Annotated in this window: 49 protein-coding genes (1 of these 49 only partly in view); 36 read left to right on the forward strand and 13 right to left on the reverse strand. The window is 46.9% G+C overall.

Annotated features, from left to right (window positions below):
* The 3 genes from L5M71_RS11675 to L5M71_RS11685 all read left to right on the forward strand — a co-directional run.
* Nucleotides 1–1,476 carry the 3' portion of a hypothetical protein gene (locus L5M71_RS11675; protein WP_263207439.1) on the forward strand. It extends 222 nt beyond the left edge of the window, so 1,476 of the gene's 1,698 nt are visible here — the last part of the coding sequence; the start codon falls outside the window, past its left edge; the stop codon is at nucleotides 1,474–1,476.
* Between the two features lie 166 nt (nucleotides 1,477–1,642).
* Nucleotides 1,643–2,515: an NTP transferase domain-containing protein gene (locus tag L5M71_RS11680; protein ID WP_263207440.1), complete on the forward strand. Its 873-nt coding sequence runs from the start codon at nucleotides 1,643–1,645 to the stop codon at nucleotides 2,513–2,515.
* Nucleotides 2,508–3,572 carry a phosphotransferase enzyme family protein gene (locus L5M71_RS11685; protein WP_263207441.1) on the forward strand — a complete coding sequence of 355 codons (1,065 nt, stop codon included), beginning with the start codon at nucleotides 2,508–2,510 and terminating at the stop codon, nucleotides 3,570–3,572. The genes L5M71_RS11680 and L5M71_RS11685 overlap by 8 nt, the downstream gene beginning before the upstream one ends.
* Nucleotides 3,573–3,625: 53 nt before the next feature.
* Here L5M71_RS11685 and L5M71_RS11690 read toward each other — a convergent pair whose 3' ends face one another.
* Nucleotides 3,626–4,459 (reverse strand): sulfotransferase, encoded by an 834-nt coding sequence (locus L5M71_RS11690; RefSeq protein ID WP_263207442.1) that lies wholly within the window; start codon nucleotides 4,457–4,459, stop codon nucleotides 3,626–3,628.
* Between the two features lie 429 nt (nucleotides 4,460–4,888).
* Between L5M71_RS11690 and L5M71_RS11695 the strand changes: the two genes are divergently transcribed.
* Together L5M71_RS11695 and L5M71_RS11700 are read left to right on the forward strand one after the other, a co-directional pair.
* Entirely contained in the window at nucleotides 4,889–6,001 is a 1,113-nt protein-coding gene (locus L5M71_RS11695; RefSeq protein WP_263207443.1) for a Fic family protein, read from the forward strand.
* A gap of 224 nt (nucleotides 6,002–6,225) precedes the next feature.
* Complete coding sequence (locus L5M71_RS11700) at nucleotides 6,226–9,393, forward strand: DUF3427 domain-containing protein (protein WP_263207444.1); 3,168 nt, start codon at nucleotides 6,226–6,228, stop codon at nucleotides 9,391–9,393.
* A gap of 3 nt (nucleotides 9,394–9,396) precedes the next feature.
* Here the strand turns inward: L5M71_RS11700 and L5M71_RS11705 are convergent, their stop codons facing one another.
* Entirely contained in the window at nucleotides 9,397–10,293 is an 897-nt protein-coding gene (locus L5M71_RS11705) for a LysR family transcriptional regulator (protein WP_263207445.1), read from the reverse strand.
* A 296-nt stretch (nucleotides 10,294–10,589) separates the two neighbouring features.
* Between L5M71_RS11705 and yjjG the strand changes: the two genes are divergently transcribed.
* The 3 genes from yjjG to L5M71_RS11720 all read left to right on the forward strand — a co-directional run bounded on the left by yjjG (nucleotide 10,590) and on the right by L5M71_RS11720 (nucleotide 13,362).
* The gene (yjjG, locus tag L5M71_RS11710; RefSeq protein WP_263207446.1) at nucleotides 10,590–11,270 is read left to right on the forward strand and encodes a pyrimidine 5'-nucleotidase; all 681 of its coding nucleotides are present in this window, start codon (nucleotides 10,590–10,592) and stop codon (nucleotides 11,268–11,270) included.
* A gap of 503 nt (nucleotides 11,271–11,773) precedes the next feature.
* Nucleotides 11,774–12,055: a helix-turn-helix domain-containing protein gene (locus L5M71_RS11715; protein WP_263207447.1), complete on the forward strand. Its 282-nt coding sequence runs from the start codon at nucleotides 11,774–11,776 to the stop codon at nucleotides 12,053–12,055.
* Entirely contained in the window at nucleotides 12,055–13,362 is a 1,308-nt protein-coding gene (locus tag L5M71_RS11720; protein WP_263207448.1) for a type II toxin-antitoxin system HipA family toxin, read from the forward strand. The genes L5M71_RS11715 and L5M71_RS11720 overlap by 1 nt, the downstream gene beginning before the upstream one ends.
* A 456-nt stretch (nucleotides 13,363–13,818) precedes the next feature.
* On the opposite strand, the gene L5M71_RS11725 is transcribed toward L5M71_RS11720, so the two are convergent.
* Both L5M71_RS11725 and L5M71_RS11730 read right to left on the reverse strand, forming a co-directional pair.
* Nucleotides 13,819–13,959, reverse strand: coding sequence for a hypothetical protein (locus L5M71_RS11725; protein ID WP_258547664.1), 141 nt, complete (start codon nucleotides 13,957–13,959; stop codon nucleotides 13,819–13,821).
* A gap of 146 nt (nucleotides 13,960–14,105) precedes the next feature.
* A complete protein-coding gene (locus L5M71_RS11730) occupies nucleotides 14,106–14,969 on the reverse strand; it encodes a YicC/YloC family endoribonuclease (protein WP_006086670.1) in 864 nt (287 codons plus the stop codon).
* Nucleotides 14,970–15,504: 535 nt separating this feature from the next.
* On the opposite strand from L5M71_RS11730, the gene rph reads away from it, so the two are divergent.
* Entirely contained in the window at nucleotides 15,505–16,218 is a 714-nt protein-coding gene (gene rph, locus L5M71_RS11735) for a ribonuclease PH (protein ID WP_006079862.1), read from the forward strand.
* A gap of 163 nt (nucleotides 16,219–16,381) precedes the next feature.
* Nucleotides 16,382–17,023, forward strand: a complete 642-nt coding sequence (gene pyrE, locus L5M71_RS11740) for an orotate phosphoribosyltransferase (protein ID WP_006079863.1) — start codon at nucleotides 16,382–16,384, stop codon at nucleotides 17,021–17,023.
* A gap of 226 nt (nucleotides 17,024–17,249) precedes the next feature.
* Here the strand turns inward: pyrE and folE are convergent, their stop codons facing one another.
* From folE to coaBC, 5 genes are all read right to left on the reverse strand, one after another.
* Nucleotides 17,250–17,900, reverse strand: a complete 651-nt coding sequence (gene folE, locus L5M71_RS11745) for a GTP cyclohydrolase I FolE (RefSeq protein ID WP_006079864.1) — start codon at nucleotides 17,898–17,900, stop codon at nucleotides 17,250–17,252.
* 270 nt (nucleotides 17,901–18,170) lie between these two features.
* Nucleotides 18,171–20,159, reverse strand: coding sequence for an alpha/beta hydrolase family protein (locus L5M71_RS11750; protein WP_263207449.1), 1,989 nt, complete (start codon nucleotides 20,157–20,159; stop codon nucleotides 18,171–18,173).
* A gap of 135 nt (nucleotides 20,160–20,294) precedes the next feature.
* Nucleotides 20,295–20,888 (reverse strand): nucleoid occlusion factor SlmA, encoded by a 594-nt coding sequence (slmA, locus tag L5M71_RS11755; RefSeq protein ID WP_113941097.1) that lies wholly within the window; start codon nucleotides 20,886–20,888, stop codon nucleotides 20,295–20,297.
* Between the two features lie 34 nt (nucleotides 20,889–20,922).
* Entirely contained in the window at nucleotides 20,923–21,381 is a 459-nt protein-coding gene (gene dut / locus L5M71_RS11760; protein WP_105251173.1) for a dUTP diphosphatase, read from the reverse strand.
* On the reverse strand, nucleotides 21,378–22,598 hold the full coding sequence (coaBC, locus tag L5M71_RS11765; protein ID WP_263207461.1) for a bifunctional phosphopantothenoylcysteine decarboxylase/phosphopantothenate--cysteine ligase CoaBC: 1,221 nt from the start codon (nucleotides 22,596–22,598) through the stop codon (nucleotides 21,378–21,380). The genes dut and coaBC overlap by 4 nt, the downstream gene beginning before the upstream one ends.
* A gap of 122 nt (nucleotides 22,599–22,720) precedes the next feature.
* On the opposite strand from coaBC, the gene radC reads away from it, so the two are divergent.
* From radC to L5M71_RS11790, 5 genes are all read left to right on the forward strand, one after another.
* On the forward strand, nucleotides 22,721–23,398 hold the full coding sequence (radC, locus tag L5M71_RS11770) for a RadC family protein (protein ID WP_113941095.1): 678 nt from the start codon (nucleotides 22,721–22,723) through the stop codon (nucleotides 23,396–23,398).
* A gap of 121 nt (nucleotides 23,399–23,519) precedes the next feature.
* Nucleotides 23,520–23,756: a 50S ribosomal protein L28 gene (rpmB, locus tag L5M71_RS11775; RefSeq protein ID WP_006079870.1), complete on the forward strand. Its 237-nt coding sequence runs from the start codon at nucleotides 23,520–23,522 to the stop codon at nucleotides 23,754–23,756.
* Between the two features lie 6 nt (nucleotides 23,757–23,762).
* The gene (gene rpmG, locus L5M71_RS11780) at nucleotides 23,763–23,936 is read left to right on the forward strand and encodes a 50S ribosomal protein L33 (protein WP_006079871.1); all 174 of its coding nucleotides are present in this window, start codon (nucleotides 23,763–23,765) and stop codon (nucleotides 23,934–23,936) included.
* 322 nt (nucleotides 23,937–24,258) lie between these two features.
* Entirely contained in the window at nucleotides 24,259–25,578 is a 1,320-nt protein-coding gene (gene argA / locus L5M71_RS11785; protein ID WP_105251176.1) for an amino-acid N-acetyltransferase, read from the forward strand.
* A 119-nt stretch (nucleotides 25,579–25,697) separates the two neighbouring features.
* Nucleotides 25,698–26,216: a PH domain-containing protein gene (locus tag L5M71_RS11790; RefSeq protein WP_263207450.1), complete on the forward strand. Its 519-nt coding sequence runs from the start codon at nucleotides 25,698–25,700 to the stop codon at nucleotides 26,214–26,216.
* Nucleotides 26,217–26,265: 49 nt separating this feature from the next.
* Here the strand turns inward: L5M71_RS11790 and rarD are convergent, their stop codons facing one another.
* Both rarD and L5M71_RS11800 read right to left on the reverse strand, forming a co-directional pair.
* Nucleotides 26,266–27,150 carry an EamA family transporter RarD gene (gene rarD, locus L5M71_RS11795; protein WP_113941091.1) on the reverse strand — a complete coding sequence of 295 codons (885 nt, stop codon included), beginning with the start codon at nucleotides 27,148–27,150 and terminating at the stop codon, nucleotides 26,266–26,268.
* A gap of 205 nt (nucleotides 27,151–27,355) precedes the next feature.
* Nucleotides 27,356–27,820 carry a thioesterase family protein gene (locus L5M71_RS11800; RefSeq protein ID WP_263207451.1) on the reverse strand — a complete coding sequence of 155 codons (465 nt, stop codon included), beginning with the start codon at nucleotides 27,818–27,820 and terminating at the stop codon, nucleotides 27,356–27,358.
* Between the two features lie 327 nt (nucleotides 27,821–28,147).
* On the opposite strand from L5M71_RS11800, the gene recQ reads away from it, so the two are divergent.
* A complete protein-coding gene (gene recQ, locus L5M71_RS11805) occupies nucleotides 28,148–29,971 on the forward strand; it encodes a DNA helicase RecQ (protein WP_263207452.1) in 1,824 nt (607 codons plus the stop codon).
* Here recQ and L5M71_RS11810 read toward each other — a convergent pair.
* On the reverse strand, nucleotides 29,953–31,734 hold the full coding sequence (locus L5M71_RS11810) for a diguanylate cyclase domain-containing protein (protein ID WP_263207453.1): 1,782 nt from the start codon (nucleotides 31,732–31,734) through the stop codon (nucleotides 29,953–29,955). The two genes, recQ and L5M71_RS11810, sit on opposite strands and share 19 nt — an antisense overlap.
* 509 nt (nucleotides 31,735–32,243) lie before the next feature.
* Here L5M71_RS11810 and leuA point away from each other — a divergent pair.
* The 6 genes from leuA to glpK all read left to right on the forward strand — a co-directional run bounded on the left by leuA (nucleotide 32,244) and on the right by glpK (nucleotide 40,570).
* Nucleotides 32,244–33,812 (forward strand): 2-isopropylmalate synthase, encoded by a 1,569-nt coding sequence (gene leuA, locus L5M71_RS11815; RefSeq protein WP_113941087.1) that lies wholly within the window; start codon nucleotides 32,244–32,246, stop codon nucleotides 33,810–33,812.
* 70 nt (nucleotides 33,813–33,882) lie between these two features.
* Entirely contained in the window at nucleotides 33,883–34,977 is a 1,095-nt protein-coding gene (gene leuB, locus L5M71_RS11820; protein WP_219255940.1) for a 3-isopropylmalate dehydrogenase, read from the forward strand.
* Nucleotides 34,977–36,383, forward strand: a complete 1,407-nt coding sequence (gene leuC, locus L5M71_RS11825) for a 3-isopropylmalate dehydratase large subunit (RefSeq protein WP_263207454.1) — start codon at nucleotides 34,977–34,979, stop codon at nucleotides 36,381–36,383. The genes leuB and leuC overlap by 1 nt, the downstream gene beginning before the upstream one ends.
* 27 nt (nucleotides 36,384–36,410) lie before the next feature.
* Nucleotides 36,411–37,016, forward strand: a complete 606-nt coding sequence (gene leuD, locus L5M71_RS11830) for a 3-isopropylmalate dehydratase small subunit (protein WP_263207455.1) — start codon at nucleotides 36,411–36,413, stop codon at nucleotides 37,014–37,016.
* A gap of 526 nt (nucleotides 37,017–37,542) precedes the next feature.
* Nucleotides 37,543–38,892, forward strand: a complete 1,350-nt coding sequence (locus tag L5M71_RS11835; protein ID WP_263207456.1) for an outer membrane protein transport protein — start codon at nucleotides 37,543–37,545, stop codon at nucleotides 38,890–38,892.
* 193 nt (nucleotides 38,893–39,085) lie between these two features.
* Complete coding sequence (gene glpK / locus L5M71_RS11840) at nucleotides 39,086–40,570, forward strand: glycerol kinase GlpK (protein ID WP_173497386.1); 1,485 nt, start codon at nucleotides 39,086–39,088, stop codon at nucleotides 40,568–40,570.
* A gap of 171 nt (nucleotides 40,571–40,741) precedes the next feature.
* On the opposite strand, the gene L5M71_RS11845 is transcribed toward glpK, so the two are convergent.
* Nucleotides 40,742–41,077, reverse strand: a complete 336-nt coding sequence (locus L5M71_RS11845) for a hypothetical protein (RefSeq protein ID WP_263168653.1) — start codon at nucleotides 41,075–41,077, stop codon at nucleotides 40,742–40,744.
* 663 nt (nucleotides 41,078–41,740) lie between these two features.
* On the opposite strand from L5M71_RS11845, the gene mraZ reads away from it, so the two are divergent.
* From mraZ to ftsZ, 14 genes are all read left to right on the forward strand, one after another.
* On the forward strand, nucleotides 41,741–42,199 hold the full coding sequence (mraZ, locus tag L5M71_RS11850) for a division/cell wall cluster transcriptional repressor MraZ (protein WP_105251188.1): 459 nt from the start codon (nucleotides 41,741–41,743) through the stop codon (nucleotides 42,197–42,199).
* A gap of 31 nt (nucleotides 42,200–42,230) precedes the next feature.
* Nucleotides 42,231–43,172, forward strand: coding sequence for a 16S rRNA (cytosine(1402)-N(4))-methyltransferase RsmH (gene rsmH / locus L5M71_RS11855; RefSeq protein ID WP_131525721.1), 942 nt, complete (start codon nucleotides 42,231–42,233; stop codon nucleotides 43,170–43,172).
* A gap of 10 nt (nucleotides 43,173–43,182) precedes the next feature.
* Nucleotides 43,183–43,497, forward strand: a complete 315-nt coding sequence (ftsL, locus tag L5M71_RS11860; RefSeq protein WP_105251190.1) for a cell division protein FtsL — start codon at nucleotides 43,183–43,185, stop codon at nucleotides 43,495–43,497.
* Nucleotides 43,498–43,510: 13 nt separating this feature from the next.
* On the forward strand, nucleotides 43,511–45,265 hold the full coding sequence (locus L5M71_RS11865; protein WP_105251191.1) for a penicillin-binding transpeptidase domain-containing protein: 1,755 nt from the start codon (nucleotides 43,511–43,513) through the stop codon (nucleotides 45,263–45,265).
* Nucleotides 45,262–46,764, forward strand: coding sequence for a UDP-N-acetylmuramoyl-L-alanyl-D-glutamate--2,6-diaminopimelate ligase (murE, locus tag L5M71_RS11870; protein ID WP_263207457.1), 1,503 nt, complete (start codon nucleotides 45,262–45,264; stop codon nucleotides 46,762–46,764). The genes L5M71_RS11865 and murE overlap by 4 nt, the downstream gene beginning before the upstream one ends.
* Complete coding sequence (locus tag L5M71_RS11875; RefSeq protein WP_263207458.1) at nucleotides 46,761–48,143, forward strand: UDP-N-acetylmuramoyl-tripeptide--D-alanyl-D-alanine ligase; 1,383 nt, start codon at nucleotides 46,761–46,763, stop codon at nucleotides 48,141–48,143. Before murE ends, L5M71_RS11875 begins: the two co-directional genes overlap by 4 nt.
* Nucleotides 48,144–49,226, forward strand: a complete 1,083-nt coding sequence (gene mraY / locus L5M71_RS11880) for a phospho-N-acetylmuramoyl-pentapeptide-transferase (RefSeq protein WP_006079891.1) — start codon at nucleotides 48,144–48,146, stop codon at nucleotides 49,224–49,226.
* Between the two features lie 6 nt (nucleotides 49,227–49,232).
* A complete protein-coding gene (gene murD, locus L5M71_RS11885; protein ID WP_131525724.1) occupies nucleotides 49,233–50,552 on the forward strand; it encodes a UDP-N-acetylmuramoyl-L-alanine--D-glutamate ligase in 1,320 nt (439 codons plus the stop codon).
* Entirely contained in the window at nucleotides 50,542–51,753 is a 1,212-nt protein-coding gene (gene ftsW, locus L5M71_RS11890) for a cell division protein FtsW (RefSeq protein ID WP_113941076.1), read from the forward strand. The genes murD and ftsW overlap by 11 nt, the downstream gene beginning before the upstream one ends.
* The gene (murG, locus tag L5M71_RS11895) at nucleotides 51,753–52,841 is read left to right on the forward strand and encodes an undecaprenyldiphospho-muramoylpentapeptide beta-N-acetylglucosaminyltransferase (protein WP_263207462.1); all 1,089 of its coding nucleotides are present in this window, start codon (nucleotides 51,753–51,755) and stop codon (nucleotides 52,839–52,841) included. The genes ftsW and murG overlap by 1 nt, the downstream gene beginning before the upstream one ends.
* Nucleotides 52,842–52,843: 2 nt before the next feature.
* On the forward strand, nucleotides 52,844–54,310 hold the full coding sequence (murC, locus tag L5M71_RS11900) for a UDP-N-acetylmuramate--L-alanine ligase (protein WP_173247341.1): 1,467 nt from the start codon (nucleotides 52,844–52,846) through the stop codon (nucleotides 54,308–54,310).
* A gap of 151 nt (nucleotides 54,311–54,461) precedes the next feature.
* Nucleotides 54,462–55,211 carry a cell division protein FtsQ/DivIB gene (locus tag L5M71_RS11905; protein ID WP_168826587.1) on the forward strand — a complete coding sequence of 250 codons (750 nt, stop codon included), beginning with the start codon at nucleotides 54,462–54,464 and terminating at the stop codon, nucleotides 55,209–55,211.
* Nucleotides 55,192–56,427: a cell division protein FtsA gene (ftsA, locus tag L5M71_RS11910; protein WP_006079897.1), complete on the forward strand. Its 1,236-nt coding sequence runs from the start codon at nucleotides 55,192–55,194 to the stop codon at nucleotides 56,425–56,427. The genes L5M71_RS11905 and ftsA overlap by 20 nt, the downstream gene beginning before the upstream one ends.
* A 33-nt stretch (nucleotides 56,428–56,460) precedes the next feature.
* The gene (gene ftsZ / locus L5M71_RS11915) at nucleotides 56,461–57,648 is read left to right on the forward strand and encodes a cell division protein FtsZ (RefSeq protein ID WP_106648312.1); all 1,188 of its coding nucleotides are present in this window, start codon (nucleotides 56,461–56,463) and stop codon (nucleotides 57,646–57,648) included.
* The last annotated feature ends 23 nt before the right edge of the window (nucleotides 57,649–57,671 follow it).

The following is a 57,671-nucleotide window of genomic DNA, read 5'->3' on the forward strand; positions in this document are numbered from 1 at the left end:
CTATTGCCGTTAATAATTTTCATCGGCCTGTTAGCGGCCGATGTGCATATTGCCTTAATTGGATTGAGTTTAGTATTAGCCGCGGGACTGACATTTTGGGGCTGGCGCTTTCCTGCACCAACGATAGTGGATTATCGCTACGGTTATTTCGGTCCTGAGCTGGATGCACCAACATCACAGGCAATGCCTAGGCGCCGTGTGGAACCGACTATCGTTCCTAAAACCATCTCACCTAAAACCATAGATCCTAATACTATAGACCCTAAAGCCATGGCATCTAAAACTGCCATAGATCCTAACATCATTGACCCTAAACCTATTGTTGCTCAAGACGTTGCCGTAAGACAATCGGCAAAATCTACCTCTCACATTCAAGCACAACCTCAAGCTGAAAGGCATGAGCCGCATGTTGATCAGCTTCATGCCCAAACCATTAGCGCTGAGACTGTGTCTGAGCCAGAGGTCGATTTATCGACCCATGTTGAATCTGTTTTAACATCGCCGAGGGTTGAGCCGAGTGTTAGCGCGGCGGAGGCAGAGCGAGAGGCGTTGCGTCAAGATGAGCTGCGCTTTGATGCGTTAACTCGAATGACGCAGAATCCTGCCGATTTTGTGATACCAGACAGCCATGCGGATTTTCGTCCTGCTAATACTAGCCGCGTTGAACAGACCCACATTGAGTTGGTCGATGTCGATGTGGACAATGTTGATTTGAAACATGTCGACTTTACTGCGGCGCAATTAGATCCTGCCGAGCGTAGTGCTGAACCCGGTTGGCGTTTTACCGCCGAAGAAGATGACGAGCCTGACAGCTTTAACGATAGAGATCATGCCGAAGAAGTGCGTCAGCGCCGCGCCGAAGCAAAAGATTCTGGTTCGATGACCGAGCTATTTCGTGGTTTATTTGAGTTTTTGGCGCCACTAAAGCGTTTCTTGGTGTTGCCTAAGATTAAACTGCCGAAAGTGGAACGCCGTTATTGGCGCCCAGCAGGAATTGGCTGTGGTGTGGTGCTCTTGATTGCCTTGGTGTGGGGCCTTTGGCCAAATGGCGACGCAGAAACGGGTGATGGTGCAGAAGTTGTCACAGTTAACGCGATTGCTCCCTATGCGGGTGAGCGGGTGACGCTTGCGTTACCGGACGGTTTTTCTGTGGCGCTGGAGGATGACATCTTGATCATGCGTTGGCTCGGTGAGAAAGGTAAAGCACAAAACCTGTGGTCCTTAGCGACGGCAAAGGGAGATAAAACTTGCAGCGTCTTATCCTTTAACAATGGCACTGACTATCGCCCTGTGACTGTGGATCTGAAAGCAGATTCCGCTTCAGAGGCGCGATTCTCACCACTCGACACTCAGGCCATCATTATTGATCTCGCTCGTCGAGGTAATATTAGCCTGTGTGGTTATAAGTTCAGTCTTAAGGGCAGCCAAGCGATATTGGAACAAAATCGCACCTTTGGCGATTATATTGCTCGTTAAAAAAGTCTGCAGCTAAGTCGATAAAAATTCTGCTTAAATGCTAGTCACAATTAGAGGGGTAGATTACACTTTTGCTCCTCTTTTTCTCAAACCGTACTTTAGGTTGTTTAGGTCGCTGCGGTTTGGGGAAACACCTTTAAATTTGAACTGAATATATCAATCCAGCATGAATACAGAATTGACCTTAGTCATTATGGCTGCGGGGCTAGGTAGTCGTTTCGGCGGCGATAAGCAATTGGCGGCACTCGGCCCCGCGGGTGAACCCATGTTGGTGCTATCAATCATGTCGGCCATTCGCAGTGGTTTTCAGCGTGCTGTGCTGGTGATCCGCCCAGAATTAGAAAGTGAATTAACTGAGATCCTGACACGATTTTTGCCAGCCGATTTTGAATATCATTTTTGCTATCAAGTCTTAACGGATTTACCCGAAGCGGCGCAGTTGGCGGATCTTAGCCACAGGCTTAAACCTTGGGGGACGGCCCATGCACTGTGGAGTGCGCGCCATCTCGTTAAAGGGCCAATGGCCGTTATCAATGCCGATGATTTTTATGGTGATAGCGCTTTTGCTTCCTTAGCCAAAGGCTTAAGCACGAGGCCAACTGAGTGGATGATGGTGGCCTATCCCATAGAACTCACGTTGTCGGAACACGGTGGCGTTAACCGTGGTTTGTGTCAGGTTGAAAATGGTCAGCTTAAATCGGTCGCCGAATGGCTTAATATCGCCGAGCAAGCAGGCTACTTAATGGGTAATGGCCCGCAGGGTCATGCTAATTTGCCGGCGCAGTCCTTGGTCTCTATGACATGCTGGGGCTTCTCCCCAAACATATTTGATGTTATTAAACGTGAATTAACCGAATTTATCGGGCAACAGGGTCAACAACCTAAGTCTGAATGCTATTTACCCGCCATAGTACAAGCGGGAATTGAGCAAGGTTTGCCTGTGAATGTCGATGTTGCCTGTGAGCCATGGCTTGGCGTGACTTATCCGCAGGACACTGTCTGGGTAAAACAAAAATTAACGGAGTTATTGAGTGATTAAACTCATCAGGCAGTCAGTGTTGCCTCATTTTGGTATTGAAGCTGCCGAGGCAAAAATTTCTGCCCTCGGTAATGGCCACATCAATGACACCCTTTTGGTGCGCTGGCCTGCGGGCGAATTGGTATTGCAGCGAATTAACACTGAGGTATTTAAAACACCCAACGCTTTGGTCTGCAATGCCGATAAAATTAGCCATCATTTATGCGCTAAGTCGTTGCAGCAACAATACGGCCTGAAAGTCGTTAGCCCTTGTTTAACCCAAGAGGGTGAATTGGCTATCGATTTAGGCGAACAAGGATTTTGGCGCGCGATCAGTTACTTGCCCCATAGTCTCAGCATCGAAGTGGTTAAGTCGGAACAAGAAGCGGAAATGGCGGCTAAGGCCTTTGGGCATTTTGCCTCAGCCTTGAGTGATTTTGATGCGACAGAGCTTGAAGATGTGATCCCTCAATTTCACCATCTACCGGGACGCATGGCCTTACTAAAGCAGGCCGCTGAACTCGATAGTCAACATCGCTTAGCGCTCTGCCGTCATTGGGTTGATTACGCGTTATCTCAGCAGGCTTTGCTGGATGAACTTGCAGAAATATCGCCAAAGCTACCGCTACGAATTTGTCATAACGACACTAAAATCAATAACATGCTTTTTGATAAACGCGACATGTCCAGCATGGCGATTATCGATTTAGATACCTGTATGAAAGGTCATCTTATGTATGACTTTGGCGACATGGTACGCACTTTCTGCTCGCCAGAAGAGGAAGACTCTACGGCCTTGGATAAAGTCCAAGTGCGCCAAGACATCTTCGCCGCGATTTGCCGTGGCTACTTGAGCGAGTTGGGTGACGTTTTAACGGAAGACGAAAAGCGCAGTCTGTGGCTCGGTGCTCGGGTGATTTGTTTGATGATAGGTGTGCGTTTTTTAACTGATTATCTTAACGGTGATGTGTATTTCCATATCCACCGTGAAGGCCATAATCTAGACCGCGCCGCCAACCAGTTTACCTTGTACCAAAGTTTGCTCGACCAAGAGACTGTGCTTAAAGCTAATTTCTAATTCAGCGCTTGGATATCTATACATTGGTATCTGTGTACTGATCCAATGCATTGTTAAAGCGTGTAGTCGAAAAACTTACGGCTTTGTGGGCCTGCGCTATTGGTATTGACCTTGTTGGGGTGTTTATATTCGCCCCAACTTGCCACGTTGCGGCCCACGTTAAGTTTAGGGAAACTCAGTGGCTCGCTTAAACCTAATGCGACATCGCTATTCTCCGCGTTTGCTTCCATTCCCAAAAATTGCAGTAACTGACTCAAGCTCCCCGCATGGCTAACATCAATTGAAATAAAGTCTTCCCGCCCACTAAAGTAAGCGAACACTTCTTGCTGATGCTTTTGATAACAGGCAATTAAGTGCTCACTGCTGGCAGGTTCCGCCACTTTATCTATGGCGAAAGTATGCCTAAAACTGCGCTTTAATATTGGATGGAAGCGGCCCGTTTTTTCATCTAAATGGGGTGCCATTTTACCAAGTAACATCTGCATCGAAGGCAACCAAGTATTGATATCGCGGTCGAGATAGACAAACACTGCCTCGGGAAATAATAAATCCAACTGCTGATAATCGCTGAAACAAGGCGTGTCAGACACTGCATCGGCCAGCATAAATGCCTGTTTAGTAAAGGCCATGTGCGCCACTTTTAGCCCTTGCTCCAATAGCGCCACACTCACACTCGTGGTGCCCGTGCGTGGCAAACCTATGATAAAGACCTTCTGCTTTTTCACCTTTATCTGTTCGTCACTGAGCGCATTCGACTGGGCTGGATGCATTGTATCTGGCGTCGCAATCGGTGAATGACCAGTAGGTTGAACATTGCCGATACGCTGTGCATTAGCAGTACATTGTACGTGAGTAGAGGTTGGTGAATTGTTGGTGTTATCAGGCATAGGTTAGGCTCAGAATGTGTATCAGTGGTGCGGTAAAGCCGTAAGTTATCACCTCGGCGTTTCATATTGGCGTGTCAAATCAGCGGCGGCAGTATATCTCAGCGCGAAGGTTTTGTCGGTGGCTATACATATTTGTCGGTGGCTATACATAAAAGTCACGCGCAACGCCAATGCACCACAGTAAAGGCGCCACTAAGTTGTATGATAGCTGCACTGTAGCTGCACAATAATAGCAAGTGGCTGACCGCAAGGCTTAGAAACAGAGCTCCCGGATTACCAACAAGGCTCATTTTCCTGCATTGGATAGCCATATTGGTATTGATGAGGCGATTATTAGTGCTATTCGACTCATAAAATGAGGCGAATAGGTTTGTTAATCGCCTCATTATGTGAGTAGAATGGGCTTGTTATTCGACTCATGGGGTAGATATGTGGATTTGGCAGCAAGCCGATTGGCCTAAGTTTCATTGGAACACCAGCAGCATTGATGCCTTGCTGCGTCAGGTCTATTTCAATCAGGGCCAGTTGCTTGGCAAGCAACTGCTAAGTCACGACGATAGCTTATTAACTTCAGACGCTGCACTCGACACCTTACTCGCTAACATTATCCATTCCAGTGCCATCGAAGGTGAAACGCTCAATGCGGCTTCGGTGCGCTCATCCTTAGCTAAAAAACTCGGCGTGACTGAAGACAAACCGTATCCGACAACAGCACAAACCGATGGTTTAGCTGACATTATGCTCGATGCCTTAAAAAATTTAGAGACTGAATTAACCCTCGAACGGATATTGGGCTGGCACAAGCAGTTATTTCCGCAGGGTTATACACTGTTTAACCCCGTTATTGGCGGAACACTGCGTGGCGATACACCTATGCAGGTTGTCTCAGGCCGGATTGATAAACCAACGGTACATTTTGAAGTACCCTCTAGAGCGTCATTGGATGCTGAACTCTCGCAGTTTATCGAATGGTTTAATGCATCACGGCAAGAGCTGGGTTTAGATCCGCTTATCCGCGCGGCGATAACTCACCTTTGGTTTGTGACGCTGCATCCGCTTGATGATGGCAATGGGCGCATCACTCGCCTATTGACCGATTTGGCCTTGGCACAAGCGGAGAAACGCTCGATTCGTTTTTACGCTATGTCGGTCAGTATTCTTGCCCGTCGCCAAGCCTACTATGACATTTTAGAGTCCACTCAAAGGGGTGATGTCGATATTACTCCTTGGTTAGTCTGGTTTTTTGAAACCCTCAATGACTGCTTACTCAATGCGATGGCAGATGTGAGCAGAACACTGTCGAAAACTCAGTATTGGCAAAGTGTCGACCAATCCTTATTGAGTCAAGAGCAAGCCAAAGTGCTCAATCGCATGTTAGATGGCGATTTTGAATTAGGGATGAATAGTAGCCAGTACCAAAAAGTCGCTAAGGTGAGCCGCGCCACCGCCACCCGTCACCTTGCGCAAATGGTCGAGCAAGGCTTTTTAGTGAAAGCTGACGCCGGCGGCCGAAGTACGAGGTACTTATTGCCGAGTGGGTAGTAGAGAGGCTAGTTTGCCTTTGTGGGGAAAATGCTCACTTGTTGAACATTTGGCCCGTGTGGAGTTACGGTCTTTATCGTAATAAATCTATTAGTTTAAAGCCTAGGCTGTATTAACGTACTATCGCAAAAGATAAAGCCATCACACAAATCGCAATTTGAATCAAATTGTTATGTGATATATTCGCTACAACTTTGATTGTTAGTCTTGGGGCATATCTGGCTATGGAACAGGTCGGGATTTACGAAAAGCTTATTACTCAACTCGTTGAGCAGCGCTTAGATAAGGACATATTTTTTATTGGAGAAAGGAAGCTAGAAGTTGCTGAGGCAAGTGTTTGGCTTTCACGTTTTCTTACTAAAGTAATTGAATATGTGATTAATTCAGTTCCCGCAGATGAAAACCAAGTTATCAATCAAATCAGTTTGGCTAACCGGTTAGTGATGTGGCTCAAAGAGCACATTAACGATGATGATTTTATTGATGAAAATCTCATCGATAGCCAAGGTAGGATACTTACTGCTCTCTTTAACAAGCAAAATCCTATTGCAACTGATTTACCTAAATATACGGCCGCCATATTTCCATTAACGGGGCTCACTCAGAGTGAGCTTTTTTGTGGCAGTAATGCGGGATTATCGCTTGAGAGTGAGCTTAAACGTGAGATCCGCTCATCAGATAAAATCTATTGGCTGGTGTCATTTATCAAGTGGGCGGGGATTCGCATCTTCAAGCATGAACTTGAGGAATTTACACGCAGTGGTAAAGAGTTACGCATCATCACTACATCGTATATGGGCGCGACGGATGCTAAAGCCGTCGAGTTTCTAGCCAGTTTGCCTAATACCCAAGTCAAATTAAGTTACAACACTAAACGTGAAAGGCTGCATGCAAAGTCCTATTTATTTCTACGAAATACGGGTTTTCATACCGGTTATATCGGTTCTTCAAATTTATCGCATTCGGCATTGACCAGTGGGCTTGAGTGGAACCTTAAGATCACTACCCAAGAAATTCCCCACATCATTGATAAATCACTCAGTACCTTTGAAACTTACTGGGAATCGAACGAATTTGAGCTTTTTAGCGGTGATACGAGCAGTAAAGAAAAGTTAAACAATGCGCTCAAAGAAGCGAAAGGCAGCGGTACTGAATCGAGCTCATTTCATTTTGACATTAAGCCGTTTGCGCATCAGCGAGAAATCCTCGAACAGCTTGCAGTAGAGCGAAGCGTTCATGGCCGTTTTAAAAATCTCATCGTCGCGGCAACCGGCACGGGTAAGACTATTATTTCCGCGTTCGATTTCGCGCGGTTTTATAAACTGCATCCAGAAGCCAATTTTCTATTTGTTGCCCATAGGCAAGAAATTTTACAGCAAGCCCTTGGCGCTTATCGCGGTGTGTTAAAGAATAATCAATTTGGCGAGCTATGGGTGGCAGAGCATAAACCTAATAGTTACAAACACTTATTTGTATCAATCCAAAGCTTGAATCTGCAACTTGATAACCTACCATTAGCGGCTGATTTTTATGATTATATTGTGATTGATGAAGTCCATCACGTTGCTGCGAGTAGTTACCGAGGACTATTAGAACATTTTGAGCCGACGATTTTACTTGGGCTGACGGCAACTCCTGAACGCCATGATGGTGTTGATATTTTAGTGGACTTTTGCGGTGTCATTGCCGCAGAAATACGTCTGCCAGAAGCCATCAATCAACGGCATTTATGTCCATTTCAATATTTTGCGATCGACGATAACACCGACCTTAGCAAGTTAAATTGGAGCCGTGGCCGATACGACGTTGCTGAGCTGAGCAATTTATATACTCACAATGAACAGCGTGTGACGCGTATTATTCGCAGCCTAGCTGAAACCGTAACCGACATAGACAATATTAAGGCGTTAGCCTTTTGTGTAACCAAGGAACACGCCGAGTATATGGCGAAGAAGTTCAATTTGGCGGGAATCAGCGCCGATGTGCTGACCAGTGATAATCGCTCTGAAAGCCAACAAAAGCGGCAGAGCTTGGTCAGTGGCAAATTATCCATTTTGTGTGTGGTGGATATTTTCAACGAAGGTGTCGACATTCCAGAAGTGGACACCTTGTTGTTTTTACGGCCAACGGAAAGCTTGACCATATTCCTGCAGCAACTTGGCCGTGGCTTGCGTCTCACCGATGATAAGCAGTGCTGCACAATATTAGATTTTGTCGGAAATTCACGCGATGAATATGATTTTTCACAGAAATTTAGAGCGTTAGTCGGTAAAACCAATCAGTCGATAAAAGATGAAATTCTGAATGACTTTCCGCATCTACCGCTAGGGTGTCGAATTGAGCTTGAGGAAAAAGCGCAGTCGATGATTTTGCGCAATATTAGCCGCGCAACGCTCAATGCCAATCGATTAACCAGTCTAATGGCAAACTTTAAATATCAAACTGACTTGCCGCTCACGCTAGGCAACTTCTTACGTCTTAATCCGCAAGTAACCTTGGAAGACATTTATCGCATCAGGATTAATGGCCAATGTGGATGGACCTTATTAGTCGAGGCTGTTCAGGGTAATCAAATTGCTGAACCTACTGCGCAGTCCGATTTAGCCAAAGCCTATTATCGCGCGATTAACTTTCACTTGCTCGGCTGTACTTCATTATCCTATTTAATCTTTATCAAACAGTTATGCCAAAATGATTTTGTCTTTAATGGGTTGGATCCTATTCAAAATCAGTTTGCTTTGATGTGTCATTACAACTTTTGGGATAAGTCAGGTACAGCTCTAAACGTTAACAGTTTAGCGGCTAGCTTGCTGATGCTACGTAATAAGCCGTTGCAGGAAGAGTTATTGGCAGTATTGGCGATACTGATTAACCGGATACACCATCAAGAAATGGATTTGGAATTAGCGCAGCCCAGCGCATTGAAAGTGCATTCTCGTTATACTCGTGAGCAAATTTTAGCGGCAATTGGTGCAAGTACATTTGTGGCTAAATCGCCCTCAAGGGAAGGTGTGCTTGCGATTAATGAGCAAAACCTCGAGTGTTTATTTGTGACGTTAAATAAATCAGAGAAGCAGTTTTCACCGACAACCATGTATCACGACTATGCCATTAGCGAGCATCTATTCCACTGGCAATCGCAAAATAGCGCACGGCCAGAACGAGGTAGGGGTCTTAGTTATATTGAGCAACAAAAGCTGGGGAAAACTGTGCTGTTGTTTGTTCGAGAGCAATCAAAAAATGAAAATGGCCGCACTATGGGATTCGTGAATTTTGGAAAAGTGCATTATGTCAGCCATAACGGTTCACAACCCATGAATGTCACATGGCGATTAGAACAACCAATCCCTGATGTAATGTGGCATGACGCGGCTAAACTGGCTGTGGGCTAAGTACTACTTCCCCAGTCTTTCTGCCAACTTCTCCATCAAAAACTCGATCAATACACTCACCTTAGTCGGCAAATATTTCCGCTGCGGATAAACCGCGTAGATGCCATGTTCGGGGAGGGGATGGTCTGCGAGCAAGGCTTGTAGGCGGCCAGCGTGTAAGTCGGCTTCGACCATGAAGCGCGGCAGGTTGGCTATGCCTAAACCATCGAGTGTGGCTTGGTGGATGGCATCACTATTGTTGACTTGGTAGTTACCGTTTGGCTGAATGCGAGTTGGGCCCTGCGGGCTTAAGAAGGTCCATTCAACACCATCACGAAAGTATGAGTAGAACAAACAGTTATGTTGGCTGAGTTGCTGCGGCGTTTGTGGTGCGCTGTGGCGAGCAAGATATTCGGGTGAGGCGCAAATCACACTTAAACAAGGGGCAATTTTACGGGCAATAAGGCTTGAATCTGGCAGATCGCCGATGCGAATTGCCAGATCAAATCCGCCAGCAATTAAATCGGTTGTCTTATCATCCATCTGCATTTGTAGCGGTATTTTCGGATAACGGCGTAGAAACTCGGGGATTAAAGGGGCGATATGTAAGCGGCCAAATACCATAGGAACTGCGATGCGCAGACTGCCCTGAGGCGCTTGTTGTAGCTCAGAAATGGCGTCCAAGCCGTCTGCTGCGAGTTTAACGGCAGGACGAACATAGTCAAAATAGCGGGCGCCCGCTTCGGTAAGGCTTAAGCTGCGAGTGGTACGGTGCAAAAGTTGAATACCCAGACTTTGTTCTAATAGGGTAATGCGTTTACTCACCGCCGATTTACTCAGTCCAAGCTTTTGACTGGCCAGCGAAAAGCTACCGCATTCCACTACAGTGACAAAGATAGGTAGTGCTGAAAAGTGCTCCATGGTGTCCTTAGATTATCGCGTTCCCCCGCCATTATTGTTGATGATACCTCAACAGTCAGTTTTTATTATCGTGGTTATCATTGCCCGTGATGCAAGGTAGACTAATGCACTTGCCGATTGCGGGTGTCGACTGTGAAGCCTAGTTATTTTCGCGCTCATCGCTCATGTTTATCACTTATCTTGATTACTGCTAGGTAGTTAGCCACAGCATTGCCGCAATCGCCGATGTACCATTCTCGATGCCACTGAACGGCATGGGGATGGGTTTTAGCTATTTTGTCAGAAAGAGAGTTCCTATGTCCTTGCCTTACCAATGGATTTTGTTTGATGCCGATGAAACCCTATTTTATTTCGATGCCTTAAAAGGGCTTAAATTGATGTTTAGTGAGTTTGGGGTCGATTTTACCCAAGCCGATTTTGATGAGTATCAGTTAGTTAACAAACCACTTTGGGTCGATTATCAAGATGGCAAGATAACTGCCGCCGAGTTGCAGACCATACGTTTCGAGCCTTGGGCTGCCAAATTATCTGTCACGGCGATGACGCTCAATAGTGCCTTTTTATCGGCAATGGCCGAAATTTGTTCGCCGCTACCCGGTGCCCGCGAGTTATTAGCCGCGCTCCAAGGTAAGGCAAAATTAGGCATCATCACTAACGGTTTCACTGAGCTACAAACCGTGCGATTAGAGCGTACAGGCTTACAGCATCATTTTGATATTTTAGTGATTTCAGAAAAAGTCGGCATAGCCAAACCTGATGTGGGTATCTTTGAGCATGCCTTCGAACTCATGGACCATCCTGATCGCGAGACTGTGCTCATGGTCGGTGATAACCCGCATTCTGATATCCAAGGCGGCATCAATGCAGGTATTCATACTTGTTGGTATAACGTCCACGGCCACGATGTACCCGCCGGTATCGCCCCGCACTATCAAGTGAGCTCGCACCAAGAGCTGCAAAAAATCCTGTTACCGTAAACGATTGTTCACTGAGCCTAGCTCAGCACTTCGCACTCGATATTTTTGGCTAAGAGTGAGTGCTTTAACTGATATTCCCTCAGTGCCATAAAATACAAACAGCCCTTACATTAAGGGCTTTTTGGTATCTAAAACGCGTTAACTATCATTACTCAACGTTTTGGAACTGAATGTTGGTTTTTTATTGTTGCTATATAAATCAATGTGTTGAATTTAGTTTCTTTATTTTTAAGTGATTTTAGTCACCACTTTAGTCCCACTTTGTTAAGTGTGAAGTGGTTAGTTGTGTCGGTTCTGCATTTCAATTAAATTCAGCACTCCTTGGCAATGACTCCCCCATTTCTTTTGTCTTTTATGGTCAGGCTACCCGCCATAGCGGGTTGAACTATATTTAACGCCTATAGCGTGTGAATGTGTTTTTAACGGCTTAAGCGTGTAAACCTTGATTTACCTGCTTTAGCGTGTACAGTAAGAGTTAAGAACAGTTTAAAGGTAAAGCTATCATGAAGGTGACCAACGCAAAACAGTTGAGTACGTATCTAAAAGATGCGCGACTGAACGCGCAGCTCTCGCAAAGCAAGGTGGCTAGCAAGGTAGGTATTCGCCAGGATACCGTTTCAAGCTTTGAGTTGAACCCGGATTCGACCAAATTAGAAACGCTGTTTAAGATCCTTTCTGCATTAAACCTAGAGCTAGATATAAAGGTTCGGAATCCACAGCTGGTGGATGAGCGCCGCCATGATAACGCCACCGTGTCTGAGCAAGAATGGAAGGAGGAGTGGTAATGGCAGTGCTTGATGTTTATATGAATGGCTACCTTGTGGGTGAATTGACCAAATCATCCACAGGCTCTCATCAGTTTGCGTATGCCCAGCAGTGGCTAGCGATACCCGGTAGTCGCCCAATTTCTTTGTCTATGCCGCTACGCAAGCAAGCCTATAAAGGTGATGAAGTTTATAACTTCTTCGATAATTTGCTACCTGATAATCTCGAAGTGAGAAACAGGGTCGTTGCTCGTCATAATGCTGATTCGACACAAGCGTTTGACTTACTCGCTAAAATTGGTCAAGACAGTGTGGGTGCATTACAGCTTGTCCCCCATGGTCAGCCCCCCTTTGATACCAAAAAGATTGAGTCTAAACCGCTATCCGATAAGCAGTTGGAAAATGTACTCAAGGGTTATCAGTCCAATATCCCCTTAGGCATGCTAGCCGATGACGATGACTTTAGGATTTCTATTGCCGGTGCCCAAGAAAAGACGGCATTACTTAAACTCAATGGAGAGTGGCGATTACCTATCAAATCGACACCCACTACCCATATCATTAAGCTACCTATAGGTGAAATAAACAGCCACTCTCACAGTATAGATATGTCTGACAGCGTCGAGAATGAATACCTGTGCATGATGATAGTCAGAGAGTTTGGCTTAGATGCACCCCAGTGCTCAATAATCAAAGTGGGTGATATTAAAGCGCTTGCTGTGGAGCGATTCGATCGCAGGCTCTCTTCAGATGGCACATGGATTATGCGGCTGCCCCAAGAGGACTTTTGTCAGACATTAAATATTCCACCAGCGAAGAAATATGAGAGCCATGGTGGCCCGGGTATTGAACAAATTATGCCTTATCTATTGGGTTCGATGAACTCGGAGCGCGACAGATATAACTTCATCAAGTCTCAGGTTTTGTTTTGGCTTTTAGCCGCAACCGATGGTCATGCTAAAAACTTCTCACTCTTCATTGAGGTCGATGGCGGATATCGACTAACGCCTTTTTACGATATTTTATCCATGTACCCTGTTATTGGTGGTAAAGGCTTAAATATTCGTGATGCCAAGCTCGCTATGGGCCTCAAGGCGGCTAAGGGTAAGAAGTATCAAATCAATCAAATTTTTCCACGGCACTTTATCCAAACTGCTAAGGCTGTGGGCTTTGATACTGGGATTATGATGGAGATGATGCGCGACATTGCTGACAAGGTAGAGGCTGTGGTTGTTAAGGTTAAAGCGCAGCTGCCAGATGATTTTCCACCACACATACAGGATTCAATATTGAACGGTTTAACTGACAGAATTAAGCGCATAGCTTAGAAACGGTAATGGTTAGGTGACATTAATCGTATTGAGTCAAGCTGTTTCAATTTTTACTCTAGTTTTAAATCAGTTGTATGTGTCGATTAATTGCTGCTTTGTAAACATGTTTGCAATACATGTCGATTGAATCGACATCAGCCACAACTTAATTATGCTAATTTTCTGTACCCATTTTCATCTTGTTGAGGCAAACACAGTGGCTTGGACTAGGTGTTAAATTAATACACGACACCATATAAGTTGGATGCACAGGTATGGCATGTATCGCTATTAAACATGTGGCCAATATTCTTCATTTTTTGCAATGTATGGATTTTCTTCACTGATTGATACTGTTTGAGCTCTTCAGGTGTTAAAAATCGTTTTTTCAGTCACCAACTCGATGAGTGGCGTATTCGCACATAGATCTACAGAGTCCAATAAGCCAAAAGGTTTGAATCTCGGGACATGCGGTCAACCATAGCAAAAAAGTGACTCGACATTGTTAGGGATGACTAAACCAATAAAACGGTAAGTCCATTCAGGATTGCCGATAAAGTGGATGGCATTTTGCTCTAAAAGCGATTCAATCGTAGGTATGGTATTTAGTTCCATTACAAATCCTTGTGTATTAATGCACTGCATAGCGTCCGATTTTGAGCATTTCAAAAGCACTTTTAACAGTTTTTTTCTCAGTGCCATAAAATACAAAAAGCCCTTAATGTAAGGGCTTTTTGGTATCTAAAACACGTTAACTATCATCACTCTACGTTTTGGATCTGCTCACGCATTTGCTCGATTAAGACTTTAAGCTCCACTGCGGCTGAGGTGATTTCAGTGCTGATAGATTTAGAGGCGAGCGTGTTCGATTCGCGGTTAAATTCCTGCATCATAAAATCTAAACGGCGACCTTCGCTGCCGCCTTTTTTGAGGATGCGGCGCGCTTCGGCGACATGGGCTTCGAGTCTGTCCATTTCTTCGGCGACATCTTGTTTCTGCGCCAGAAGCACCATTTCTTGCTCGATACGGGCGGGGTCGAGTTCACCTTTGATTTCTGCAAGGCGGTTGGTGAGCTTTTCGCGTTGATACAGCATCACCGTTGGCATGTGCTCGCGTACGACGGCGATTTGCTCGCTGACTCCGTCTAAGCGGCTTAGCAGCATGTCTTTGATGGCTTCGCCTTCACGGCCACGGGCTTCGATGAATTGATCTATGGCTGAGTCGAAGGCTGTCATCAGATCGGCGCCGATCGCATCCATATCTTGTTCACCGCTCGCTAGCACGCCCGGCCAGCGCAGGATGTCGGTCAGATTGACATCGCCTTGTCCCGCTTCTTGCTTGAGCCAAGTGGCGGCGCCTAATAGCTGTTTTGCTAGCGCTTGATTCAACTGCAGCTCGTTATTGCTGTTGTCTGCCAATTCGTAGCGCAGATTGACTTCCACTTTGCCGCGGCTTAAACGTTTACGAAGGCGGTCGCGCAGTACGGGTTCGAAGCTGCGGAATTGCTCGGGTAAACGTAGGTAAGTTTCGAGATAACGTTGATTGACTGAGCGAATTTCCCAGGAGGCTGTGCCCCATTGTGCTTTGTGCTCGATGCGAGCGTAGGCTGTCATGCTTTGGATCATGGGTTGTCCTAATGGTGTAATCGTCATAATGAGAGGCGATTATAGAGTCAATGGCTTTAGGATTAAAGGCATACAGTAAATATACCCAAGCTACCTGAAGATACGAGCTTCAGAGCGCCTAGGGTGCTTCAATTCAAGGCGCAGCAATGACAGAATGGGCTACCTTTTGAATTGATGTAACACGGAAGTGAAGTGCCCTAGGCGTTCCGTCTCGGCGGCTGATGTTAACCACGGGGTAACGCACTTTATGCTGCGTTGGTTATTTTTAACTTAGCCCGCTAGGCCTGCAAATAACCGCAATCGCCATGGATGGCGTGAATGCCATTTATGCAGGAGCAATAAAGGGCCTTGCCTAAAGTGCGTTAAACTCCCGCTGAATTCTGCATCTTCAGGTTGTTTGGGTATAAGGGCACGGATTAGGCGTTTGAGTGTGATGAGTTTGCCAGAGAATCACCCTAAGCATGGCATCCTAAGGCTCAAGCCCTTATAATATGCAGCCAAAATCGGTCAATGACTCAGAATACAGGAATCTCGCATGCGTCCAAGTAACAGAACGCCAGCACAAACTCGTCCCATCACTATCACTCGCCAGTTTACGGCCCATGCCGAAGGTTCTGTGTTAGTGGAATTTGGCGAAACGAAAGTGCTTTGTACCGCCAGTTTTACTGAAGGTGTGCCACGTTTCCTTAAAGGTCAGGGTCAAGGCTGGGTAACGGCTGAATACGGCATGTTGCCACGTTCGACCCATAGCCGTATGGATCGTGAAGCTGCTCGCGGTAAACAATCTGGTCGTACGCAAGAAATTCAACGTCTTATCGGCCGTGCTCTACGCGCCTGTGTGGATATGAAAGCCCTAGGCGAAAACACTATCGTGATCGATTGTGATGTGATCCAAGCTGACGGTGGCACGCGCACTGCTTCTATCACTGGCGCTTGTGTGGCCTTAGTGGATGCGCTGAACTGGGCGCGTGGTAAAGGCATCATTAAATCTAACCCGCTTAAATTCCTTATCGCTGCTGTCAGCGTCGGTATTTACAAAGGTGAAGCAATAAGCGATCTAGAATATATCGAAGACAGCGCCGCCGAAACGGACATGAACGTGGTGATGACGGAAACGGGCAAGATCATCGAAATTCAAGGCACCGCCGAAGGCGAGCCATTCAGCCACGAAGAATTACTCGAACTGTTGGCATTGGCGAAGAACAGTATTCGTGAAATCGTCGATGTGCAGAAAGCCGCACTGAACTAATATTGTGGTGATGAAAAAGCCCCGTCATGTTATAGAGTGCGGGGCTTTTTATTAACTGCAGCTTTTTATCTGCAGCAAGATGCTAGTGTAGTGCAAGCCTTGTACCGAATAAAAATCCCCCATAATAAAAAACCAATAAAATACAAAGTCGTAAGGAGATATTGTGAAAGCCTATCAACGTGAGTTTATTGAATTTGCCCTAGAACGTCAGGTGTTGCGATTTGGCGAATTTACCCTTAAATCGGGCCGTATCAGTCCTTATTTCTTCAATGCGGGTTTGTTCAATACTGGCCGTGACTTAGCGCGTTTAGGCCGTTTTTATGCCGCTGCGTTAGTGGACTCTGGCATTGATTACGACTTACTGTTTGGCCCTGCTTACAAAGGTATTCCGATTGCTACGACTACGGCCGTTGCCCTGTGTGAGCATCACGATATTGACATTCCTTACTGCTTTAATCGCAAAGAGAAAAAAGATCACGGTGAAGGCGGCAGCTTAGTCGGTAGCGAGCTGAAAGGCCGCGTGATGCTCGTCGATGACGTGATCACTGCGGGTACTGCGATTCGTGAGTCGATGGAAATCATCGAAGCCCATAAAGCACAATTAGCGGGCGTGTTGATTGCTTTAGACAGGCAAGAGAAAGGCAAGGGCGAGTTATCGGCCATCCAAGAAGTTGAGCGTGATTTTGGTTGTGGCATAGTGGCAATTATTAAACTCGCCGACCTAATCAGTTATCTGTCTGAAAAGCCTGGAATGGAAGTGCAACTTGCCGCCGTGAGTCAATATCGCGAGCAATATGGCATTTAAGTCTAGTGTTTGACGGCTGGTATTGATCAAGCGGCTATCGCAGGCTTGGTGAAATCAGTTAATCAGCCAGCATTGATCTTAGCTAGGTTGAGAAGGGTTTGATTGAGTTGGTATGAAAACAAAAAACGCTGCGATTCTATAGAAGGAATCGCAGCGTTTTTTTGTTGATTTGTATTGATTGCTATTGATTTAGGCACGCTTTAAATCACATTACGCTTCAATACACTTATTTAGACTGGTGCAAAAACTCGGCGCGGGTTGCGGGGTTAGATTTGAAAATACCGCCCAGAGCTGTGGTGGTGGTTGAACTGGTGGAGTCCATCACGCCACGGGATTTGACGCAGTAATGCACGGCATCCATTTTAACGGCAACGTCTTTGGTTTCGAGCAAGGTCTGCAGCGCGACTAACACTTGCTGAGTCAAACGCTCTTGTACCTGAGGGCGTTGAGCAAAGAAACGCACAATACGGTTAATCTTTGATAAACCAATGATTTTTTTGCGTGGCAGATAAGCTATGGTGGCAGTACCATCGATCGTCACTAAATGATGTTCGCAGGTGCTGGTGAGGCTAATGTCTTGCACTCGCACCATTTCATCGAAGCCCATCTTATTGTCGATAACCGTGATCTTAGGGAAGTTCGCATAATCTAAGCCGGAGAAGATTTCATCGACGTACATTTTAGCAATGCGGCGCGGGGTATCGGCAAGGCTGTCATCTGACAGATCCAATGACATTAATGTCAGGATTTCTTTCATGTGATGTTCAATCTTGTCTTTACGTTCTTCACTGCTGTAAACGCTTGGGAGCATTGGGGTTTCAAGCCCACGTTCTAATAACGCGGCTTGTACTTTTACTGCTGCTTCACTTAATGCCATCTTATCCTCCACTACGTCGTAGCGGCTATAACAGAAAACCTATGCTGATCATCGCGTGGTACTTGGGCTGTTCAGCATCAGATACAAATTATTGCTATTCTCGCTAGGGCAAGAATAGGGGGAGGAGGATAGCGCGAATTGCAGACAATTCATACCGAAAAACGCGCATAGGCCACATGAAAAAGCCGATAGTCCTTATCGGATATCGGCTTTAAATCTGCCACTGCCAATCGAGTTTAGCCTAGCAGTGTCGGCAAGTTTGAGTCAATTCTAAAGTTTCAGATTGGTTTTTAGGAAACTGAGCATTTGTTCATAGTATTTCGCTCTATGCTCATCGTTATAAAAACCGTGGCCTTCATTGTCCATCACCAGTTTTTGGTAAGGATAATTGTGAGCTTTTAGGCCTTTTTCGATGGATTCGAGTTGTTCAATTGGCGCTCGCTCATCTTCACCACCATGCACCAATAGTATGTTTGCTTTGAGTTTATCGACGTTTTCAGAAGGAGACATTGCTTTAAGTACCGCTTTATCTTGGCCAAGCACATCCTTGAGATAGCTAGTACCAGAACGGCTGTTGGCGACATCGCCTTCATTAAACATCAATTCAAGATCATATACGCCAGCTACACCTATGGCGCATTTAAACATATCTGGCGCAAGCACAGCGCTCTGCAAGGCGCTGTACCCACCAAAGCTACCACCAACGATACAGATGCGTTCCTTATCGGCAAAACCTTGGTCAATAACGTACTGGGTTGCGTCGATAATGTCATGCTGAATATCTGAGCCCCATTTTTGATAGCCAGCGCGTTCAAATTGATCGCCATATCCGCCTGAACCACGGAAGTTGACCTGTAGAACGGCTATGCCTTGGCTTGCTAGATATTGGTTTTGTGGGTCAAAGCCCCACCAGTCACGGATACCGTGTGGACCACCGTGTGGATTGACGACTAAGGGTAGGTTTTTAGCTTCTTTACCAAAGGGGAGCGTTAGATACCCATGGAGTTGTTTACCATCACGGCTGGTGAAACTGATGGGTTTAACATCAGCCATTTGCTCTGGGTCGAGCCATTTTTTAGCGGCGGCTAGATATTCAAGTTTTAGTGTTTTCGTATCAAATATGTAGTAATCGCCAGGGTTTCGATCGTTAAACGCAAGTACAACGAGTTTTTCTGCATCTCGGGTTTCGCTAACAATTCGTACTTGATGGCCGGGGAGAGCACCAAGCAGATCTTTTAGCAATTTAGCGTGCGAATCCTCATTATCGACAAAGGCATAACTTGGGTAGCCATTTTCAAACTCAACTGCGTAAAGTTGTTTATTGGTGCCGTTAATCCAAAAGTTGTTAGGGTCAACGTTTTCATCCTGAATGATTTCAGTTTTATCGCCCGTTTCGAGATTAATTTTATAAACCCCTAAGGTTTCACCTTGGGAGCGTCCTGCTGCATAAATTGTATTTTTATCATCGGCAAAGGAGAGTGGTTTAAAATCAGCAAGATCTAGATTTAGTTTATCGGTATTTACCCAGTTACCGTCTTTGCGGTAGAACACTTTAGTAATGTTTTTATTGTCCTCACCGGCAACGAAGCGGACTTCACCTTGATGGTCTGTCATAAAACGGGCTCTGCCGATAGGTGAGCCTGTGATGCGTTTACGTGTGCCATTGAACAAGTCTACGCGATAGACATCTTGTGATAGTTCAAAGTCAAGATTGATCCTATCATTCCATGGAATAGCATTGACTAACATGTAGCGTTCATCATCTGGCAGAGGATCGAGGATAAACGCGCTCGCCCGCATAGGGGTATTTTTCTTGATATTTGAACCTGTTTGTTGCTCGCCACTCTCGAAGCCGAATAAATACGCTTTTCGTGAACCATCGGCATTTACCGCCATCAATTCACCGTAGTAGATAGGTGTGTCTTGCCAGCCTTTTAGGTATTCTTTTGCCAATACCAATCGCTCACTGTTGGCCCATTCATAGTCGCCGACTTGAGCATTATCGGGAAAACGTATCGCATTGAGGAGTTTTTTGGTTTGGGTATCTAAGACTAAGAGAACGTTTTTACCTTCGACACTTGTGATAGCGCTTAAATATTTACCAGTAGGCGATATTTTTACATCCGAGTACTCATCACCTTTGCTGAATAATTGTGCTTGCGATAACGCATTCGCGTTGGAGCTATTGGCTGCAAAGGTGGATATTGGAAGTATTGGTAAGCAAAGTGTCGCCAACATGGCTAATCGGAAGAGTTTCATCTGACATCCTTGTAAAATCATTGTGTTTTTTGTTCTTAAAATGTTTTTCGAGGATAAAACAAAAGATGAAGCGAAACAAGGAAGGAATATCGAACATAAAGGACGAGAGTTACCGTCCTTTATGCTGAAAAATCATTAGCTTTGTAAAAGTTGGTGCTGGATAAAACGCCACTGTTCATCGAAGTGTGTCGTCGGTTTGAGTTTGAATTCACTTCGTACAAATTGGGCGATGCGGCCTTCGGCAAAGGCTAACAGTAAATTGGCTAATATGGCTTCGTCTAAGTTGAAGCCTTTACCTTCTCGCAGGGTTTTTTCCCGTAAAATTTGCTTTAACTGGGTTTCAATTTTGGCAAATAAGTTACCAATACGGCTTCGCAGGCGTTCATTTTCACCGAGTAGAGCATCACCGTTGAGAACGCGGGAAATTCCTGGGTTACGCTCGGCAAAGATCAGCAGCAGTTGCAGTACCAGCTGGCAGCGCTTCATGGTGTCTTTTTCGTCATCCATGATTAAATTGATGCGCGACAATAACGACTCTTCGATAAATTCGATTAGGCCTTCGAACATCCGCGCTTTACTCGGGAAGTGGCGATACAGTGCGGCTTCCGATACACCGACTTCTGAGGCCAGTTTCGCTGTGGTGATCCTTTGTCCTGGGTTGGTTTCTAGCATCTGCGCTAGACATTGCAGAATGTGTTCACGACGATTAATTTTTGGGCTTACAGCCATTGCAGTATCCTTGGCTCAATAACGACTTAGGGGATTATTTAGTGCCTGAATGGCCAAATCCGCCTTCACCACGGTCTGAGCTGTCGAACTCATCAACGAGTTTGAATTGTGCTTGTACCACAGGAACAAACACCAGTTGCGCGAGACGATCGCCCATTTCTAAGGTGAATGGACTGTCACCACGATTCCAACAAGATACCATTAAGGGGCCTTGGTAATCTGAATCTATGAGTCCGACTAGATTCCCCAGTACGATACCGTGTTTATGGCCCAGGCCTGAGCGCGGTAAAATCACCGCTGCAAGTCCTGGGTCGGCCACATGAATGGCAATCCCCGTGGGGATGAGCACAGTTTCACCCGGTGCTATGGTTAAAGCCGTGTCTATCATGGCGCGAAGATCCATGCCTGCACTGCCTGCGGTGGCGTAAGCGGGCAAGGGAAATTCTGAGCCGATACGGGAGTCGAGAATTTTTAATTCAATCGGTGTTTTCATGTATTTGTTTTTTCTTTCACTATCAACGAAAGTAATTGGCGTGCCAACGTGAGTTTGTCAGTAGCAGGCAAATCTTGACTGCCGTGCGGCCAGAAAACACGCAGGGCATTAGCATCGGCATTAAAGCCTAGGCCAGCAATGGAAACGTCGTTTGCGGCGATCATGTTCAAGTTTTTACGTTTGAGCTTATCGCGCGCATAGGCTTCTACATCATGGGTTTCGGCGGCAAATCCCACCACAAAAGGACGGTTAGGTAAGCTCGCAACCGTGGCTAAGATATCAGGATTCCTCACCAGCGCAAGTTGCATTTCTTCGGTCGATTTTTTGATCTTACAGGTAGCAATATCGTTAATGCGGTAGTCTGCAACGGCGGCGCAGCCAATAAAAATATCTTTTTTATCAACGTTATCCATAACAGCATCGAGCATATTTTGCGCCGATTCAACATCAATGCGTGTCACGCCTTCTGGGGTGCTTAGATTCACTGGGCCAGAGACTAAGGTGACTGTTGCGCCCATATCTGCCGCGGCTTTGGCGAGTGCAAAGCCCATTTTTCCAGAACTGTGATTTGAAATGTATCTGACGGGATCAATTGCTTCACGGGTTGGTCCGGCGGTAATCAGCACCGACTGGCCAGCAAGAAGCTGCGCAGAGACATCTTTTGTTGCAAAAAAATCACTGGCTAGCTCGGCAATTTCTAGCGGTTCGAGCATGCGTCCAGGACCCACTTCACCACAGGCCTGACTGCCACTGGCGGGTCCCCAAAGTGTCAAACCACGTGATGCTAGGCTAGTTAAATTCGCTTGTGTAGCCAGATTGCGGTACATCTGTTGGTTCATTGCGGGGCACAGGGCAATTGGCGCCTCAGTGGCAAGACACGTGGTGGTGATTAGCTCATCGGCCATTCCTGCATTAATCCGCGCCAATAGGTTTGCGGTTGCAGGGGCGATGATGACGAGATCTGCCCAACGAGCGAGTTCTATATGACCCATGGCTGCTTCTGCTGCGGGGTCGAGCAAGCTAGATGCCACTGGATGTCCAGATAAGGCTTGCAGCGTAAGTGGTGTAATAAACTCCATCGCACTTTGGCTCATCACCACGCGCACATCAAAGCCTCGCTCCTTCAAGCGACGTACTAAATCAGCACTTTTATAGGCCGCAATACCGCCGCCAATGCCCAGCAGGACGTTTTTATTTGTCAGACTCACAGACATCATCCGAGATAGAAATAATGCCGGCAACAATATCACAAAGCGGTGAATTTTAGTGACTATCCCAGTTCAAAAAATCTCGTCCATACTCAGTAAAGTGAAAATATGTGAGATGACAGGGAGGTCACATGGGGATTAAAGATTGGCCTGAGGGCGAAGGTCCCAGAGATAAACTGTTACAAAAAGGAGCTGCGCATCTCTCGGATGCTGAATTACTAGCAGTATTGCTGCGTAACGGTTTAGCTGGATTAAACGCGGTTGACCTTGCTAGGTCGCTTATTTGCGAGTTTGGCGGCCTCAGAAACCTGCTCTGTGCCCCAAGAAATCAGGTGTGTCGACTTCCGGGCGTAGGACCTGTAAAATACGCCCAGCTTCAAGCTGCGGCCGAATTAGCGCGGCGTGTAGCGCAGGAAAATCTGCAAAGAGGTCAGGTTTTGACAAATCCCGATTTAACTCGGGACTATTTAATGCGACAATTGGCCGATCGCTCCTATGAAGTGTTCGCAGTTTTACTGCTGGATAGCCAGCATAGAGTGATTCAATTTGTCGAATTATTCCGCGGCACAATAGACTCAGCCTCAGTGTATCCACGTGAAGTGGTGAGCTTAGTGCTGGAGAAAAAGGCCGCAGCAGTTATAGTTTGTCATAATCATCCGTCTGGTATTGCCGAGCCCAGTCAGGCTGACCGACGAATAACTGAGCGATTAAAAAATGCGTTAGCAACCATAGACGTATCCTTGTTGGACCATATGGTTGTAGGTGATCGAGAGATAGTTTCTTTTGCAGAACGAGGCTGGATTAATTAATCTAACACTTGATCTTCACTCTGTGATCGTGTATAAAATGCGCCCTCTTTGTGCCTCGGGCGACGGCCATACGAGGCACATTAATGCTCGAGCGTTAAAATTGTTTTTGGAGAAGATTGACATGTCAAGAGTATGCCAAGTTACTGGCAAGAAGCCGATGGTTGGTAACAACCGTTCGCATGCAAAAAACGCGACCCGTCGTCGTTTTTTACCTAACCTACAAAACCACCGTTTTTGGTTAGAAGAAGAAAAGCGTTTCGTACAGTTACGTGTATCTACTAAAGGTATCCGTCTGATCGACAAAAAAGGTATCGAAGTTGTTGTTGCTGAACTTCGTGCCCGTGGCGAGAAGGTATAATAGATCATGGCTAAAGCTAAAGGTAATCGTGAGAAGATCAAATTAGTTTCTACAGCTAAGACTGGTCACTTCTACACAACTGAAAAAAACAAGCGTAACATGCCTGAAAAAATGGAAATCAAAAAATTTGATCCAGTTATTCGTCAGCACGTTATCTACAAAGAAGCCAAAATCAAGTAATCCTTGGTTAGTGTTTCGAGAAAAGCCCCTTATTTAAGGGGCTTTTTTTTGCATTTTTTTAGTGGCTAGCCATCAAGTTGAGATAATTGCCTTGCAAACTGATGCCGCTGAATCATCCCCTGTGAAGTTAAAAAAGTGTGAACACTTGCTGAAAATATAAAATAGTGCGGTTCTAAGCACTTTAAATCATCAAATCTGCACTTTAGTGAGAATAAATTCTTTATATGTGAATTAAAATGCAATACCATACGCGAAAGTTAGCGATTCATTCCTGGTGTGTCATAGTGACGCTGCCAGCTCAAAAATGAGGTGTAAATAACGCGTGCGTACCACTGAACTGGTTGATGGATTTCGTCATTCTGCCCCCTATGTTAATGCTCACAGAGGTAAAACTTTTGTGGTCATGCTGGGTGGTGAAGCTTTGGCTCAAAATCAATTCCGCGCCATCTTAAATGATGTCGCCCTGCTGCACAGTTTAGGGATCAAAGTGGTGTTGGTATATGGCGCTAGGCCGCAGATTGATGCTGCATTAGCCGCCAACGGTATTGCGCCTGCCTACCACGACGGTGTGCGTATCACGGATGAAGATTCGCTCAAAGTGATTAAGCAAGTTGCGGGTGCACTGCAATTCGATATCACAGCGCGTTTATCCATGAGTTTAAGTAATACGCCGATGCAAGGTGCGCAAATTAACTTAGTGAGCGGCAACTTTGTGATTGCTCAACCACTGGGTGTGGATAATGGTGTGGATTTTTGCCTGAGTGGCAAAGTGCGTCGTATTGATGTGCAAGGCTTAAAACGTCAGTTAGATAATCACTGCATCGTATTGATGGGGCCGATTGCGGCTTCGGTTACTGGTGAAAGCTTTAATCTCACCGCTGAGGAAATCGCGACTCAAGTGGCAATTAAGCTTAAAGCAGACAAGATGATCGGCTTTAGCTCACAGAACGGTATTCTCGATCGTAATGGCGATGTGATTGCCGAGTTGATGCCAAATGATGCGCAAAACATCATGAACAAGCTGGCCGAGCAAGGTTCTGCTTGTGTTGGTACTATGGCGTTTCTCAAAGCCAGTATCGATGCTTGCCGCAATGGCGTACCGCGTTGTCATTTAGTTAGCTACCTCGAAGATGGCGCCTTGTTGCAGGAACTGTTTTCTCGCGAAGGGATAGGCACACAAATCGTCACTGAGAGTGCTGAGCGTTTACGCTGTGCGTCAATCGCCGATATTGGCGGTGTGTTGAACCTTATCCGTCCATTGGAGGAACAAGGCATTCTGGTGCGTCGTAGTCGTGAGCAGCTTGAGATTGAAATCGAACAGTTCATGTTGATTGAGCGCGACGGTTTAGTGATTGGTTGCGCTGCGCTCTATCCTTTTGAAGAGGACAATGCGGGTGAGTTTGCTTGTTTGGTGGTGCATCCTGATTATCGCGATGCCGATAGAGGGAGCTTACTGCTGAAGAACATTATCAATCAGGCTAGAAACCGCGGTTATTCACGCTTGTTTGCGCTGACAACTCGGAGCATTCACTGGTTCTTAGAGCATGGTTTTGTGATTGAAGATGTTGAAGCACTGCCGCAGAAGAAAAAGCAGTTGTATAACTATCAACGCCGCTCAAAAATTCTGGCGCTCGATCTTTAAGTCGTTCTAAATCAATCTAATCAATGCCAGCCTAGTACTCATATTAGTGCTGGCATTTTTATTGACATAATATGTCTTTGTTGGCAGATTAAGGCTTCACTGCACGGGAGATACTGCCAATGAGTCCTCAATTCTTTGAACTCGCCCCTTTAACCCAAACCTCTATCTTCAGCTTTATCGTCTTATTGCTCGGTTTAGCGGGTATCTTGCTGATGTTATGGCTAAAAAATATGCCTAAGATAGCGAAGTCAGCGAGTTTAGGTATATTACTGGTGATGATGGGCGGATTTTCTTGGGTCTTCTATCAATCGAATAGCGCCGAATTAGTGTTAACCGATACAGAGCTCACAGTGGATGTGCCCTTCTATAAAGTGCAGTTATCCCGCGCGGATTTATTGCCCGCCGAGGCACGCATAGTCGATTTGCAACAAGAGGCAGATTTAACGCTGAGATTTAAAACGAATGGTATAGGCATGCCAGGATTTCAATTGGGTTGGTTTAATCTACAAGGGAAAGGCAGGGCATTTTTGGCGATAACAGATAAATCGCAGTTAGTGTTAGTGCCAACGACTAAAGGCTACAGTTTATTACTGACAGTACCGCAAGGGAGTGAGTTTTTAGCACAGTTACAGAAGTAATCATCATATGTCATCACTTCTGCCACTGTGTTTATCGGCGTGATAATGCTCACGCCGTTTTGCGTTTATAGGCCATATCTAAGGTAAAGACGAGTAGCGCGCTCCAGATAAAGCCGAAGGTCACGCCTTTTTCGGCATCGAAGGGCTCATTGAACAGACTCACCGCGAGGATAAACATAATACTCGGGCCAATATATTGGAAAAAGCCGAGCATAGACAATGGAATACGTACCGCTGCCCCTGCAAAACACAGCAAAGGAATGGTAGTCACTATCCCCGCCGCCATTAACATCAGATTCAATTGCCAATCGTTAGTCAGCATGCTCGCCGTGGCAGTGTCTAAGGTTGCGACGAGATAAATCAGCGCTACCGGTAATAACACTGCGGTTTCGACCAATAATCCGGCCTTAGCATCCACATTGACCTTTTTTCGCAGCAGTGCATAGAAACCAAAGGTGCCCGCGAGTGCTAGTGAGACGATGGGAATCGAGCCAAAAGAGATTAACTGGATCAATACGCCAGCGCTGGCGAGTGAAACCGCAAACCATTGCAGTTTACGCAATCTTTCGCCTAGAAATAACATCCCGAGTAAGACATTGAGTAAAGGATTGATGAAGTAACCTAGGCTGGCATCGAGCATGTGATCGTTATTTACCGCCCAGATAAATAGTAGCCAGTTTCCCGCGATCAGTATGGAAGTAATGGTAAGAACCATCAACTGTTTAGGCTGTTTAAACAGTAAGCGTAAGCGAGAAAAACCGCCGATAAACTGCATAATGATCAGCATAAACACGAATGACCAAATCACTCGATGGAGCAAAATTTCGGTGGCGGAAACATGGTTGAGTAATTTGAAATATAAAGGCGCAAAACCCCACATACAGTAAGCACTGACGGCAAGTAGGATCCCTTTGCGGTATTCAAGATCTGGCATGAGACATCTTCGAAGAACAACAAGGTGGCGATTGTAGGTGTGTCTGACCGCTGACTCAAGGGATTCGCCGCGTTCTTTTCGTTACAGAATATCTCCACAAAAAATTGAATGGGCGATTAAAGTGAGTAACCATCCTGTTAATCAGGACGTTTACCTTAGTCAATCTTGAGCCCTAAGGTAGTAATACACATCTAAATTTAACCACCTAACCCACCATATAAGTCCCTGTTCCAAAAGCGATATGCGTGCCTTGCTCATTATGTAGTTCCATGCGGCATACTGAAACTCGATTACCCGCACGAATGACGCTGCCCGTCCCCGTAAAGGTGAGGCCGCGTCCCGGCCGCAGATAATCGACGCGCATATCAATCGTCCCTAAAGTTTGGAGGCGTCGTTGTAATTCTTCAATCGTCCAATCTTCACGGCTTGCGACCAGTCCTGCAAATGCGGTAAGTCCGCCGACCACATCCAGTACTGTAGCTGTGACACCGCCGTGGAGGATTTGCTGGTGGATATTGCCAATCAGCTCAGGCTTCATGTTGATCACGACTTCGACGCCATCAATGTCATAACGCTTGATATCGAGTCCGAGTAGATTATGGAAAGGGACATGTTGATCAAATACTGCTGCGACTCTTCTCAAAGCTTCGGCTTGGATTGGGCTGGTCATTTTTGGGTCCTTGTCACTGAGTGACGGTATTAGGCGTAATTGGATTTGTTATCAACACTGAGATAAACAAAGTGCGGCTTAGAGCAATTAATCTACAGTGAAGCTCACGGCTAATGCAACTCCGTCGCTAAAATGACGACACCGTTTCGGCAGTTTTTAAAGTATTTTACCCCGCGTTCGTTATTTTTGGCTTAGCCCACTAGGGTTAAAATAGCTGCAATTGTGGTGAATTGCCTCGTCTAAAGCACTTTAAATTACCGTTGAATCCTGCATTTTGAACTAGTTTGGGTATAGAATAGGCCCCCTCACTTTTGACATAGAAGATCCATGGAAAAGCTCGTACTCGACACGCATGATGATCCGCTCTCGCAACGCCTCGCGCAGGTGTTTGGTTACCGTGACTTTAGGGACGGTCAGCGGGAGGTGATAGAACGTGTCTGCGGCGGGCAAGATTGCTTAGTGATCATGCCAACGGGCGGCGGTAAGAGTCTGTGTTATCAGTTACCCGCCTTGATGATGAATGGTATCACTATTGTCGTCTCCCCATTGATTTCTTTGATGAAAGATCAAGTCGATAGCTTATTGCAAACCGGTGTTGCAGCGGCTTATCTGAATTCTTCTTTGCCGCGAGAGCAGAGCGCCGAAGTATTAAGGCAGCTACGCCACGGTGAGTTGAAGTTACTTTATGTGTCACCTGAGCGCTTATTAACCGCTGATTTTATTGAGCGTATGCAGTCTATCCAGCTGGCGATGTTTGCCATCGATGAGGCGCATTGTATCAGTCAGTGGGGTCATGATTTTCGCCCTGAATATGCGGCGCTCGGCCAGTTAAAGCAACTCTTCCCCTATGTGCCCATGATGGCGCTGACCGCAACAGCAGATCAGGCGACTCGACAGAGTATTTGTGAGCGGCTCGGTATTGACCCGTTCCGTTTACTTTCAAGTTTCGATCGGCCCAATATTCGCTATACAGTCGCCGAAAAGCTTAATGCAGCTAATCAGTTACGACATTTTTTAACGCAGCAGAATGGTACTAACGGCATTATTTATTGCAGCAGTCGCCGTCGTGTCGATGAAGTGGCTGACCGTTTATGTCTGCAAGGTTTTAATGCCAAGGCCTATCATGCGGGAATGACGCAGGAAGACCGTGGTGCAGTACAGGATAGTTTCCTTAAAGATCAAATCGATATTGTGGTTGCCACTGTGGCTTTCGGTATGGGTATTAATAAGTCGAATGTGCGTTTTGTGGTGCATTACGATATCCCAAAAAGTATCGAAGCCTATTATCAGGAAACGGGCCGAGCAGGACGTGATGGGCTCGATGCAGAAGCTTTTATGTTGTTCGATCCCGCCGATATTGGTCGGGTGCGACATTTGATTGAACAGTCCGAGCCAGGACCGCAGCAACAGGTCGAATTCCACAAACTTAATACTATGGCCGCCTTTGCTGAGGCGCAGACCTGTCGCCGCCAAGTGTTGCTGCATTACTTTGATGAGAGCGCACTAGAGCCCTGTGGTAACTGCGACATTTGCCTCGACCCGCCTAAGCGTTATAACGGCACCGAAGATGCACAGAAGGTGTTGTCATGTATTTTCCGTTTAGGCCAGCGTTTTGGTATCAATCATTTAATTGAAGTGTTGCGCGGTTCGAAAGGCGCACCGATAGTCGATCGAGGGCATGACAAACTCACGACTTGGGGGATTGGTAAAGACAAGAGCCATGAGTATTGGCTGAGTGTGATCCGTCAATTGATCCACTTGGGACTGGCGAGTCAAGATGTGACTCGTGGCTCCTCTATTACCTTAAACCCATCGGCACGGCCTGTGCTCAAAGGGGAAGTGGCGCTAATGCTTGCTGAACCGCGTATTCAGTTAACAACCACAAAACGTAAGGCGAGTCAGTCTAAAGCACCGTTGAATTATGACCGTAAATTGTTCGCACGGTTGAAGTTATTGCGTAGAACCATTGCCGAGCAGCAGGATGTGCCGCCGTATTTAGTCTTTAACGACGCTACCCTCGCAGAAATGGCAGCCATGATGCCAACGAGCGCGGGGGAAATGCTCGCCGTTAACGGGGTTGGCGAGCGTAAACTGAGCCGTTTCGGTGACGCTTTTCTCGATGAAATCGCGGCTTATTTAGCGGGAGAATAATAGTTTGGATTATTCTCATTGACTTTAACCTTGCCCAATTGATTGATACTGGCTCGCTTAATTAAAGACTCTAAGGTATCAAACTGTTGCATCGCCGCTATACCAATATTGACCTTACTTGAACCCTGCCAAGGCTGAATGTAAGCAACTAACTGACTAACGACTCTTTTAGCACCAGTTGCCGAGGTATGCGGCAGGATAATGACAATTTCATCCATCGAATATCGGATTAACTTATCTTGCTCCCGTAGTCTGTGTTGTAGCTCATCCTGTAAGAGAGGTAGGTCAACTTGACGGATCTGACTCGCATTAAACAATAATAAAGACAGTGGGTAATTACCTTGTTTGGCACTGTTTAATGCTGATGTGACTTGTTGGAGCAGCGTTTCCGCAGGTTCATTACCTTCAATATGTGGGGCACGATTATTCTGTTTATCAATCAAATACCAAATAGCTCCGCCCAATAATGCCATTGCGATTAAGAACAGTGTGCTATAGGCCCAATCGACATTTAGCTCTTGTAAGATTGAATCTTTTTCTGGTGCAGTGCTATTTGGCTCCTGCTGCAGATCTTGTTGATTTAGACGGGCCTTAAACTGCAATATCCGAGCATTATTCATCGCTTGATTGGTGAGCTCGGCCGCTCGATAACGTTTGAGTAAGAAAGAATAGGCCTGTTTAAAATCCCCTTTTTCTAAGTAGTGATCGCTCATGATCCCGTAAAACCCTTTGAGATCAGAATACTGTTTTAGATTTTCAGCTTGTTCAATGGCGTGATTCATTAAGGTTAAGGCAGCATCGTCTTGATGTTGGGCAAAGCGTATTTGGGCCAGCAGACGGGTCGATAGCATCACCGCTAACTGTTGATTTTGTTTTTTAAACGTATTAATCGCGATAGAAATGTACTCTTCGGCGTTATCGATACGGCCTTTATCAAGCGCGATTGAGGCCAAAATGGCATAACTGTAGGCGAGTTCAAGTGGCGAACCGAGCTCAGGTAAAAGCGCTTTAGCTTGTTGTTCGAGTTTATCACTGTAATCGAACTCTTGATTATCAAGCGCTATCCGAGCTGCGTTGCATAAAATAAAGTGTAAAACCTTCCCTTTTGCATCGGGGCTTTGTAACGCTAGGTTGGTGTAATACATGGCTTGGGGCAAGTCATGGGTGGCGTAGAGTAAGTTGCCCATGGCTGCATAAACATAAGCTTGTGGTGGCCAAATCCAATTTTGGGTTTGAGTATGAATATCCGGATAAATATCAATCGCAAGGCGTAAATCTTCGATAGCAGAAGAGAAGTTGTCTGTATTGGTATCGAGTTGGCCACGTAAGCGTAAAGCATCGACTAAGGCTTGTGGTTGCTGGTAACGTCGCGCGAGGTTAATGGCTGAATCAAGCAAAGGTAGGGCATTTTGAATATTGTTATAGCTAAGGTTGGCATCGGCTTGGCAAATCAAAAAGTAAGGTCGTACTTGATCTAGCTTAAGTTGTTTAGCGTTTGCTTCGCCTAATTGAGCGACGTTGATAGCGGCTTCATTTTCACCTATTTGTAGTAGGTTTTGGCATTTCAACACACTTAATCTGAGTCGATTGATATCTGAGCTTGCACTGGTCGCAAATTGTTTTTCTAACGCTGTTATTTGAGTGAGTGCTTTACTGGGATATTGGTAGACGAGTTCAGTGAGTTCATCTAATTGGTCTATAGCACTGGCCCCAAAGGGAAACAGCCATAACAACAGGCTCAGTACCAAGACGCGAAAATCCATTTTGTGCTCCATATAAAATGCGTAAGTTCTAATATCCCTAATCACTAAGGCGGGATTATAACTTTTCTTAATCGTTTTTTGCATAAAAAACTATTTTTTTCTAAGGGGAATAAGTTAACACATCCCAGTGATTTCTGAATCCAAACAGCTGGTTAATTCTGTGGAATCGATCACTAATTTGGGGATGAAACTCACAGTTATTAGCCTTAAGACAGGTTGAATGAGTGGAACATGAAAAAATTAGGGTTGACACTATCGGCTAGGCAAGTTAAATATTAACCGTCCTCAATAATTCAAACAGAATAAATATACAGATTAAATGAATATTATTAGCCGCAAACTCGACCTCCTCCTTCTCTCTCTCGCGGTTTATACGCGGAGGTCTTAGTGTTGCACGCTCGATAAAGAGGCAAAGCATTCACAAACCCCGCACCGATGTTGCGGGGTTTTTTGTATCTGAATACGGCAAAAATTAACTAACGAACGGTGACGTTCCATGGAGAAGCGAGATGTCTAACAGAGTCATAATATTTGATACTACCTTGCGTGATGGTGAGCAGGCGTTAGCCGCAAGTTTGTCGGTCAAAGAAAAGCTACAGATCGCTATGGCGCTGGAACGTCTCGGTGTGGATGTGATGGAAGTGGGTTTTCCGGTTTCTTCACCCGGTGATTTTGAGTCAGTGCAGACTATAGCGCGTACCATCAAAAATAGCCGTGTTTGTGCCTTATCCCGTGCATTGGAAAAGGACATAGATGCTGCGGCGCAGGCCTTGTCAGTTGCAGATCAATTCCGTATCCATACCTTTATCTCGACCTCGACGATTCACGTTGAGAGCAAGTTGAAGCGTTCTTTCGATCAAGTGTTAGAGATGGCAGTAGGCGCGGTGAAGTATGCCCGCCGTTTTACCGACGATGTGGAATTTTCCTGTGAGGATGCGGGGCGTACGCCCATCGATAATCTATGTCGTATGGTAGAAGCCGCCATTCGTGCGGGCGCACGCACCATTAATATTCCCGATACGGTCGGTTACACAGTGCCAAGCGAGTTTGGCAATATCATTCAAACTTTGTTTAATCGGGTGCCGAATATCGACCAAGCGGTGATCTCAGTGCATTGCCACGATGACTTAGGTTTGTCTGTGGCTAACTCGATAACCGCAGTGCAACACGGTGCGCGTCAAATTGAATGTACGATCAATGGCATAGGTGAGCGTGCGGGTAACTGTTCGCTGGAAGAGATCGCGATGATTTTAGCGACGCGTAAGGGGATGTTAGGGTTAGAAACGGGCATTAATGCCAAAGAAATTCACCGTACTTCTAATTTAGTCAGCCAGTTATGCAATATGCCAGTGCAGGCGAACAAGGCGATTGTCGGTGCGAATGCCTTTACCCATTCGTCGGGTATCCATCAGGATGGCATGTTAAAAGCACAAAATACCTATGAAATCATGACCCCAGAAAGCATAGGTTTGAATCGCAACAACTTGAATATGACCTCGCGCTCGGGTCGCCATGTGATCAAGCATCGCATGGAGGAAATGGGCTATAGCGAGCACGATTACAATATGGATACTCTGTATGAAGAGTTTCTAAAATTGGCAGATAAAAAAGGCCAAGTATTTGATTATGATTTAGAAGCCTTAGCCTTTATGGAAGCGCAGGCCGAAGAAGACAATCACTATCAATTGCAGCAATTAGTGGTGCAGTCCGACTCAACTGAAGGCGTTGCTACGGCGACAGTGCGTATCGAAGTGGGCGGCGAAATTAAAACCGAAGCCGCAACGGGTAATGGTCCTGTTGATGCTGCCTATAACGCGATTGCCCGCGCAACCGATCGTCGAATCGATATCATCAGCTACAAGCTAGGCGCTAAGGGCGTAGGTCAAAATGCATTAGGCCAAGTGGATATTACTGCGGTTTACCACGAGCAAAACTTTCACGGCGTAGGTTTGGCAACCGATGTGGTTGAAGCCTCGGCGCGCGCTTTAGTGCATGTGATGAACTTAACGTGCCGCGCAGACAAGGTCGCCGATTACAAACAAAGCATGCAAAAAAACCGAGAGCTAGGCGGCGTCTAGTCGCTAAAAGCATCCAAAGAATAGCAAGGTCGAGCATAAAGCATTCACATTTAAAGGAGTTGGCTGGCGTATGAGTTATCAAATAGCAGTATTAGCAGGGGATGGGATCGGTCCTGAAGTGATGGCAGAGGCGCGTAAAGTGCTGCGTGAGGTTGAAGCACGTTTCGATTTGAATATCGAATACACTGAATTCGATGTTGGCGGTATTGCCATCGATAACCACGGTTGCCCGCTACCCGATGCCACGCTAAAAGGTTGTGAAGCGGCTGATGCGATCCTATTTGGCTCGGTAGGCGGTCCTAAGTGGGAAAAGTTACCGCCAAATGAGCAACCTGAGCGCGGCGCGCTATTGCCACTGCGTGGTCACTTCGAACTGTTTTGTAATCTGCGCCCAGCTAAATTGCATGATGGCTTAGAACATATGTCACCGCTGCGTAGCGATATTTCCGCCCGTGGCTTTGATGTTTTATGTGTCCGTGAGTTAACCGGCGGTATTTATTTTGGTAAGCCAAAGGGCCGTCAAGGCGAAGGCGAAAATGAAGAAGCCTTCGATACCATGCGTTATAGCCGTCGCGAAATTAGCCGTATCGCCCGCATCGCCTTCGAAGCCGCCCGTGGTCGCCGTAAAAAAGTGACCTCAGTGGATAAAGCCAACGTGCTCGCCTGTTCAGTGTTATGGCGCCAAGTGGTAGAAGAAGTGGCTGTGGACTTCCCCGATGTCGAGCTTGAACACATCTATATCGATAATGCGACCATGCAGTTGCTACGTCGTCCCGATGAGTTCGATGTGATGCTATGTTCTAACCTGTTCGGCGACATTTTATCCGACGAAATCGCGATGTTAACGGGTTCTATGGGCTTGTTGTCATCGGCGAGCATGAACAGCACTGGCTTTGGTTTATTTGAACCAGCGGGTGGCAGTGCGCCCGATATCGCGGGCAAAGGCATTGCAAACCCTATCGCCCAAATTCTGTCGGCGGCATTAATGCTGCGCCACAGCTTAAAGCAAGAAGAAGCCGCTTGTGCGATTGAGCGTGCCGTCAGCAAAACATTAAATTCTGGCTACTTAACCGGTGAGCTATTGAGCAGCGATAAGCGTAGCCAAGCTAAATCAACCGCCGAGATGGGTGACTTTATCGCCAATGCTATAAAGGAAGGTGTGTAATGACGAACGCAAAGACCTTGTACCAAAAAGTATGGGATGCCCACGTTGTAGCGACTCCTGAAGGTGAAGCGCCGATCATTTATGTCGACAGACATTTAGTCCATGAAGTAACTTCTCCCCAAGCATTCAGTGGCTTAAAAGTGGCGGGCCGCAAACTGCGTGCACCGGAAAAAACCTTTGCCACTATGGATCACAACACTTCGACCCGTAGCGCCAGCTTGGATGCCCTAAGCCCTATGGCACGCACTCAGGTGGAAACCCTAGCGCAAAACTGTAAAGACTTTGGTGTACGTTTATACGACATTCATCATCCTAATCAAGGAATTGTGCATGTGATGGGCCCTGAGTTGGGTATTACCTTACCCGGCACTGTGATTGTCTGTGGTGATTCCCATACCGCGACCCATGGCGCCTTTGGTGCGCTGGCGTTTGGCATTGGCACATCTGAAGTTGAGCACGTTTTAGCGACGCAAACTTTGCGTCAGTTAAAAGCTAAAACCATGAAGATTGAAGTGCGTGGTCATGTCACCGATGGCGTGACCGCCAAAGATATCGTACTCGCTATTATTGGCAAAATCGGCATGGATGGTGGCACGGGTTATGTGGTGGAGTTCTGCGGTGAGGCGATTGAAGCCCTGTCGATGGAAGGCCGCATGACAGTGTGCAACATGGCGATTGAGATGGGCGCTAAGGCGGGCATGGTCGCGCCGGATCAAACCACTTTCGACTATTTAGCAGGCCGCGAGTTTGCACCTAAGGGCGAAGATTGGGCAGAGGCTGTCGCTTACTGGCAAGCCATAAAAACCGATGATGGCGCCGTGTTTGATGCGACTGTGATACTCGATGCCGCCGATATCGCGCCGCAATTGACTTGGGGCACTAACCCTGGCCAAGTCGTAGCGATCGATGGAAAAGTGCCAAATCCTATTGATGAAGTAAATCCAAGTACCCGAGCTAGTATGGAAAAGGCCCTAGAATACATTGGCCTGAGTGCGGGTACGCCTATGACAGATATCAACATCAACAAAGTATTTATCGGTTCTTGTACTAACTCGCGGATTGAAGATTTACGCAGCGCCGCCGTGCATGCTAAAGGCCGCAAAGTCGCGAGTGGCGTCACCGCGATTGTAGTACCTGGTTCAGGCCAAGTGAAAGCCCAAGCCGAAGCCGAAGGCTTAGATAAAATCTTTATCGAAGCCGGGTTTGAGTGGCGTTTACCGGGTTGTTCCATGTGTTTAGCGATGAACGATGACAGATTAGAGGCGGGCGATCGCTGTGCTTCGACCAGTAATCGTAATTTCGAAGGTCGCCAAGGCCGTGGTAGTCGTACCCATTTGGTGAGCCCAGCGATGGCCGCCGCCGCTGCGGTGGCTGGGCATTTTGTCGATATCCGTAAACCTTACTAATTACCGTAAATCCAAGAGGAGAAGTTAATGCAACCTTTTACGACCCATACCGGGCTTGCGGTTATGATCGACAGCACCAATATCGATACGGATCAGATCATTCCGAAACAGTTTTTGTCTAAGGTGACGCGCGATGGTTTTGGGGTGCACTTATTTCATGACTGGCGTTATTTAGATGATGCGGGCGATGTGCCCAATCCTGATTTTTCATTGAACCAGTCTCGTTATAAAGGCGCTTCAATTCTTTTGTCGCAGGAAAACTTTGGTTGTGGTTCAAGCCGCGAACATGCGCCTTGGGCGCTGGCGGACTTTGGCCTACGCGCCATTATTGCGCCGAGTTTTGCCGATATTTTTTACGGCAACTCAATCAATAATGGCCTATTGCCTGTGGCGTTAACCCATGCGCAGGTGCGTCAGTTGATGGACGAAGTGGCGGCAGAAGAAGGCGCGCAAATCACGGTTGATCTCACAAGCTGTAAAGTGATTACACCGTCAGGTGCTGAGTTTAGTTTTACGCTGGCAGAGTCGGCGAGACATAAGCTACTCAATGGGTTAGATGCTATTGGGTTGACCTTGTCCCATGCTGCGCAAATCAGTCAGTACGAAACTCAAATCCAAGGTTGGCGCCGCTAAACTTTCAGCGCACATTTGTACTGGTGTTGAGTCTATATTTAAGCGCCTAGGTTAATACCTAGGCGTTTTTGTTTTAAATCTCAATACACTCTTAATTTAATTAATTGTATTTTAAAGCATAAATTTTTATTGTCGTTTTGATACTAGAAAATTTTATTCTCTGCAGTGATTTATGCTGAATTTGTCGAGTTTAAATGATTTACAGGTGTTCCAGAGTTTTAATTTTTTATCTTGTTGTTTAATATTGGTATTTTTTGATTTATTAATTTAAATCTCACGACTGTCGTGAATGATTTTTGAGTGTTTAAAGGTGGTTTTTTGTTTTAATGGTGATGTATATCACTAAATCTGTTTTAAATTTGTATTTCTTTAGATTTTCTGTCTGTTTTATCTCCTTTGGTTGCAAACATCTTCTGCATAAGTAAACTGCTGCGCATTCAATATGGAGTGTTTGCTCTATTTTGCCTGAACGCCGCAGTACTCATCTAAGTAGTACAGATAACAATAATATGATTAGAGAATAACAATGCAAAAACGTCTTCTGACTTTGGCTGTCACTGCAGCCTTGTTAAGTTCAACGACTCAACTCCATGCCGCGGGTTTTCAACTTGCGGAATACTCTGCTACAGGTTTAGGTCGCGCCTTTGCGGGTGAAGCCGCTATGGCGGATAACGCTTCGGCTCAAGGTCGAAATCCTGCAATGCTCACTTATTTAGAAGGACGTCAGTTGTCCGCGGGTGGCATTTACGTTATGCCAAACGTCGATGTGACAGGTGATGTCAGCCTTAGCTCACCGTTAATTGGTCCAAATCCTGTTGTTATGAAAGGTGGCGATGCACTGGATGTGGCCGATGACGCACTTGTGCCAAATTTTTATTATTCAAATCAGCTAAATGATCAATGGACTTGGGGCCTAGCGGTAAACTCTAATTATGGTCTAGCCACTGAATTACCCGCGACCCACGCAGCGGCTATTTTTGGTAACAAGACTTCGGTTACAACCGTTGAATTTAATCCAAACATCGCTTATCGCATCAATGATGCTGTTAGCGTAGGTGCTGGTGTACGGATCGTTTATGGTGAAGGCGAAATCGGTGCCTCATTACCAGGTTGGGTCGATGATATCAAACCTGATCTGCCGGCTCCTGTGCAGGCTGTGTTACCTCCAGGTGGCACTGAGCTGAAAAGCATGAAGGGTGATGATGTGGGTTACGGCTGGCAGTTAGGTGCAAGCTGGCAAATTAATCCTGCTCACCGTTTAGGTTTTGCTTATCACAGCGGCGTGCAACTGGACTTAGATGGCCATGCGTCTGGTGTTCTGTACACTGGCGGCCAAGATGTGTCTATCGAAGGTTATTTACCGCTTGAATTACCCGCTTTTGCAGAGATAGCTTCCCATCACCAATTGACCGATAACTGGGCCATGCATGCGAGTGTAAACTGGACCGATTGGAGCGTATTCGATCAACTAGTGGCTTATTTCCCTGGTGAAGTTAAGCCTAAGGGCGGCTTAGAGTCTGATTTAGTTAAAGAAGAGCACTTCGAAGATAACTGGCGCTTCGCGCTAGGGACGACTTATCAAGTGAATAACGACTGGTTAGTGCGTGCCGGTGTTGCTTTAGATAAAACGGCGGCAAATGACGAGTGGCGCACAACCACAATTCCAGACTCTGACCGTCTGTGGTTCTCTGTGGGCGCAGGTTATCAGGCAACTAAGAACCTGAACGTTGATTTTGCTGTGACTTATATTAAAGCGACTGGCGATGCGCCAATCAATGAACAGCAAAACCTATTGAACCTAGCGACTGTTAACTTTAACGGCGAAGCAAGCGGCGATGTATGGCTTGCGGGTATCCAAATGAGCTACAAGATGTAAGTTCAGTATGTTAAAAAAAGCCCTGAATCTTCAGGGCTTTTTTATAGCTATAGCATGGTGGCGTTATCTTGTTTTACGGCTTGCTTGCTGGTCACGGCGGTAAATTCCGAATATATTCACTGCATAAGTCGGTGGATCATGTTAATTCTCCCTAGCATAAAAAGGCGGCGGAGAGTTCAGATAGGATAGTAGCGTGCAGAAAAAATACGTGGTGGCCTTAGATCAAGGCACGACCAGCTCAAGGGCGATAGTGTTCGATCACGACGCAAACATTGTCAGCGTGTCCCAGCGGGAATTTACCCAGTTGTACCCTAATCCGGGTTGGGTCGAGCATGATCCTATGGAGATTTGGGCAAGCCAAAGTTCAGTGTTAATTGAAGTATTGGCGCGTGCGGGTATTCACAGCGATGAAGTGGCCGCCATTGGCATTACCAATCAGCGGGAAACCACTGTTATATGGGAGAAGGCCACAGGTAAACCTATTTATAACGCGATAGTGTGGCAGTGCCGTCGCAGCGCTGAGATTTGTGAGCAACTCAAAGCTCAAGGGTTAGAAGAATATGTGCGTGAGAATACCGGTTTATTACTCGACCCTTATTTTTCAGGCACTAAGATCAAATGGATTCTAGATAATGTGCCCAATGCCCGTGAGCAAGCCGAGCGTGGTGAGTTGTTGTTCGGCACTATCGATACTTGGCTCGTGTGGAAGTTAACCGAGGGCAAGGTGCATGTCACCGATCCCACCAATGCTGCCCGCACTCTACTATTCAATATCCATAGCCTGACTTGGGATAATAAGTTACTCGAAGCCTTAGATATTCCGGCGTCTATGTTGCCAGAAGTTAAACCTTCCTGCAGCGTGTATGGTACAACACGGATTGCTGGCGAAGGCAGTGAAATCCAAGTTGCAGGAATGGCGGGCGATCAACAGGCTGCGCTTTTTGGTCAGTTATGTGTCGAGCCCGGCATGGCGAAGAATACCTACGGTACTGGTTGTTTTTTGTTGATGAATACAGGGACAAAAGCGGTGCGCTCAAACCATGGCTTATTGACCACAGTTGCCGTGGGGCCTAAGGGTGAAGTGAACTATGCCCTCGAAGGTTCAGTCTTTATGGGCGGCGCGACCATTCAATGGCTGCGGGATGAACTGGGGCTTATTCGTGACGCCAGTGATACTGAGTACTTTGCCTCTAAGGTCGCCGATACTAATGGCGTGTATCTGGTGCCCGCTTTTGTGGGATTGGGTGCACCTTATTGGGATCCCAATGCCCGTGGTGCGCTATTTGGTCTGACACGCGGGGCGAATCGTAATCATATTATTCGGGCGGCGTTAGAATCCATCGCTTATCAGAGTAAAGATTTACTTGATGCCATGACCAAAGACAGTGGCGTCAGCCTTAAGCGTTTAAAGGTGGATGGCGGCGCGGTCGCTAATGATTTTTTGATGCAATTTCAAGCCGACATTACCGATGTCGAAGTGTTAAGGCCAAGCGTTTGTGAGACAACCGCTTTGGGTGCGGCATTTTTAGCTGGGTTGGCAGTGGGCTTTTGGGAGAGTGTGATAGAGCTTGAGCACAAAGCCTGTATCGATAAGCATTTTATCCCTAATATCGATGCCCAGACTCGAGTACAGTTATACGCAGGTTGGCAGGACGCGGTGGCCAGAACTCGAACTTAAACAATACGCCTTGAGGCGGCATTGGTTTGAGATAAAACTTAATTTGAGGTATCGCATGATTCGAAATCTGGCCTGATTTCAGACATGCTCGATAGTGCTGCTAAAAAGAGGCTAATAAAAAGGCGCTAATCCAATGGTATTGCGCCTTTTCCGTTTTATATCAGTACGGATTTATACTTCTAGATCAATGATATGTTGGCTCGGTGGCTTCTTGATTTCTGCGGAATCATCGGTCACTTCAAGTACGACACCTTCTTTTAGTTTTAGCGTTTCGCTTTCATCCGATGCACGGCGTTTCTTATTTTTATTGTTATCTGATTCTTTGCGTCTTTCCCTGACTTTAGTATTGCGGCTTTCTAACGCTGGAGGTAACTGCGACTGCGGTGTTTCATGGCTATCGGGGGTATTTGCGCTTGCACTGCTGACTTGGTCAACAACCCGTTTAGGGTGAAACACGGCTTTTACTGGCTGTGCCAGCATGGCATAAATGCTATCCAATCCACTCATAACGCCTCCTTGTTATTACACCTCTTAATATGATATCGGCTGAAGTCGGTCAATATTTAGACTATACGCCGTTTAACTTGTTAAGGCGAATAAGGCGATCCATTAGGTAGCTAGTGCGGGTATAAGGTGAATGTATAGGGAGAAAGTGGTTCTTTTGGTGGATTTTACGTGGGATTTTTGATCTTTCTCGCAATCGCGACATTAATATTCAGCCATTAGTAAAAAGATGAACGTCTTTATTTGGAATAAAAATTTAGATTTTTATGCTGATTTAAACTCTTTTTTGACTGTCGAATAAGGATGGACGTAAGTTTGTTTTGTTGCGTTTTTGAGTTTGACGTTATTTCTCGACCCGTAAAATCCCACAAATACAGAAATAATTCCCCATTTTTTTCATCGCAAGCACCTGAAAGCAAAAGGTTGCTGAATATATCGGCGCTATTTATTCCTGTTGTTTCCTCTGTTTAGTCAATCTCTAATGGTTTTTCTTGTCAAAAGTTTGTCGCGAGGTTAAGTGCTCAACATGCGGCTAACCCGCTTGCCGACTGGATTTATAAAAGGATCCCATCCCTTGACAATGCTTGTCGACTGTCCCTAAACTTAGCAGTTGTGGGAAATAGTGGATATTTGTGGATCAAAAATCAAAGGATAGGATAAATTAGCGTGTTTCGTGGAGCCAGTGCTATCAACTTAGATACAAAGGGACGGATCGCTATTCCAGTGCGATACCGCGAACCTTTGCAGCTTGAGCACCAAGGCCGCATCGTGATTACCGTCGATATCCAATCCGCCTGTTTACTCTTGTATCCCATTCACGAATGGGAATTGATCGAAGCTAAGTTGTTGAAGCTTTCAGATACCGATAAAACCCAGAGATCTTTAAAACGCCTGTTACTCGGCTACGCCCACGAAGTGGAGCTCGACAGTAATGGGCGCATATTACTGCCGCCACCGTTAAGGCAATATGCCAATTTAGATAAGCGCATCATGCTGGTGGGGCAATTGAATAAATTTGAGCTGTGGGATGAGCAATCTTGGCTGCAGCAAATTGATGAATGTCAGGAAACGATTCGAAGTGAGGATCTCGTTAATAACGAGCGCCTCGCGGATTTTTCACTTTAACGAGTCGTGATAACTAAATAAGAAGAGAGTAATGAGTCAAGAATTTGCCCATTTATCCGTACTGCTAGCAGAAACGGTTGGCGGTTTAAACATCAAAGACGATGGCATCTATATCGATGGCACGTTTGGCCGCGGTGGTCATTCAAGACAAGTATTACAACAACTCGGTGAACATGGTCGATTGATCGCCATCGATCGTGATCCTCAAGCGATTGAAGCGGCCAAACAATTTAGCGATGATCCACGCTTTCAAATCGTGCATGGTGGCTTTGGTCAATTAGCCGATTATGTCGAAGAGCTTGGGCTTGTGGGCAAAATTGATGGCGTATTACTCGATTTAGGTGTGTCTTCACCCCAGCTCGACGATGCTGAGCGCGGTTTTAGTTTTTTGCGCGATGGTCCACTCGATATGCGTATGGATAACAGTCAAGGCCAAACGGCTGCGCAATGGTTGGCTCGTGCTGAAATTGAAGATATGGCTTGGGTATTTAAAACCTACGGTGAAGAGAAAAATGCTCGCCATATTGCCCGTTGTATTGCTGCCGACCGTGAGAAAACGCCGTTTTTACGTACCAAAGATTTAGCCGATTTAATTGCGCGTATCACTAAAAATAAAGAACGCAATAAGCACCCTGCGACTCGGGTGTTTCAAGCGATCCGCATTTATATCAATAGTGAATTAGATCAAATTGATCAGGCACTTGAAGGAGCCGTCAATGTGCTTGCTCCCCAAGGACGCTTGTCGGTCATCAGTTTCCATTCTTTAGAAGATCGTATCGTGAAGCGTTTTATTCGTCGTCATAGCCAAGGCGAAAGTGTACCGCACGGTTTTCCGGTGACTGAAGATCAAATTAACAAGTCGCGTAAGTTACGTGCCGTGGGCAAGGCGATTATGCCATCCGACGAAGAAATCGAACGCAATGCCAGAGCTCGCAGCTCAGTGTTACGCATTGCCGAGCGTTTAGATTACTAAGGGGCGCACTGTGAGTAAGCCCTCGATTAATCTGCCACGGATCGTTTTACATGATTTATGGCTGCACAAATGGATCTTGTTATTAGCCTTGCTTGTGCTGAGTAATGCGGTTGCCGTGGTTTATGGCAGCCATGTTAGCCGTCAACTGACAACCCAGTGGGACCAGTTACTGCAGGAGCGAGATAGATTAGATATTGAGTGGCGCAATTTATTATTAGAAGAGCAATCGCAGACTGAGCACAGTCGTATTACGCGTATTGCCTCTAAGGAACTCAACATGAGTCGTCCGTTACCCAGCGAAGAAGTTGTGGTAAAGGTGCCGTGAGTATAGGGAAGATATGACTAGGCAAGCGAAAATCAAACGGGTAAGCAAACCGCAAAAACCTCAATTGATCCACTGGCGTTTATACGTAGTGGTCGGGTTTGTGTGTGCGTTGTTTTGCAGCCTAGTGGGACGCGCAGCTTACATTCAAATTATCGAGCCCGACAAATTACGTCACGAAAGTGACATGCGAACATTGCGGACCACTAGTCGTGAAGTGCAGCGTGGCTTGATCACCGACCGTAATGGCGACATGTTGGCCGTGAGCGTACCTGTACGAGCCGTCTGGGCCGATCCAAAACAAGTCAATGATAGTAATGGTTTTGCCGATATGCGCCGCTGGCAAGCCTTAGCAGATGTGTTGCATGAGCCCCTCGAAGATTTGTTAGAGCGAGTGCGCAGTAACCCCACCAAACGCTTCACCTACTTGAAACGCCAAATTACCCCTGCGGTTGCGGACTATATTACTCAGCTTAAATTACCCGGTGTATTTCTAAAGTCTGAATCACGCCGTTATTATCCTGGCGGTGAAATCACAGCTCAGTTAATCGGCATCACTAACATAGATGATGTTGGGATTGAAGGTGTTGAAAATGCTTACAATAGTTGGTTAACAGGTACGCCTTCCAAACAAAAAGTGCGTAAGTCACGCGATGGTCATGTCGTCGAACGTCTGGATATAGTGCAGGAAGGTGAGAGTCCAAATGATCTCGTGCTGAGTATCGATCATAGGATCCAACAATTAGCCTATCGCGAACTAAAACGCACGACTGAGATGAACCAAGCGACTTCGGGTTCGATTGTCGTCCTCGACATTCACACGGGTGAAGTCTTGGCTATGGTGAATACGCCTTCGTATAACCCCAATGCGCGCGACAATCTGCAAACCTTCAGAATGCGTAACCGTGCTATGACAGATACCTTTGAGCCGGGTTCGACCATTAAGCCATTTGTGGTAGCCGCAGCGCTTGAAGCTGGCACAGTTAAATCGACCGATATTATTGCCACTTCACCGGGTTGGATGCGTTTAGGTGGTCGCCAAGTACGTGACCCCGCGAACTATGGCGATATGAGTTTGGCGCGTATTTTGGCTAAATCCAGTAACGTCGGCATCAGTAAATTGGCTTTGTCTATTCCGGTGCAGCAACTGCTCGGCACTTATCAATCCATGGGACTTGGTAGTTTTTCGGGAATTAACCTCACGGGTGAAAGCGCTGGCTTGATTCAAGATCGCCACCGTTGGTCAGACTTTGAACGTGCCACCTTGTCCTTCGGTTACGGCTTAACGGCAACAACACTTCAACTTGCGCGCATGTACGCCACCTTAGGCAATGGCGGTACTTTGTTCCCAGTCTCGATAATGAAACTGAAAAAGCCACCTGTCGGTGAGCGAGTCATTTCTGAAAATGTGGCCCACGATGTGATGCAAATGCTAGTCGGTGTAACGGAAAAAGGTGGCACTGGCACCTTAGCTCACATCGACGGTTATCCAGTTGCAGGTAAGTCTGGCACAAGTCGTAAGGCAGTTGCTGGTGGTTATGGTGATGATTATGTTGCTTTATTTGCGGGTGTTGCTCCTGCGAATAATCCTAGATTAGCGATAGTGGTGGTAGTGAACGAGCCTAAGGGCGATCTCTATTATGGTGGTTCAGTGGCGGGGCCTGCATTTGCCAAAGTCATGTCTGGCGCACTGCAAATGTTAAACGTTGAACCCATTACCGATAAAGAACAAGTGCAATTGGCGGGAATCGCCGCTGGGAGAGCAGAATGATGTTATTACGGGATTTGCTAGCGCCTTGGCTACATTATGCTGGCGCGCAGTCCTTCAATGATCTGACCTTAGATAGCCGCGCAATACGTCGCGGCGATGTGTTTTTGGCGCTGCCAGGACATAAAGTCGATGGCAGACAGTTTATTGAAAAAGCCTTAGATTTAGGTGCCGCATGCGTATTAGTTCACACGGATGATGCTGACCAACATGGCAAAGTGTTGCTGGGCGATAATGCCGAGCACGGTGTGCAGATTTATTTCTTTCAGTTAAGTCGTCAGGTATCGGCAATTGCCGCCCAGCGTTATCCCTTAGCGCACAAGTCTGCCGTTATGCCATCCCTTGGGGTTATCGGCATTACCGGAACTAACGGTAAAACCTCTACGAGTCAACTCATTGCACAACTGGTGACTTCATTGGGGCGCAAAGCCGCCGTTATGGGCACCCTTGGCAATGGTCTCTGGGGCGAGCTTGTTGATAGTGGTAACACCACAGCTGATGCGATTACCTTAATGCGTCAGTTGCATGAGTTTGAAGCCCAAGGCGCGAGTGTCTGCGCCATGGAAGTGTCGAGTCACGGCTTAGTGCAAGGCCGCGTCGACGCAGTACCATTTGATGTTGCCGTGTTCACTAATCTGACTCGCGATCACCTCGATTACCACGGCGATATGGAAAGCTATGCCGCCGCTAAACAAAGCCTATTTCGTTTCAGCACTTTAGGTCACGGTTTATTGAATCTCGACGATGCAGTTGGCGTGTCTTGGTTGACTGAGCTTAAGCCTGTGCCTGCGCAGATTTGGGGTTTTAGCATTGAAGGTCATCAAGGTGCGGCTTTTTATACCAAAAATGCCAAGTTTGACGATCAAGGTGTCAGTGCAACCTTAGTGTGGCCCGAGGGCGAGACTCAAATCCACTCGCCACTTCTTGGTGCCTTTAATCTCTCTAATTTACTCGCGGCGTTATCGGCCTTGTATCTGCAAGGTTTTGATATGAAAGCGTTAGCGGAGCAAGTGCAATATTTAACGCCCGTTGCAGGTCGTATGGAGCGTTTCACTACTGCGGATAACATCACCTTAGTGGTCGATTATGCCCATACTCCCGATGCGATCGAACAAGCGTTAAACGCGCTACGTCGCCATTGTGCCGGTGATTTATGGTGCGTGTTTGGTTGTGGCGGCGACCGTGATAAGGGCAAGCGTCCTTTGATGGGCCAAGCTGCTGAACAGTTTGCCGACCGTATTATGGTGACCAGCGACAATGCGCGCAGTGAAGACCCTGCGCAAATTATTACCGATATTATCCAAGGGCTTGCAACACCTGAGCAGGCATTGACTCAGGTTGACCGTATCGCAGCAATTAAAGAAGTTGTGGCATTGGCTAAACCTGGCGATGTGATCTTGCTGGCGGGCAAAGGCCACGAAACTTACCAAGAGGCGGCAGGTGTGCGTCATGACTATGATGAATGCGCTCTGGCACGCCAGTTATCGGAGCAATCAAGATGATCCCTCTTTCTCTCGAGACCCTAAGTCAACACTTAGGTACGTTTCGAGTCGGTGACGACGTCACCATCCAAGATTTAAGCAGTGATAGCCGCAAAATCGGCGCTGCAACCCTGTTTGTAGCCTTAAAGGGTGAGCGTTTTGATGGCCATGATTTTGCTGCTACCGCTATTGAGAACGGCGCAGCGGCGTTAATGGTCGAGCGCGAGTTAGCCTTTGATATTCCGCAGCTGATTGTGCCCGATTGCCAAAAAGCCATGGGCGCGATAGGGGCTTATGTCCGTGACCAAATTAATCCGATTTGCGTGGCGTTAACAGGCTCAAACGGCAAGACCAGCGTGAAGGAAATGATCGCGACCATTCTGTCGGCAAAGCATCAAATCCTCTATACCGCTGGCAATTTTAATAATGAGATTGGTGTGCCGCTCACTTTGCTGCGTTTAACGCCTGCGGATGAGTTTGGGATATTCGAGCTCGGCGCTAATCATAAAGGTGAAATCGATTACACCTCGGGACTTGTGCGTCCAAACGTCGCGCTGGTGAATAACGTCGGCAGCGCCCATTTAGAAGGATTTGGATCGCAAGCGGGTGTCGCACAGGCGAAGTCAGAAATTTTTAATCATCTGCAGGCCGATGGCACTGCCATCATCAACGCCGATGATGCCTTCGCTGATTTTATGAGCGTTAAGGCAAGACCTTATAAGCAACTGAGCTTCTCCCAGCAAGATGGCGCCGCTAAACGTCATATCGACGTGATAGCGACAGGCCATAAGACTAATGCGGATGGTTGCTATCGTTTTATGCTCAATTATTTAGGTGAATCTTGCCAAGTGGTATTGCCGTTGGCGGGGCGTCATCAGGTGAGTAATGCACTCGCCGCTGCAAGTGTTTGTATTGCTTTGGGATTGAGTTTGACTGAAATATCTGAAGGCTTGAGCCAATTAACGCCAGTGAAAGGACGTATGCAGCCGAGTCAATTGGGACGCGTGCGTCTAATCGACGATAGCTATAACGCAAATCCTGTGTCCGTTGGCGCTGCGATCGCTTGGTTAAAGGAAATTTCTGAAAATCGCTGTCTGGTACTGGGAGATTTAGGAGAATTAGGCGACAATGCGCCCCTTTTACACGCTGAACTAGGGCAACTGGCCAAGCAACAGGGGATAGATGCCTTGTTTTGCACCGGAACGCTAAGTCAGCACACGAGCCAAGCTTTCGGTGCGGAGCACTATGACAGTGTGGCGACGTTAGTAGAAGAACTTATAAAGCATATAAACCAGTTGCCGGGACAGGTAACGGTTCTCGTTAAAGGTTCACGTAGCGCCGCCATGGAGCGGGTCGTGGATGGCCTAACAGTAGCCTTCGGGCGTGGGGAGTTAGTGTAAATGCTGGTATATCTGGCCGAGTATTTAACCCGTTTTCATACCGGGTTTAACGTGTTTTCCTATGTGACATTTCGAGCCATTTTAGGCTTATTGACTGCATTGGTTTTTAGCTTATGGTTTGGCCCTAAACTGATTGAACGTTTGCAATTACTGCAAATTGGTCAGGTTGTGCGTAACGATGGTCCAGAATCACATTTTAGTAAGCGTGGCACGCCGACTATGGGTGGCTTGCTGATATTGGCTGCTATTTTCATCAGCGTATTGTTGTGGGGCGATCTCGGTAGCCGCTATGTGTGGGTCATGCTGTTTGTGCTCGGCAGTTTCGGTTTGATCGGCTTTATCGACGATTACCGCAAAGTGGTGCGTAAAGACACTAAAGGTTTGATCGCGCGCTGGAAGTACATTCTGCAATCTTTGGCTGCGCTGCTTATTGCTTTTTTTCTGTATGCCACTGCGGCCAATCCAGGCGAAACCCAATTAGTGGTGCCTTTCTTTAAAGACGTGATGCCGCAACTCGGCGCCGTATTTATCGTATTGGCGTATTTCACTATTGTGGGTTCGAGCAATGCGGTGAACTTAACCGACGGCCTCGACGGTTTGGCGATTATGCCGACGGTAATGGTCGCGGCGGCGTTTGCGTTGATCGCTTATTTGTCGGGTCACGCTCAGTTTGCGAACTACTTACATATTCCGCATTTACCCGGTTCTGGTGAGCTTGTGATTGTCTGTACCGCCATTGTCGGTGCGGGTCTGGGCTTTTTGTGGTTCAACACTTACCCTGCGCAAGTCTTCATGGGCGATGTGGGTTCTCTGTCATTAGGTGCTGCACTGGGCACAATTGCAGTGCTCGTTCGCCAAGAGATTTTGTTAGTGATTATGGGCGGCGTGTTCGTGATGGAAACCCTGTCAGTCATTCTGCAGGTGGGTTCGTACAAGTTACGCGGCCAGCGTATTTTCCGCATGGCGCCGATCCACCATCACTATGAGTTAAAAGGTTGGCCTGAACCTCGAGTGATAGTGCGTTTTTGGATTATCTCGATATTCCTCGTCTTACTTGGCTTAGCCACGTTGAAGTTAAGGTAATTGGTTATGCAAAATCAGTATTCACACATAGTGTTAGGTTTGGGGGCCACGGGCTTGTCCGTGGTGCGCTATTTGTGTGGAAAGGGCATTACGCCATTGGTGATGGACAGTCGTCGGCAGCCTCCGGGCGCTGAAACGTTAGCAACGTCTTTTCCTGATGTGAAGCTGATTTCTGGCGGATTCGATTGCCGTTATCTTGTGCAAGCGACGCAGATCATTATTAGTCCCGGCATTGCGACTTATACCCCAGAGGTGCGTGCCGCTGTGGATATGGGCATTGAGGTGATTGGCGATGTGGAGCTATTTGCCCGTGAGATTGCTGACCGTAAACCTTGTGTGATTGGTATTACTGGCTCTAACGGAAAATCGACCGTCACTACGCTGGTGGGCGAGATGGCAAGGGAGGCGGGTATTGCTGTTGCCGTCGGAGGTAATATCGGTGTGCCTGCGCTGGATTTACTGCATGAAAATGCGGACTTATTTGTGCTTGAGTTATCTAGCTTTCAATTGGAAACCACCCACAGTCTTAAGTGTGTGGTGGCGACCTGTTTGAATATCAGCGAAGACCACATGGACAGATACAGTGACATCGATGCCTACCGCGAGGCTAAATTACGCTTATATAAACAAACCCGTGCCGTACTCTTTAATCGTGACGATAAACTGACCGTACCGCCAGAACCAATGAACCAAAACAGTTTTGGTTTAGCGGCGCCAGAAGCGGACGAATGGGGTATCAGCGACAGCAAGATTTATCACGGCAGCAGCGAAATAATGCCGATCACTGAAGTCTCGCTGATTGGCAGCCATAACCATGCCAACCTACTTGCGGCGATGGCGCTTGTGGATGTCGTCGGTGTCGATAAGCACGTTATGGCAAAAGTGGCGCGTACTTTTACTGGCTTATCCCATCGCTGTGAAGTGGTTGGTGTTAAGAATGGCGTGACCTATGTCAATGACTCTAAAGCGACAAATGTCGGTGCCACAGTCGCCGCGCTCGATGGCTTGAGTGACCACTTAGGCGATATTATTTTGATTGCTGGCGGTGACGGTAAAGGGGCTGATTTTAAGCCTTTAGCTGTGGCTTTAGCTAAAGTCACACACCTCATCACCTTAGGCCGCGATGGTAAAAAGATTGCTGCATTGAAAGACGGCTCGATAAGAGTCGACACTATGGCTGCTGCGGTAGCGAAAGCCGCTGAATTAGCAACCTCTGGTGATATCGTTTTATTATCGCCAGCCTGCGCCAGTTTAGATATGTACAGTAACTTTATGGCTCGAGGTGATGATTTTAGAAACCTCGTGGGACAACTTAATGGCGAGTGATGCAAGACAACTTAGCCTATTTGGGCGTTTGCGTTTAGCAATACCCAATTGGCAACGTGATACCGAAGTCCCGGGCGTGCAATTGTACGACCGTGCTTTGCTCGCGGCTGTGTTGTCTTTGATTAGCTTCGGCTTTGTAATGGTGATGTCAGCCTCTATGCCTGAAGCGCAAACGCTCACGGGGAACCCATTTTATTTTATGACTCGCCATGTGGGTTATTTAGTGGGTTGCTTATTCATAGCGGCATTTGTGCTAAGAGTAGAGATGCAGACTTGGCAGCGCTGGAGCCCCATGTTGTTGTTGATTGTGGGTTTGATGTTGTTGGCTGTATTGGTGGTTGGCACTACGGTAAACGGTGCAACGCGTTGGTTATCCATAGGCCCTATTCGTATCCAGGTGGCGGAAGTCGCTAAATTTGCCTTCGCCATCTATATGGCGGGTTACTTAGTGAGGCGTCATCAGGAAGTGCGCGAGAATGCTAAAGGCTTCTATAAGCCGATTGCAGTATTTGCGATTTACGCTGTGCTGATTTTGATGCAGCCCGACTTAGGTACTGTGGTGGTGCTATTTGTGGGAACGGTTGGTCTATTGTTTTTAGCCGGTGCGCGTTTACTCGATTTCTTTGCCTTGATTTTTGCGGGCGTATTGGCGTTTGTGGCCCTAGTGCTATTGGAACCGTATCGTATCCGCCGAGTGACCTCCTTTATGGATCCTTGGCAAGATCCCTTCGGTAGCGGTTACCAGTTGACTCAATCTTTGATGGCCTATGGTCGAGGTGATTGGTTCGGCCAAGGGCTCGGAAATAGTATTCAAAAATTAGAATATTTACCCGAAGCGCACACTGACTTTATCTTTGCCGTGATCGGGGAAGAATTGGGCTTTATCGGCATTATCGCCGTGTTATCTGTGCTGCTATTTGTGGCGCTGAGATCGATTCGTTTAGGTAATTTGTGTTTAGCCATGGATAAGCCATTTGAAGGTTATTTAGGCTATGCCATCGGTATTTGGATTTGTTTCCAGACTGTGGTGAATGTCGGCGCGAGTATAGGCATGTTGCCAACCAAAGGGCTGACATTACCTTTTATCAGTTACGGTGGTAGTAGTTTATGGGTCATGACTGCGGCAGCGATGATGTTGCTGCGTATTGATTACGAGCGGCGCATGACATTAGTTCAGGCCGTGCAAGGGAGATTGAAGTGATGACTCCAACAGGAAAACGTATTTTAGTCATGGCGGGTGGTACGGGAGGACATGTGTTCCCGGCACTGGCGGTGGCTAAGTATTTAGCTCAACAGGGTTGGCAAGTGCGTTGGTTAGGCACGGCAGATCGTATGGAGGCGCGTTTAGTGCCTCAGTATGGATTTGATATTGATTTTATTGATATCAAAGGTGTGCGCGGTAATGGTTTGATCCGAAAACTCGCGGCGCCCTTTAAAGTGGTGCGCTCAATATTGCAGGCTAAGGCCGTGATTGCTGAGTTTAAACCCGATGTGGTCCTTGGCATGGGCGGATTCGCCAGTGGCCCAGGTGGTGTGGCGGCAAGATTAGCCGGTATTCCATTGGTACTACATGAGCAAAATGCCATCCCAGGGATGACGAACAAGTTGTTGTCGCGGATTGCGACGCAAGTGTTATGTGCCTTTAAAAATACCTTTACCACAGTGAAGGCCAAGGTTGTTGGTAATCCGATTCGCCAAGAACTGATTGCCTTAGGTGCAGAACCAAAGCCAGAGGCTGATGAAGCCTTAAAAGTATTAGTTGTCGGCGGTAGCCTTGGCGCCAAAGTCTTTAACGATCTGATGCCTGAAGCTGTCGCGATACTGAGTCAGCAGCAGTCAGTGACGGTTTGGCATCAAGTGGGAAAAGATAATCTTACGGGCGTGAAGGCGGCATATCAGCAACAAGGACAAGATGGTGGCGTGAATATCGCTGAGTTTATCGACGATATGGAAGCCGCCTATCGCTGGGCTGATGTGGTATTGTGCCGAGCTGGCGCCTTGACTGTGTCTGAGTTAGCGGCGGTGGGGCTACCGAGTATTCTGGTACCTTATCCCCATGCAGTGGATGATCATCAAACCCGTAACGCTCAAGTATTGGTTGAGGCTGGCGCAGCTTTCCTATTGCCACAGGCCATCTTGGACGTGAATAAACTGGCGAACAAATTACAGTTGCTCGCCAATGACAGAACAGAATTAGCCCGTATGGGCCAAAGAGCGAGAGACGTTGCGGTACTGGATGCGACTGAACAAGTTGCCGCAGTGTGCATCAGCCTTGCTGAGAAAGGATAAGCATGACTAAGACAGAAAGATACGCACAACTGAGAAGTATGATCCCAGAAATGCGCCGTATTAAGCGTATTCACTTCGTCGGCATTGGCGGCGCGGGCATGGGCGGGATCGCCGAAGTGTTAGTGAACGAAGGCTATCAGGTGAGTGGTTCGGATATTGCGCAAAATGCCGTGACCGACAGATTATGTTTACTCGGTGCCAAGATCCAAATTGGTCATGCCGCTGAAAACGTGCAGCAAGTGGATGTGGTCGTCGTATCAACCGCGATTAATCTGGAAAATCCAGAAATCCTTGCCGCTAAAGAATTACGTATTCCTATTGTGCGTCGTGCTGAGATGTTAGCCGAGTTGATGCGTTATCGACATGGTGTGGCGATTGCGGGCACCCATGGTAAAACCACGACAACGAGCCTTATCGCCAGCGTTTATGGTCAAGCTGGGCGGGACCCAACCTTTGTGATTGGTGGCTTGCTCAACAGTGCCGGTACCAATGCCAGATTAGGCACCAGCCGTTATTTGATTGCCGAAGCCGATGAGAGTGATGCGAGCTTTTTGCATTTGCAGCCTATGGTCAGTGTGGTGACCAACATCGAAGCTGATCATATGGATACTTATGGCGGTGATTTTGAAAAACTGAAATCGACTTTTGTGGATTTTCTACACAACTTGCCGTTCTACGGTGTCGCTGTGGTGTGCATTGATGATGCCGTCGTGCGTGAGATTCTGCCGCGTATTGGCCGTAAACACGTGACCTATGGTTTCAGTGACGATGCGGACGTGCAAGCACTTAATTTTAGTCAGCAAGGTCATCAGTGCCGTTTTACTGTTAGACGTAAAGCTAAAGAAGATCTCGATCTGGTGTTGAATTTACCGGGCCAACATAATGTGCTCAATGCGTTAGCGGCCATTGCGGTGGCGACTGAAGATGAAATCGACGATAACGCTATTACTCAGGCTCTAGTGGAGTTCCAAGGTATAGGGCGTCGTTTCCAGCATTTAGGCAAATTCGCCACGCCGAAGGGCGAAGTCATGTTAGTGGATGATTATGGTCATCATCCCAGCGAAGTTGCGGCGACCATTAAAGCTGCGCGCGCAGGATGGCCAGATAGACGTTTGGTCATGGCGTATCAGCCGCACAGATACACTCGTACCCGTGATTTGTATGAGGATTTTGTGGAAGTGTTATCACAAGTGGATTGCTTATTGTTACTCGATATTTATAGTGCGGGTGAAGCGCCGATCACAGGTGCGGATGGTCGCGCATTATGTCGTTCAATTCGCTTGCGTGGTCAGCTAGATCCGATCTTTATCGCAAGCCCAGATCTGCTTGCAGAAGTGTTGCCCGATGTATTGCAGGACGGGGATTTATTACTCACCCAAGGTGCGGGTAATATTGGCGCCCTGTCACGACAGTTAGCGTCGTCTGGATTAGGGTTTGCTGTGGTGGAATTACCTGCGCAAGCAAGCTGATCTTTAGCGCTTGATCTGCGAGAAAAAGGAAATTTTGACCAAAGGATTTTGGTCTATATAATGGCCGGTTTTCTGTGGTTTTTAATGGGTGTCGTTAAAGGTGGGATGAAGCGTGTCTTGGAGTGATAAGAGGCGGCACTGGCGGGCAAGAATGTCACGGTTTAATTGGTATCAGTGGAGCGGGGCTGGATTTTTATTCTTCATCGTAGCCAGTTTTGTATTTGGTGGCTATCAGTTACATAAATTTTTGAATGATGCCAGCAACTTGCCGATTGAGGCCGTTGCCATCAAAGGTGAGCGGGTTTACACCACAGATAAAGATATACAAGTAGCACTACAGCATTTAATGCAGCGCAGTTTTTTTAGTGCTGACATTACCTTAGTGCAGCAGGCGTTAGAAGCTTTACCTTGGGTATATCGCGCATCGGTAAGGCGTGAGTGGCCAGCGAAACTCAGGGTGTATTTGCAAGAGCAACAACCCGCAGCCCATTGGAATGGTGACTTGTGGTTGAACGTGCATGGAGAAGTATTCGAAGCGCCATCGCACCCAGAGCTTGAGCATTTACCGCAGTTATCTGGACCAAATGATATGGGCCTTGAGGTGTTGACTGTCTATGCACAGATCAACTCCCTACTAAAGATTAATGGCTTTACCTTAGCCAGTTTGAATTTAACGCCACGACATGCGTGGCACGCGACCCTTGGAAACGGTATCGTTTTAGATTTGGGTCGAGAAGATAAAATTGCACGGATACAACGATTTATTACTGTTTATCCGGTTTTGGCGAAACAAGAGAAATCCGTTGCCAGAGTAGATTTGCGCTACGACACAGGGTTGGCCGTAGGCTGGGGCGATGCACAAACAAGAGAGCCGATAATTAATGATCAAAAACCAAGATAGAAACCTTATCGTCGGATTGGACATAGGAACCTCTAAGGTCGCAGTGATCATAGGCGAAGTTCTGCCCGATGGCGAAATTAGCATAGTCGGCCTTGGTAACCATCCCTCAAGGGGCATGGATAAAGGTGGCGTGAACGATTTAGATTCGATAGTTCGCAGTGTACAACGTGCGCTCGATCAAGCGGAATTAATGGCGGATTGCCAAGTGTCATCGGTTTACTTGAGTATTTCGGGTAAACACATCGCCTGCCAAAATGAAAACGGCATGGTATCGATCAACGATGAAGAAGTGACACAGGAAGATGTTGATAACGTGATCCATACGGCTCGCTCGGTGAAGATCCCGACCGAACGTCGCATTTTACACGTGCTGCCGCAGGAATATGCAATCGACGTTCAAGACGGTATTCGCAGCCCAATCGGTATGTCCGGTATGCGTATGGAGGCCAAGGTACACATAGTGACCTGCGCCAATGATATGGCGAAGAATATTACTAAGAGCGTTGAGCGTTGTGGCCTTAAGGTTGACGACTTAGTGTTCTCTGGGATTGCTTCAGCCGATGCTGTGTTGACCTTCGATGAGAAAGATTTAGGTGTATGTATCGTCGATATCGGCGGTGGCACTACGGATATCGCGGTATATACCAATGGCGCCTTGCGTCATTGTGCGGTTGTACCGGTTGCAGGTAACCAAGTGACGAACGACATTGCGAAGATTTTCCGCACGCCATCGTCACATGCTGAACAAATTAAAGTACAGTTCGCCTGTGCTCGCAGTTCTATGGTGAGCCGCGAAGACAGTATTGAAGTGCCATCGGTAGGTGGTCGTCCATCGCGGAGCATGTCACGTCACACGCTCGCCGAAGTAGTAGAACCAAGATACCAAGAGCTGTTTGAGCTTGTGCTTAAAGAGTTGAAAGACAGTGGGTTAGAAGATCAAATCGCCGCAGGTATTGTGCTCACAGGTGGCACAGCGTCGATTCAAGGTGTGGTCGATATCGCGGAAGCGACTTTTGGCATGCCAGTTCGCGTAGCGTCACCGCTACCGATCAAAGGTTTATATGAATACGTGGACCAGTCTATTTACTCCACTGGAGTCGGACTGCTTCATTACGGCGCACGACGGGTAATCGAACGTCAGTTCGAACGTCCTGAGCGCCAAGGGGTAACTAGCGCTTGGAATCGGGTCCAAAGCTGGTTTAAGGGCGAATTTTAATTTTCATAACGCAGGCAACACGGAGATCAGACAATGTTTGAGATCATGGATACTCACTCAGACGACGCGGTGATTAAAGTCATCGGCGTTGGCGGCGGCGGCGGTAACGCTGTCGAACATATGGTCAAACACAACATTGAAGGTGTTGAGTTTATCGTTACCAATACAGACGCTCAGGCCCTGAGAAAATCAGGCGCTGGCTCAACAATTCAATTAGGACGCGATGTCACTAAAGGTCTTGGAGCAGGGGCAAACCCAGATGTGGGTCGTGCTGCAGCTGAAGAAGACCGCGAAAACATTCGCGCGGCAATCAAAGGTTCTGACATGATCTTTATCGCTGCCGGTATGGGCGGTGGTACAGGTACAGGTGCTGCACCTGTTGTGGCTCAAATCGCACGTGAAGAAGGTATTCTCACCGTTGCGGTTGTGACTAAGCCTTTCCCATTCGAAGGGAAAAAACGTATGGCTTACGCTGAGCAAGGCATTGCCGAGCTGGCTAAGCACGTGGATTCGTTAATCACGATCCCGAACGAAAAATTATTAAAAGTATTGGGCCGTGGTACTTCTTTACTCGATGCGTTTGCCGCAGCGAATAATGTGTTACTTGGGGCGGTACAAGGTATTGCCGAGCTTATCACTCGTCCTGGTCTGATTAACGTCGACTTCGCCGACGTGAAGACTGTGATGTCTGAAATGGGTAATGCCATGATGGGTACAGGTGTCGCTCGCGGTGAAGACCGTGCTGAAGAAGCGGCCGAAGCTGCTGTTGCCAGCCCATTATTAGAAGACATCGACTTAGCCGGTGCGCGTGGTGTGTTAGTTAACATTACTGCGGGTATGGATATGAGTATCGAAGAATTCGAAACTGTCGGTAATCATGTTAAGGCTTATGCCTCTGACAACGCGACTGTGGTTGTTGGTGCTGTCATCGACCCAGAAATGAGTGATGAGCTGCGTGTAACGGTTGTTGCGACTGGTATCGGTGCTGAAAAGCGTCCTGATATCCAATTGGTTTCTAAACCTGCACCTCGTCCAGAGCCTGTAGTTGTTGAACCAAAAGTCGAAGCCTATGTCGAAGAAGCTGCACATGTGAACTATGCAGCGCCAAAAGGCAACGTGTTGCCAGCGGCTCCGCAGCCAGCTCCTACGCCTGCACCATCGACAAAGCATGAATTGGATTATCTTGATATTCCAGCATTTTTGCGTAAGCAAGCCGACTAGCGAGAGCGTTTGAGTCCAGCGTA

This window comes from Shewanella sp. SW1 (assembly GCF_025653545.1).
GTDB classification, from domain to species: Bacteria; Pseudomonadota; Gammaproteobacteria; order Enterobacterales; family Shewanellaceae; genus Shewanella; species Shewanella oncorhynchi.

What these genes read in the sequence shown, in the direction of transcription:
- murE (WP_263207457.1), top strand. Translation starts at nt 45,262, where the DNA reads ATGATGTTATTACGGGATTTGCTAGCGCCTTGGCTACATTATGCTGGC.
- L5M71_RS11800 (WP_263207451.1), bottom strand. Translation starts at nt 27,820, where the DNA reads ATGACCAGCCCAATCCAAGCCGAAGCTTTGAGAAGAGTCGCAGCAGTA.
- yjjG (WP_263207446.1), top strand. Translation starts at nt 10,590, where the DNA reads ATGTCCTTGCCTTACCAATGGATTTTGTTTGATGCCGATGAAACCCTA.
- leuA (WP_113941087.1), top strand. Translation starts at nt 32,244, where the DNA reads ATGTCTAACAGAGTCATAATATTTGATACTACCTTGCGTGATGGTGAG.
- recQ (WP_263207452.1), top strand. Translation starts at nt 28,148, where the DNA reads ATGGAAAAGCTCGTACTCGACACGCATGATGATCCGCTCTCGCAACGC.
- rpmG (WP_006079871.1), top strand. Translation starts at nt 23,763, where the DNA reads ATGGCTAAAGCTAAAGGTAATCGTGAGAAGATCAAATTAGTTTCTACA.
- L5M71_RS11875 (WP_263207458.1), top strand. Translation starts at nt 46,761, where the DNA reads ATGATCCCTCTTTCTCTCGAGACCCTAAGTCAACACTTAGGTACGTTT.
- L5M71_RS11845 (WP_263168653.1), bottom strand. Translation starts at nt 41,077, where the DNA reads ATGAGTGGATTGGATAGCATTTATGCCATGCTGGCACAGCCAGTAAAA.
- murC (WP_173247341.1), top strand. Translation starts at nt 52,844, where the DNA reads ATGACTAAGACAGAAAGATACGCACAACTGAGAAGTATGATCCCAGAA.
- leuD (WP_263207455.1), top strand. Translation starts at nt 36,411, where the DNA reads ATGCAACCTTTTACGACCCATACCGGGCTTGCGGTTATGATCGACAGC.
- ftsA (WP_006079897.1), top strand. Translation starts at nt 55,192, where the DNA reads ATGATCAAAAACCAAGATAGAAACCTTATCGTCGGATTGGACATAGGA.
- rarD (WP_113941091.1), bottom strand. Translation starts at nt 27,150, where the DNA reads ATGCCAGATCTTGAATACCGCAAAGGGATCCTACTTGCCGTCAGTGCT.
- rph (WP_006079862.1), top strand. Translation starts at nt 15,505, where the DNA reads ATGCGTCCAAGTAACAGAACGCCAGCACAAACTCGTCCCATCACTATC.
- L5M71_RS11730 (WP_006086670.1), bottom strand. Translation starts at nt 14,969, where the DNA reads ATGATCCAAAGCATGACAGCCTACGCTCGCATCGAGCACAAAGCACAA.
- slmA (WP_113941097.1), bottom strand. Translation starts at nt 20,888, where the DNA reads ATGGCTGTAAGCCCAAAAATTAATCGTCGTGAACACATTCTGCAATGT.
- dut (WP_105251173.1), bottom strand. Translation starts at nt 21,381, where the DNA reads ATGAAAACACCGATTGAATTAAAAATTCTCGACTCCCGTATCGGCTCA.
- L5M71_RS11865 (WP_105251191.1), top strand. Translation starts at nt 43,511, where the DNA reads ATGACTAGGCAAGCGAAAATCAAACGGGTAAGCAAACCGCAAAAACCT.
- mraY (WP_006079891.1), top strand. Translation starts at nt 48,144, where the DNA reads ATGCTGGTATATCTGGCCGAGTATTTAACCCGTTTTCATACCGGGTTT.
- L5M71_RS11690 (WP_263207442.1), bottom strand. Translation starts at nt 4,459, where the DNA reads ATGCCTGATAACACCAACAATTCACCAACCTCTACTCACGTACAATGT.
- rsmH (WP_131525721.1), top strand. Translation starts at nt 42,231, where the DNA reads ATGAGTCAAGAATTTGCCCATTTATCCGTACTGCTAGCAGAAACGGTT.
- L5M71_RS11810 (WP_263207453.1), bottom strand. Translation starts at nt 31,734, where the DNA reads ATGGATTTTCGCGTCTTGGTACTGAGCCTGTTGTTATGGCTGTTTCCC.
- L5M71_RS11835 (WP_263207456.1), top strand. Translation starts at nt 37,543, where the DNA reads ATGCAAAAACGTCTTCTGACTTTGGCTGTCACTGCAGCCTTGTTAAGT.
- ftsW (WP_113941076.1), top strand. Translation starts at nt 50,542, where the DNA reads ATGGCGAGTGATGCAAGACAACTTAGCCTATTTGGGCGTTTGCGTTTA.
- leuC (WP_263207454.1), top strand. Translation starts at nt 34,977, where the DNA reads ATGACGAACGCAAAGACCTTGTACCAAAAAGTATGGGATGCCCACGTT.
- L5M71_RS11700 (WP_263207444.1), top strand. Translation starts at nt 6,226, where the DNA reads ATGGAACAGGTCGGGATTTACGAAAAGCTTATTACTCAACTCGTTGAG.
- L5M71_RS11680 (WP_263207440.1), top strand. Translation starts at nt 1,643, where the DNA reads ATGAATACAGAATTGACCTTAGTCATTATGGCTGCGGGGCTAGGTAGT.
- murD (WP_131525724.1), top strand. Translation starts at nt 49,233, where the DNA reads ATGCAAAATCAGTATTCACACATAGTGTTAGGTTTGGGGGCCACGGGC.
- L5M71_RS11720 (WP_263207448.1), top strand. Translation starts at nt 12,055, where the DNA reads ATGGCAGTGCTTGATGTTTATATGAATGGCTACCTTGTGGGTGAATTG.
- L5M71_RS11725 (WP_258547664.1), bottom strand. Translation starts at nt 13,959, where the DNA reads ATGGAACTAAATACCATACCTACGATTGAATCGCTTTTAGAGCAAAAT.
- L5M71_RS11790 (WP_263207450.1), top strand. Translation starts at nt 25,698, where the DNA reads ATGAGTCCTCAATTCTTTGAACTCGCCCCTTTAACCCAAACCTCTATC.
- L5M71_RS11695 (WP_263207443.1), top strand. Translation starts at nt 4,889, where the DNA reads ATGTGGATTTGGCAGCAAGCCGATTGGCCTAAGTTTCATTGGAACACC.
- radC (WP_113941095.1), top strand. Translation starts at nt 22,721, where the DNA reads ATGGGGATTAAAGATTGGCCTGAGGGCGAAGGTCCCAGAGATAAACTG.
- leuB (WP_219255940.1), top strand. Translation starts at nt 33,883, where the DNA reads ATGAGTTATCAAATAGCAGTATTAGCAGGGGATGGGATCGGTCCTGAA.
- ftsZ (WP_106648312.1), top strand. Translation starts at nt 56,461, where the DNA reads ATGTTTGAGATCATGGATACTCACTCAGACGACGCGGTGATTAAAGTC.
- L5M71_RS11905 (WP_168826587.1), top strand. Translation starts at nt 54,462, where the DNA reads ATGTCACGGTTTAATTGGTATCAGTGGAGCGGGGCTGGATTTTTATTC.
- L5M71_RS11715 (WP_263207447.1), top strand. Translation starts at nt 11,774, where the DNA reads ATGAAGGTGACCAACGCAAAACAGTTGAGTACGTATCTAAAAGATGCG.
- L5M71_RS11705 (WP_263207445.1), bottom strand. Translation starts at nt 10,293, where the DNA reads ATGGAGCACTTTTCAGCACTACCTATCTTTGTCACTGTAGTGGAATGC.
- murG (WP_263207462.1), top strand. Translation starts at nt 51,753, where the DNA reads ATGACTCCAACAGGAAAACGTATTTTAGTCATGGCGGGTGGTACGGGA.
- L5M71_RS11750 (WP_263207449.1), bottom strand. Translation starts at nt 20,159, where the DNA reads ATGAAACTCTTCCGATTAGCCATGTTGGCGACACTTTGCTTACCAATA.
- coaBC (WP_263207461.1), bottom strand. Translation starts at nt 22,598, where the DNA reads ATGATGTCTGTGAGTCTGACAAATAAAAACGTCCTGCTGGGCATTGGC.
- rpmB (WP_006079870.1), top strand. Translation starts at nt 23,520, where the DNA reads ATGTCAAGAGTATGCCAAGTTACTGGCAAGAAGCCGATGGTTGGTAAC.
- folE (WP_006079864.1), bottom strand. Translation starts at nt 17,900, where the DNA reads ATGGCATTAAGTGAAGCAGCAGTAAAAGTACAAGCCGCGTTATTAGAA.